The sequence below is a fragment of the Segatella copri genome (assembly GCF_949820605.1).
GTDB lineage: Bacteria > Bacteroidota > Bacteroidia > Bacteroidales > Bacteroidaceae > Prevotella.
The window spans coordinates 519,045-576,715 of sequence record NZ_CATKVU010000006.1 but is presented as its reverse complement, the minus strand read 5'-3'; the positions used below and the strand labels follow the sequence as shown (position 1 = coordinate 576,715).

Genomic DNA, 57,671 nt, shown 5'->3' with positions numbered 1-57,671 from the left:
CCACCTTATTATATATATAGGATTCTATTTCCACTATATCGTTCGTTACCAAGGGCTCAGCACAGACTTGCGGAGCATCTATCACCAGACATCCTTCATCGGTCTGACTGATTTTCACACTATCGAAAGGCTGGTACCATTCGCTAGCCTCAGTACCGTTAATTCTTCTCAGGGCAATATGCGAGAGCGTTTCAGTCATTCCATAGGTACTCCAGATGGCAATATTGCCGGGAAGAGCCTTCAGTTTCTGTTCGAGAGCCTCATCTATAGCTCCGCCACCGATAATAAGATGCCTGATGCGGCAGAGACGAGCCCGCTCTTCAGGAACCTGCAGGGTATTATAAACCTGCATCGGGACCATCGCAGCGAAGGTAATCTCTTCATTTACATCTTTCAAAGGATGCCCACTTGGGCAAACAGAAATAAGATGGAGATGGCGCTCTATACTCCGCACCACCACCATCTTACCTGCAATATAATCGAGCGACATGCAGAGCAGGGCACTGTCGCCAGGTTTCAATCCCAGGAAATCACAAGTGATGCGGGCCGAGTTGAGCATTCGCTTCTTCTCTACCATCATCGGCTTGGGCTTTCCCGTGGAACCACTGGTATGCACCAGCACCCGGTCGCTACCGTTATTCCATTCTGAAAGGAATTCTTCTAAAGTCATTTTACTACAAACAGTTTGTCACCACGAATCTCCAAAGGCATCGGTATATTATCAGTAAAGAGCTGACCGGTACCCAAGCCTTGCGGCATCTTGACATTAGGACCATATACTTTAGCTGCATAATGAGCAATAGCGTTCAGACCGATATTACTCTCAAGAGCAGAAGTAATCCAACTGCCGATACCACGCTGGTTAGCCAGTTCTATCCACTCGTTGCATCCATAGATGCCACCATGAAGTGAAGGCTTGAGGATGATATACTGAGGACGGACGGTATCGAGCAAAGCCTGCTTCATACTCCGGACATTCACACCAATCAACTCCTCGTCTAGGGCGATAGGAAGCGGTGTTTCGCGACAGAGCTGAGCCATCTTAGGCCACTGATGCTGCTTGATAGGCTGCTCTATCGAATGAATGTCATATTTAGCCAAAGCCTCCAGCTGGCTCATTGCATTCTCTGGCAAAAAGCCACCATTGGCATCTACACGCAACTCAATCTGCTCCTTGGTATACACATCACGGATGCGCTTGATGAGATCGAGTTCCTTGAAGAAATCGATGGCACCGATTTTGAGTTTCACGCAATGGAAACCCGCCTGGAGCTTCTCCTCCAACCGGGCCAGCATCTCCTCATAGGTTCCCATCCACACCAATCCGTTGATGGTGATGCCCTCTTCTCCCCTACCGAAAGGAGAATCGAAAAGATTGACAAGATTCTCCATTCCGGCTGGAACAGAAACCACTTTCTGCTTCAACATTTCTGAAGAAGAAGATGCTCCTTCAGCAGGAACAATCTCCAAAAACTTCTTCACTGCATCGAAGAACGAAGCGAAGGCTGTTTCCAAACCGAAGGTAATGCTAGGGTAAGCACGAATCATATCGTATGGAATGCGTCCCATCTGCTCCACCATCTGGCACACCTGCCTAAGGGTGACGGCATATTCCGGTTTGGCATCGCAACTGAGATCTGGGAGCGTAGCACACTCTCCCACTCCCTCTACTCCCGGCAATTCATCCGATGTAAGGGTGAGATAATAACTGTGTCTCGTGGTATATACGCCACGAGACGTGCCTGCCGGCTGCTTGAAGTGGAGCGTGCGCTCCGAGATGTCAATCTTATACATTCTTTATATATATATATCAATACAATTGAATTCTTCACTCTTCGTTCTTCACTCTTCACTTAACCTACTTTTTCTGCTTCAATTCGTAGAGATCCTTGCGGCGGTCGCGAAGATTTCTTACAGCACCGTAGGTATGAAGCTCATTCAAGAGATTCAGGTCAACATCTGATACGAGAATCATCTCGGTATTAGGTGTTGCCTCTGAACGCTTGCCATCGTTAGGGAAAGCAAAGTCGCAAGGGGTGAACACGGCGCTCTGGGCATACTGGATATCCATGTTATGAACACGTGGCAAGTTGCCCACACTACCCGCAATGGCAACATAGCACTCGTTTTCGATGGCACGCGCCTGTGCACAGACTCTTACTCGGGAGTAAGCATTCTGGGTATCGGTCATGAATGGAACGAAGAGAATCTGCATGCCATCCTCAGCCATTAATCTTGACAACTCAGGGAACTCCACATCATAGCAGATGACGATACCAATCTTACCGCAATCGGTATCAAAGGTCTGGATATGGCTACCACCACTCAATCCCCAGCACTTCTGCTCATCTGGTGTAACATGAATCTTCTCGTACATGTCTACGCTACCATCTCTGCGGCAGAGGAAGCCTACATTATAGAGGGAATCGTCCTTGAGATAAGGCATACTACCCGTGATGATATTGATGTTGTAACTGATGGCCAACTCACGGAAACGGTCACGGATTTCTTCGGTATACTGCGCCATCTTTCGGATGCTCTGCGCCTCACCCAAGTCGTTGAAACGAGCCATCAAAGGTGCATTGAAATACTCAGGGAAGAGAATGAAATCGCTCTTGTAATCGCTCACAGAATCAACGAAGAACTCAACCTGTTCGAAGAGGTCATCCACCGAAGCGTATGGGCGCATCTGCCACTGTACCAATCCGATTCTTACGGTTGGCTTGCGGTCTACATAAGAATCCGTAGGTGGCTGATAATAGATGTTATCCCACTGCAAGAGGGTGGCGCAGTGTTCGCTCTCCTCATCGCTAGGAAGATAGTTGCGGATTACGCGGCGCACGTGGAAATCATTGGAAAGCTGGAAGGTAAGAACCGGGTCATAGATTTCACGGTTTCTTACATGCTCAATATACTCCTTAGGGCGCATCTTATCGGCATACTTGTGATAGTTTGGTATACGACCGCCAAACATGATAGCCTTTAAGTTGAGCTTCTCGCAGAGTTCCTTACGATACTCATACATACGGCGAGCCAGGCGCAAACCACGATAATCAGGGTGGATAAATACCTCGATACCGTAAAGAATGTTTCCATTAGGATCGTGGGTGTTGAAGGTTTCATTACCCGTAACCTGAGCATAGGTATGATCACCCTTCACCATATTATAATTGACGATGATAGAGAGCGCACAGCCCACAATCTTATCATCAACGATAATAACCACCTGTCCCTCAGGGAAGATAGTGATGAGTTTCTTGATCTGTTCTCTTGTCCAGAAAACATCTGAGTCTGCGTAAATACGCTTAAACGACTTGGCGAGCTGGTCATAATCCTCCATGTGGAGGTTACGCATACCCACCTTTTCGATTTTTCGAGTTGGTTCCATAACAACTGTATTTTTATTATTATCTAAATCCGGGTGCAAAGATACAGCAAATTATAGATACGACAAAGAGTTTTCGCAAATAATTGATATTTACGAAAACTCTTTTCATATATTGGAAGAAAATCCCCCCTGAGATGAAAGATTTGTGCTAATATTTAGCCTCATCCTGCGGAATTGCCTCATTATGGTCATCCAGATATAGCAACCTGCCCGGGTGATACAGTTCACTTGCCACCGAATGTTCATCCTGACGGTATCGGGTCTGGATGCCACCGATGCCCAACAGGGTATGGAATACCGAAAGACTTGTCTGAACCTGCTTGGTATGGTTATCCGCCAGCGCTTTCACTACCTTCGGATATTTCTTATCAAAGCCCTGCGAGGTCCAGATGATGAAAGGCACATGAAGCTCGTAATCAGATGCCTTCGGTGCTGCATGGAGGAAGAGATTCCGATTGTCATCAAAGATATTCTCGCCATGGTCACTGGTATAGAGCATCGCCGAGGTAGGCTGACAATATATGCCATCCGGCTTATTCCTAGCCTTAGTCTGAACCAGCTCCCATTTCTGCAGTCGCTCCACAATCCCATGCAGGATATAATCGGTATATCGGATGGTATTATCGTAGGCATTCAGCAGGTCACGCCGGTTCTCCGGCATTGCCTCACTCCTGCCATCAGGCTTGAAGTAAGCAAAGCTGCGGGGATAACGTTCCTGATAATTGAAGTGGGAACCATAGGTATGAAGTACCACGAAGAGCTTGCGATAACGGTAATGGGCTGAGGATGAAGCATCAGCCTCCGGCAAGATCTTATCCAGTTTCCGCAACAGATCCTCATCGTAATGACTGCCCTGGACAGATTCTTCCTTCTTCAGAAAGTAATGCTCATCAGCCTGCTCTCCCAGGAAATCGATAAACGAATGGTTGGGCAACTGGTTGCTGATGAACACGGTATGAAATCCGGCTTCCCTGAAGGCTGCCAGGATGCCTTTCTCATGAAAGAGGCGTGGAAAATCCTCTGCCGAAGCTGCCGACAGAAGCATCGGTACACTCTTGTGGGTGGTATTGCTCTGCGTGGTTGCATCAGGGAAAGCCATGATACCCGGCGTTTTGGAAAGCAGCGGATTGGTATTCCGAGGATAGCCATAGAGACTGAAATTATGGGCTCGTGCCGTCTCTCCCACCACCATCACATACACTTCGGGAGCTTCCGCATCGTGCCCACTCCGGGCATCAAACCGGAAGTTACGGCTTGCCTCCTGGTAATTCTCGGACGCCGCATTGCGCTCGAAAGCCAGATAGAGGTTATAGCAGATATTGACGGGATAAAGCTGATTGCGCATCCGGTAACCATCCACCACTACATAACAGGCAAGGAGACAGAAGAGGCCGATGGATCCAGCCTCCATGACCCATTTGAGGATATGATGCTGGAAAGAGACGGATATCTGATGCTTCTTCCTGATATGGATGACAGCCAAGATGAGCAAGGGAAGATAAATCACAAAAACACCTACCACGGCAGGCAACAGATTGTCCAGCAGTTCCATCACTTCTCCCGGATTGGTGGTCACGAGATTCAGGAACATATCCACCGCTATCACTCCCGTTCCGAAGAGATAGAGCAATACCAGCTGAAAAGCGGCGAAAAAGACAAAGAGAAATGCCCACCATACCATCTTGCCCGGACATCTGGCTACAGAAAAGAACCACATATACAGTGCCAGAGGCAACAGCACATTGGCTGCGCCCGCCCAGAAAGAAAGTCTTTCGGTAAAGCACAGGGCGATATTGGGCAGCAGCAATGCCACCACCGCATACCAGTAAAGGAAGGTGCCCGAAGACACCTTATTATATATAGCATTACATATAGAATGATTCATAGACTACACCTTATTAAATATATATAGCATATCACGGAAATGCATCATAAGTATTTCGTGAAAAGACATCATTAAAATGCCTCGTTGATATTAAAGAGGAAGCCAGACTGTCCTGACTTTCCAAATCCATAATCCAATCGTACATTCACATTCTTCTTGAACTCCCAGCGATAGCCTACTCCTGCATTCGGCAGAATCTGTCTGCTTCGCAACGCAGAGAACTTAGGGAAAACGGTACCTGCTCCAGCCCAGACCACAATACCATTTCGCTTCCAGACATGCTGTCGCAACTCCACGGTAGCCTCCAGGGAATGCTTGTCGCGATAACGGCCCTCGTAGTAGCCGCGCATCGAACAGGTACCTCCCAGTTCTGCCATCATTCCCCAAGAAGGATTGCCGAAATTGAGATTGGCTCCGAAATCCTCGGCAAGAATCGTTCCCTTGCCCAGTCGCTGATAGGCATCAAAACGGAAGTGAGTCGTACTGAAGGCATAATCATTACCCATAAATTTTGGTCTGAACATCTGCTTCAGATTCAGATAGATACCCCGGTGCGGATTGGTGAGATTATCCCGGTTGTCATAAACCAGAGATACGCCCGCTCCTACATTCCAGATATGCTTATCCATCCCCTGCAGCAATTCCGGTCGTTCTATTTGCTTGCCTATCACATAGTCGTAAGCTGCCATAGGTCCCACATAGAAGTTATCGGCTACCCTGAACAGGAAGCTGGCCTCTGCCTGAGCCTGCCAACGCTTCATATCACTCTTGTTGTCATCGTTATCGCCCATCTCGTAACCGATTCCCCAGAAATCGGAAGGGAAGGAATAGAAATAGAGATGATAATCGATGCGGTAACGACCGGCAGGAGCTATATGATTGCCCCGAACACCCAACATATAGAAGCCCACCGAACTGACATCACCGAAAAGCGATACATTGGAAGGTGGCAAGATGCTATCGTTAGGATCGGTGCGGTAAAGTCCTGCCGCCACCATTCCCAGACCAAACTTGGTATCGGAAGCATAATGAGGACCTCCAATTACACTGAAGTCGAATCGCTTATGCCGCTTGTTCTTGTTGGCATCATTGAAGTAGTCAAGGAATCGTGTCATCCACGATTTCTTGACCTGCTGGGCAGTATCCACCTTCTCAGAAGAGAGGGAATCTGAAGAAATTGGCTCCGAGGCATAGCTGCTCAATGTCATCATCGCAAAAAGTATGGTTAGAATATGCTTCATAAAGTCAATATTTTCCTGTTGATTCTATTTTCGTCATTTACTAATAAACCAGTGACACTTCATTAATATACCAGTGATACATTATTAATATACCAGTGACACATTATTAATATACCAGTGATACATTATCTATCCACAAGGTGTTACCTGGTGTTCCGATATAAGCACCGCCATCCGAAGAAGAGAACTGGAGAACGAGATGAGTAGGCGTTTCATCGGCAGCAGCCCATCCCACTTCTCTTACAAGCACACTCTTACCCTTACTGTTGCGGGCATAATCGGTAGAACGGAGTCCCATCGTTGCGGCATGATAGCCAGCCATTTGACGGATATCACCATAGTGGATGGTATAGGTTGCATCTTCCACCCATCCATTCGTACTCTTGCCGTATCTTACCACCATCGTACCCACTCGCTTGGCAGTGATGTTACCCTTGGCATCCTCGTGACGCTTCTGAAGATAGAGCACCACGATGGCATGGTCTCTTCCTGCCACTGTAGAGGCACCACTGAATCCATTCTGCTTGATTCGGTTGGCAACATTAGGAAGGTAGGTCTTGTAATCGAAACGCAGAGCCTTAGGACGTGCCGTAAACGGAATGCCCCAGTTGATGGCCTTCGGACCATCCTTGGTACTGGTGATCGGTTCACGAACATCTCCCAGGAAAAGGGAACCGGCTGCAAGTACCTTGATATTGATAAGTCCCAACACCTTTACCTTTTCTATATGAGTCTCCAGTTTGGCGCAATGCCCACTGCCGTGCCTGTCACGAAAAACCGAATTATTGGTCTTGTAAATGCCGGAAACATGCGCCAAGACATTGGATGAGCCCCAAGGAGACCCACCCTTATTGGTATAAGGAGTATTACCCTGGATAGTCATATTAGGTCCTACGGCATAAATGGTTTTCTGATTACCACCAATGATAGCCGACTCTTTGATATTTCTGATTACCCAGTAGTCCATATTTCCATATTTCAGAGGAACCACTTTTTTCTGTCCCTGCATAGGAAGACATGACAAAATAGCAAGCGCTAATGCAATGCCGAAAATTACCTGTTTTTTCATATCTATTGCTTTAATATTTCTAGATACTGCAAAGATAGAAAAATTTTTCGTACTTTCAGGTTTTCAGGGTACTAAAGAGAGAATTATTAAGAAATAATAATATATTTAGGGGATTTTAATCGAAGAAAAACAAAAAAGCCCTGCAAGAGCAAAAGCTTGGGATAGTTAAAGCTTTTGCCCTTACAGGACGTCTATTAACGGTTAGAATACATGTTGTCGTAGTACTTCTGGTAATCGCCAGAGGTTACATTGTCCATCCATTCCTGATTATCTAGATACCATTTTACGGTCTCCTCGATTCCCTCCTCAAACTGGAGTGATGGCTCCCAACCGAGTTCCTTCTGAAGCTTGCGAGAGTCGATGGCATAACGCATATCGTGACCCTTTCTATCGGTTACGTAGGTGATGAGATCCATATCCTCGCCTTCCTTTCTGCCGAGCAATCTATCAACGGTCTTGATGACCACCTTGATGATGTCGAGGTTCTTCCACTCATTGAAACCGCCGATGTTGTAGGTCTCAGCAATCTTACCCTTGTGGAAAATCATATCGATGGCACGGGCATGATCCACTACATACAACCAGTCGCGCACGTTCTCACCCTTACCATATACTGGCAATGGCTTGCGATGACGGATGTTGTTGATGAACAGCGGAATCAACTTCTCTGGGAACTGGTATGGACCGTAGTTGTTAGAGCAGTTGGTCACGATGGTAGGCATACCGTATGTATCGTGGAAAGCACGGACGAAGTGGTCTGAGCTTGCCTTGGATGCTGAGTATGGAGAGTGAGGATTGTACTTGGTTGTCTCTACGAAGAACTCCTCGCCATAAGCCTCGTGGTTCTTACCGCTGGATGCCTTGGTGGTGAAAGGAGCAGGAATGCCCTCAGGATGAGTCATCTGCAAGGCACCGTAAACCTCATCAGTAGAGATATGGTAGAAGCGCTTACCCTCGTATCCCTCAGGAAGACTCTCCCAGTAAACCTTTGCCGCCTGGAGCAGAGACAGGGTTCCCATCACGTTGGTTTGAGCGAAAGTGAATGGATCCTTGATACTTCTATCTACATGGCTCTCGGCAGCGAGATGAATGATGCCATCCACCTTGTAGTCCTGCATCAGCTTCAACATCAGGTCGAAATCGCAGATGTCGCCCTTAACGAAAGTATAGTTAGGCTTGTCCTCAATGTCCTTGAGGTTTGCCAAATTACCAGCGTATGTCAACTTGTCGAGGTTGATGATGTGATACTCAGGATATTTGTTCACGAAAAGTCTTACTACGTGTGAGCCGATGAACCCTGCACCGCCCGTGATAATGATATTCTTCATTTCAATTAATAACTTATAATTAATAATTATTTTGCTGCCGCCAATTCAGCGATGCACTTCTTCAAACTGTCAGTCCAGTATGGCACCTTGAATCCGAAAGTCTGCTTCAACTTACTCTTGTCAAGTACAGAGAAGTGAGGACGCTTCACTGGGCTTGGGAACTCCTCGCTGTAGCAAGGCTGAATATCGCAAGTATTTCCGCTCAGTTCGCAGATAATCTTAGCGAAATCAAACCAAGAGCAGACACCCTCATTAGAGAAGTGGTAGATGCCCGTCTTATCCAACTGGTCAGTTTCGATGATATGTGAGATGACAGCAGCCAGGTCGCCAGCGTAAGTTGGAGTACCCACCTGGTCGAAGACCACCTTCAGGGTGTCGTGGCTTGCCGTGAGACTCTGCATGGTCTTCACGAAGTTCTTACCCCACTGCGAGTAGAGCCATGCTGTACGGATGATGATATGCTTGCATCCAGTAGCTTCAATACTCTTTTCGCCTGCAAGTTTCGTTTTACCATATACCCCCAAAGGATTCGTTTCCCAATCTTCACGGCAAGGTATATTCTTGTCGCCCTGAAAAACATAGTCGGTAGATACATGAATCAAAGTACCATCTACCTCCTTCATAGCCTGTGCCAAATTTCCCGCAGCAGTATTGTTGAGCAGATTAACCAGATCGTAATCTGTTTCAGCCTTATCTACGTTGGTATAAGCAGCGCAGTTAACAATTACCTGAATATCATTCTCCCTCACCTTTTCTCGGATAGCGTCAAGATTGGTGATATCCAGTTTTTCATAGCCTTCAGCCACATCAGTGAAGACAAACTTGTGATTGCTTTTTTGGGCACAGATTTGCATTTCATGTCCCAATTGACCATTAGCGCCTGTTACTAATATATTCATTGTTTTAATATTTTATTCAATATAATATTTTAAAGTCTACTTACTATTTTCCTCTACACATGAAGAAAACTGATTTTTCTCTCGAAATCTATTTCCTACTACCTATATATAAATCTATTCATCTATATATAAATATGTGGCAAAGGTAAAAAAATAATTTGAGTTGACCAAAGAAAAGAAAAAGAAAAGAGAAGAAACTAACATATATTAAACAAAGACCGCCACACTTTTTCACAAAAGCATGGCGGTTTTCCCTAAAACATAATAGATAAGCTTTGCCTTTAAGGGCAAACTTGAATCGTCAAGTAGCCTAGTCTATTACCAATCCTTTTTCCCTAATATAAACTAAACCTGTTTTCCTATTTAAATCAACATACTAAATCAACAAAAGGAATTTTCTTTATCATTAAATACTTTTAGAAGACTTGAAGTGGTAATTAAACCATAAAAACTACTGTTTTCTGATTTCGGTTGCAAAATTATATCATTTTTTTCAAAGTTGTATACCTAAGTAGTATTTTAGTAAAAAATCAGTCTGCCAAAGAAATAGATAACTCATTAAGAATCAGACGTTTTAACACATTAACTATTTTTGTCTAAAGTAAATGGTATTATATGAAAGGAAATTTGTATCTTTGCACCACAAAACGGACAAAAGGACGAAAATAACATTTAAAAGACGATTTTGTTATAATTATAAAGAAACATTAAAGATGAAACTACTTATATATTTACTTCTTTTGCTTACTATGCCATTGGCTGCTCAAGGCAAAACGGACGAGAAGACTTTAACGGACGAGAAGACTTTATTGGATCGTATTGACAAGATGATTGAAAACGACCAATATTATCAGGGAATCAAGGAAAAGGAATTGAAACATCTGAAGCGGCAAGCTTATGAAGCTGAAGACGACCAAACCCGGCTACAGTTTCTTGACAGCATATATCATGCCTATAGTGCTTACCGCTACGACTCAGCATACGCATATATGAAACAGGGGCTTGAATTGGCAGAAAAATGTCATAACACCTATTATATATTACGTAACCAGATAAACTGGGCATCCATACTCTCGGTAAGGGGATTTTATGGCAAAGCAGAAAGCTTACTCCAATCGCTCAATCCTGATGAGATGCCATACCAGCTGAAGCAATACTATTACTTCACATACGCCTGGCTCTACAACTATTGGGAATCATACGCCAAGAACTCAGATTACGCCGAAGAATTCCGTGCCCAGAAGAAACATTATATGACCCTTCTGATACAGAGTTTCAACAAAAACAATAAGCATAACGTCTTCTATCAGTATCTCATGGGCGAATACGCCTATCTCGACAACCCTACCAGCAAGGAGTCGCTCAACTATTATCTGAAGGCACTGAAGATGACGCCAGCCAAATCCCGCATACATGCCATGTCGGCTTATGGTATAGCCAGATATTACAAACATATAGGCAAACTCGACCTTTACGAGGAATATCTTGTAGAGGCATCCGTGAGCGATGAATTGTGTCAGCTCAAAGAAACTATTGCGCTTCAAAAGCTAGCCTATTACATCTTTAAAAAGGATGCGAGCAACAGTAAGAGAGCTGCCAAATATATCCAGCACACGATGGAAGATGCACAGTTCTTCAACAACCAACTGCACATGATGGAGATTTCCAACAGCCTTTCAGTCATCACTTCAGCCAACCAGCAGGCTGCCGAGCGCTCTCGTACCCGTTTTCTTTGGGGGTTCATTGGTGTAAGCATAGCGCTGGTCATCATTCTCATCCTCTCATTCGTCAATAACCGACAGAAGAACAGGCTGAAGAAAAACAAGGCTGAGATTGAAGAACAGAACGAGAAGCAGAAAGAGATGAATGCACAGCTCACCGAACTGAACCAGCAGCTGATTGAAACCAATATCAAGCGAGAGACCTACATGCGCCTCTTTATGGACATCAGTGCGGCTTATATCAGCAAGTTATCAGATTATCGCAAACTGGTAAGCCGAAAAATCAAGGCAAACCAGACTGCCGATTTGCTGAAGAGTCTCAACACCCATAAATTGGAAGAAGAGGAATCGCAGATGTTCTACAACCGGTTCGACAAGGCATTCATGGAATTGTATCCGGGTTTCGTTACTGAGTTGAACAAGCTCCTGCTGCCAGAATGCCAACTGGAAGTTCCTACTACGCACGACCTGACCACGGAAATTCGCATCTTTGCCCTGATGCGACTGGGTGTAACCGACAGCAAGGAGATTGCCACCCTGCTGCATTACTCCACCCAGACCATCTATAACTACAAGTCTGGAATGCGGGCAAAAGCAATCAATCGCGATTCATTCGAATCTGATATCAATCAGCTTTGCCACATCATTAATAGTTAATAATTAATAGTTTATAGCATAAACCGCTTTGACAATCTTGCTCAACGGCGCAGCCTCTATAAACTATTAACTGTAAACTATTATCTAGCTTCTGTGTATCACGGTTCCGTTAGCCTGATGCGTAGCAAGAACCAGCACCTCAGCTATTTGCACGTGTTCTGGGGCACTTGCAGCATAGAAGGCAACATCTGCCACGTCATCGCCGTTCAGAGGCTCTATGCCGCGGTAAACGTTGTCTGCGCGGTTCTGGTCACCATGGAAACGGATGTTAGAGAAGTTTGTTTCAACCAAACCCGGTTTCACATTGGTAACACGCACTTTTGTATGTGCCACATCAATGCGCAAGCCGTCTGTAATAGCCTTTACAGCCGCTTTGGTAGCACAATATACATTACCTCCCGCATAAGCAGCATCACCCGCCACACTACCTATATTGATTACATGACCATGATTACGCTCCACCATACCAGGTACAATCAGGCGAGTCATGGTTAAGAGTCCCTTGATATTGGTATCAATCATCTGATCCCAATCCTCAAAATCGCCCTCATATTCAGGTTCCAGTCCACGTGCGAGTCCCGCATTATTGATAAGCACATCCACATTGCGCCACTCCTCAGGGAGGTAATCCACCGCTTTTTTAGCAGCTTCACGGTTACGCACATCGAAAGCCAAGGCAAGCACCTCAACGCCCTCAGCCTCGAGTTCTTTCTTCAGGATTTCCAACTTTCCCGTGTTTCTACCTGTAAGAATCAGGTTATAGCCGCCACGGGCAAAACGACGTGCACAACCTTCGCCAATACCGCTTGTTGCGCCTGTAATAAGAGCAATTTTATTCATATTCTTTGATACTTTGAATTATACTTTGAACTTTATGATTAGCTAAGCAATTGAATTCTTCACTCTTCCCTTAAAGAATAAGGACTCTGACCTCAGCATTCGCCATTTTCTCTATCTGGTTCATCGGACGTTTATAATAAACACTCTGGATAGCCTTGTTGATGATGCCATGCCCCACAGCAAGAACGGTCTGATCAGGATAAGTAACCTTGAGCCAGGTAAGGAAATTCCGGGCTCTTGATTTCATCTTTTCGAGCGTCTCTATGTTGTCCGGCCAATCCTTTGGGTTCTTCGGCAGGTCAAGGATGAATTTACCCGTAAAATCGCCCCAATCGCGCTCTCTGAGCAAGGGAGTGGTGACAACGGGATGCGAGCCGGCGATAATTTCACAGGTCTGTATACTGCGATAGAGATCGCTCGATACGAAGACATCGATAGGCGTACCGACCATTTTCCTGGCCACTTCCTCAGCCTGCTCAATACCTTTCATATTGAGTTTTCCCGGTGTTTGTCCCTGCATAATTTGCGCCTTGTTATCCACCGTTTCACCATGGCGCACCAAATATAATTTTGTCATTGTCTTTACTTTTTCCGTCTATATCAAAAATGAGTTTTTACTTTTCCTAAGTCTATACTCCAGACCTAGTTTTCACTTTCACTAAGTCTCTTTCCAAGACATCATGATTCTGATTTTGCTTACAAAATTACGGCTTTCTATCGAGACCAACAAATAATTTGCGTTAAATATAGCAATAATTTGCGTTAAATATAGCAATAATTTAAGTTTATATAAAAAACTTCTTGCTAGTTTCGGATTTCTTTCGTAACTTTGCCCCGAAATAACAAAATCAGTTTTAGTATGAAGGTAATACACAGTTCAATATTCCGCGCAGTATGCGCCATCATCGTAGGAGTCCTGCTCATCCAATATCGTGAGCAGACTGTCACCTGGATAACCATCGCCATCGGTGTTTTGTTTTTCCTTTCAGGTGTCATCTCCCTTGCCAGTTATTGGGCAGCCAAGCGCAATGCAGAGAAGATGCAGGGCCAGATTCTGTCTGATTCCAATGGTAAGCCTATCATGGGCATGATGCCTAAATTCCCGCTTGTGAGCGTAGGCAGTCTTATCCTGGGATTGCTGCTTGCCCTGATGCCTCAGGTGTTTATCGCCTGGCTGATGTTCATCCTGGCGTTCATCCTGATTCTGGGTGCTCTGACCCAGTTTGTCAATCTGGCTTCAGCAGCTAAGATGGGACGCGTAGGCATCCTCTTCTGGCTCTTCCCTTCAGTCCTTCTTCTGCTGGGTCTGCTCGCCATCATCAAACCTTCAGCCATCGCCTCTGCTCCTCTTTTCATCATCGGTTGGGGTATGCTCATCTATGGAGTAGTAGAGCTTCTCAACGCCTTTAAAGTCTCCAACAACAAGAGAATCTGGCTGAATAACCAACAGCAGAAACAGGATTCAAAGGAGATTTATGTGGATGTAGAGGAAGTGAAGAACGAAAAGTAAAACAACGAAATCATTATATCATCATATATGAATAAAATTAAGTCTCTCTTTGCCTGGTTATGGCAAAAATTTCGCACATTCTGGCCTTGGTACAAGGGATTGTATCAGGGCAAGGCGTGGTATACCAAGACCCTCGTTGCCTTGGCTAGCTGTATAGTCGCCTTCATCTTGTATCTGGGCGCAGTAGATATCAACTTCTTATGGCTCTTCGGCAAGTCGCCTGGCTATTTCTCAGGCATTCTGGATCCCCAGACCTCTGAGGCCTCTGAAATCTATTCGGCTGATGGAAAACTCATCGGCAAGTATTTCAACGAAAACCGTACTCCGGTAGAATATGATGAGGTAACACCTGATTTCTTCAAGGCACTGGTAGATACCGAGGATGAACGATTCTACAAGCATATCGGTATCGACCCTATCGGTGTGTTTGCTGCTGCCAAGGATGCACTCTTCCATCATAACGGGCGCGGTGCTTCTACCATCACACAGCAGCTGGCGAAGAACATGTTCCGTGTACGTTCGCAATATTCTACCGGTTTGCTGGGTAAGATTCCTGTACTCCGCCTGCTCATCATCAAGAGCAAGGAGTGGATCATCGCAGTAAAACTCGAAACGGTGTTCAGCAAGAAGGAAATCATCACCATGTATGCCAACACGGTTGATTTCGGTAGCAATTCCTATGGTATCAAAACCGCTGCGAAGACCTACTTCAACACCACCCCTAAGGAGTTGACCACCGACCAGGCTGCTGTGCTCGTAGGCATGCTCAAGGCTACCACCTACTACAACCCACGCACCAACCCGGAGAACAGTCTTGCACGCCGCAACACCGTATTATATAATATGGTGACACATGGTGATCTTTCAAAAGACAGATACAATGAACTGAAAGATGAGCCTATTAAGCTCGATTTCAAGGTAGAAGAAAACTACGACGGACAGGCTAAATACTTCCGTGAGGCAGTAGCTAACTACCTGAAAGACTGGTGTAAAGACGAAGGTTACGACCTCTATACCAGCGGTTTGAAGATTTATACCACCATCGATACCCGCATGCAGAAGTATGCAGAAGATGCAGCCCGCAAGCAGATGAAGCAGGTACAGCAGAACTTCAACAACCACTGGAACATCCGCCGTACCCAGGTAGGCAAAGGCAACTGGATGGGTCAGGATCCTTGGCAGGATGAGAACCACAACGTGATACCAAACTTCATCCAGGGCATCGCCGAGCGCCAGCCATTCTACAAGGCATTGATAGCCCGCTTCCCTAACAATCCCGACTCAGTAAACTATTACTATAAGGAGTGGGTTCACCCGGTTAAGGTATTCGATTATGACAAGGGCAGCATCACGATTAACATGACATCAGAAGACTCCATCAAGTATATGACCACCTTCATGCACTGCGCCTTTGTAGCCATGGAGCCACAGACCGGAGCAGTAAAGGCATGGGTGGGCGATATCGACTTCGACCACTGGAAGTATGACAAGGTAACAGCCGAGCGCCAGCCTGGTTCTACCTTCAAGCTCTTTGTTTATACCGAGGCGATGAATCAGGGTTTAACCCCTTGTGACAAGCGTCGCGACGAATATATCTCTATGGAGGTATACGATAAGAAGAAGCACGAAATGACCATCTGGCGTCCATCCAATGCCAACGGTTCGTTCTCGGGCGACAGCATCCCATTGAAGAGTGCCTTTGCCAAGAGTATAAACTCTGTGGCTGTAAGATTAGGACAGGAGATGGGCATCAAGCGCATCATCGAGACAGCCAAGAAGATGGGTATCAACAGTCCGCTGGATGACACCCCTTCTCTCGCCCTCGGTTCCAGCGATGTCAACCTCCTGGAGATGGCATGCGCCTACAGCACCATTGCCAACAATGGCAAGCACCACGACCCGGTATTGGTTACCAAGATTGTAGACCACGACGGTAAGGTGGTTTACGAGGGCCCTACCGATTCCGAGCAGGTGATACCTTACAAGAGTGCCTTCCTCATGCAGCAGCTCTTACAGGGCGGTATGAAGGAGCCGGGAGGTACATCCCAGAGTCTCTGGGGCTATGTAGGCAACTACCGTGATACTGAGTTCGGTGGAAAGACAGGTACCACCAATAACCACTCCGATGCCTGGTTCATGTGTGTGAGCCCTAAGCTCGTAGTTGGTGCCTGGGTAGGAGGCGAATACCGCTGTCTCCACTTCCGCACCGGAGCCTTGGGTCAAGGTTCGAGAACCGCTCTTCCTGTGTGCGGTTACTTCCTCCAGAGTGTCTTTGGCGACCCAGCTTTCCAGCAGTATCACGGCAAGTTTGACAAGCCACAGGACAGCGATATCACCCGCGATATGTACATCTGTGCAAGCTATGCACCAAAGCCAAAGATAGATACCACCAAGGTAGACAGTACCGCCTTCCAGGAAGAGATTGTTCTCGATGACGAAGGCAATCCTGTTATCCGCGAGGTTCCTGCCAAGAAGGCTGAAAGCGAATCTGCCACCGGTACAGCCACCACAGAAGAAAAGAAAGAGAAGAAGAAGGCTAAGCCAACGGAACAGCCTGTCAACTTCGATGATCTTTAGATTTAGTTAATAGTTTATAGTTTATAGCGGCTACGCCGTTTAGCAAGAAGGCAATTTAATGTGGCTTATGCTATAAACTATAAATTATAAACTATAAATTAAATACAATGATTGATCTCGACAACCCGGAGTTGCAGAATGCACTCCAAATCATACAGTTTACCCGTCGTTCGCTTTTCCTTACCGGAAAGGCGGGGACGGGTAAATCTACTTTTTTACGTTATATAGCCGCCAATACCAAGAAGAAACATATCATTCTTGCCCCAACAGGCATTGCGGCCATCAACGCCGGAGGAAGCACGCTCCACAGCTTTTTCAAGCTTCCTTTCCACCCGCTGCTGCCCAACGACAGCATGTATTCCGTCCGCAACATCCGCAACACCCTGAAGTATAATTCAGAGAAGATAAAGATTATCCGCGAGGTAGAGCTCATCATCATCGATGAGATCAGTATGGTTCGTGCCGATATTATCGATTTCCTGGACAAGATATTGCGGGTATATTGCCGCAACATGCGAGAGCCTTTCGGGGGCAAGCAGCTGCTTCTGGTGGGCGATATCTTCCAGCTGGAGCCTGTGGTAAGAGAGGACGACCGCCGTCTGCTCAGTCCCTTCTACCGCAGCAGTTTCTTCTTCGATGCCAAGGTGTTCGAATACTTCAAGCTCGTGAGCATCGAACTCAAGAAGGTATACCGTCAGAGCGATCCCGTTTTCATCAGCATCCTCGACCATATCCGCACGTCTCAGGTGCCCATGCAGGATCTACAGCGCCTCAACCAGCGCGTGGGAGCCCAGCTCGATGAGAGCGATTCCAAACTTGCCATCACCCTCTCTACACGCCGCGATACGGTAGATTACATCAACGACAGCCAGCTCCAGTGTCTTCCGGGAGAGCCTTGCCTCTTCCGTGGCCACATACAGGGCGAGTTTCCGGAGAGCAGTCTCCCTACCCCTATCGAGCTTTACCTCAAGACGGGGGCTCAGGTTATCTTCATCAAGAATGATATCGAGCATCAGTGGGTGAATGGCACGCTGGGCACTATCATCGGTTTTGATGAGGATGCCAAGATTTATGTGCGCACCGAGGAAGGCAAGGATGTGATGGTGGAGCCTGCGGCATGGAGCAACATGAGATACCATTTCAATGAGATTGAGAAAAAGATTGAGGAGGAAGAGATTGGCAGATACGAGCAGTACCCCATCCGTCTGGCTTGGGCGATAACGGTTCATAAGAGCCAGGGCCTCACCTTCAACCAGGTGAAGATTGATTTCACGGGTGGTGTCTTTGCGGGCGGACAAACGTATGTTGCCTTGTCCCGCTGCACCAGTCTCGAGGGCATCAGTCTTCAGGAGCCGTTGCGTCAGAGTGACGTTTTCGTGCGCAATGATGTCAAGCAGTTTGCCCGTCATTACAACGACCAGAGCACCATCAACACAGCGCTTACCCAGAGTAAGGCCGACAAGCAGTATCATGATGCCGTCAAGGCGTTCGACAGGGGCGATATGCAGTCGGCTCTCGATAACTTCTTCCTTGCCATCCACAGTCGTTATGACATCGAGCAGCCGCTTGCCAAGCGTTTCATCCGCAAAAAGCTGAACAGGGTGAACGAGCTTCAGGCAGAGAACGAGCGGTTGCGCGAAGAAATAAGAAAGAAGGATGAAGAGAAGGAGAAGCAGCAGAAGTTCCTCAAGCGCCTTGCTACGGAGTATGTGATCATGGGCAAGGAGTGCGAAAAAGAAGGCATGAAAGAGGCTGCCAGCCTGAATTATCGCAAGGCCCTCACCCTTTATCCTGAGCACCCGGAGGCTAAGAGAAGGCTGAAGCATCTCAAAGAATAATGTATAATAAGCAAATGTGGTTGAAAAAGCAAAATAAAGCGCTTTTCCAACCACATTTAATTATTATAAAACTAGAACTTAACCTCATAAGTTTTGCCTCTCTGCGTTTTCATCTTCTTCATTTTATCTCCATATCTTACCATACAAGGTTCACCGGATCCTGAGAGAATGACAGCTTTGGTAAGGCGTCCGTTATCCCAATAGATATCCACTGTGAAATTCCCACTGGCACGCAGTCCCTTTACAGATCCCTTCTGCCATGCATCAGGCAGCGCTGGCAACAGATGGATAAAACCCATGTGACTCTGCATCAACATTTCGGTTAAACCCGCAATACCGCCAAAGTTACCATCTATCTGAAATGGCGCATGCGTATCCCAAAGATTATCCAATGTACCATTCTTCAGGAGATTGCCAAAAAGTCTGTAAGCATGATTACCATCGTGCAGACGGGCCCACAGGTTCAGTTTCCACCCCATAGACCACCCCGTGGAACCATCGCCACGATGTTCCAATACCACTCTTGAGGCCTTCGCCAGCACAGGAGTAGTGATAGGCGAAATGGTGTGGCCCGGATGCAGACCGAAAAGATGATTTACATGGCGATGCTCATCCTTAGGATCATCGATATCCTTAGACCACTCCATCAACTGACCGTAACGGCCAACCTGATAAGGCGCAATGTGCTTTAGGGCATCTTTCCACCGCTTGCGATCCTTGGCATCCTTGCCCAATATCTTGCTAGCCTCTACCGCATCGAGCAGAATCTCACGAATCACAGCATGGGCAAAGGTAGCCCCCTCGTCTATTGGTCCGTGCTCTGGAGATGTTGAAGGAGCCGCTGTATAGACACCATCCTTACGATGCCACAGATAATCCGCAGCAAAGTTGGCACTTCCCTTAATGATGTTGTAAGCCGTCTCGCTCAAGAACTTTTTATCACGTGTATAATCGTAATATTCCCAAAGATGGGTAGCAAGCCATGGACCGGCAAACGGAGAGAAGTTCCAGGACATGTCCTCACTCAACAATGGAGAGGTAAAGCCGAAGATGTTACTGGATATAGATGTAGTCCAACCACGGGTTCCATAATAAGACTTGGCGGTCTTCTCGCCCGGTTTTACCTGCATCTGAATGAAATCGAAGAGCGGAAGCGCGCACTCGCCTAGATTGGTGCTGCAAGCTGGCCAATAGTTCATCTGGAGATTGATGTTGTTATGATAATCAACACGCCAAGGCCCATCCACGTTATTATGCCATATACCTTGCAAGTTGGCAGGCAAATTTCCAGGACGGGAAGAGGCGATGAGCAAATAACGTCCAAACTGATAGTAGAGCTGTTCCAGATAGAAATCCTTTGCTCCTTTACGATAATTCGCAAGCCGTTGGTCGATAGGTATGTCGTTATCATTATTCACATTGTTCAGTATCAGGCTTACACGACTGAACAGATTGCTGTAATCCCTGTAATGCTCATCCAGCAGCAGCTCATAGCCCTTTTCTTCTGCCTTACTCACCCAATCTAGGGTGGTAGCCAGCGGATCCACACCCACATAGGTCTTAGGATCATTATAATCAGGATTATTGTTTGCCTTGTAATCGGTATCGGCAGAAATAAGGAATACTACCTCGTCGGCACCCTTCACAGTCAACTTTCCACCTTCATTCGAGAGAGTACCTCCCTTGTTGATGGCACGGATGCGGATGGCATACTGCATATCGTTATTGTCTAGACGGGCATCCCAAAGCAACCCATTTCTACAGTCTGCCACCATTCTGCCCGTAGAAACCGGGTTAGGCGCATAGGAGAACACGAGATTCTGCTTTCCCGGACGGGAAGCCGTATAGCGGATAGCCATCACATTTGCAGGATAAGAGATGAAGTATTCACGCTGATATTTTACGCCATCCTTAACAAATGAAACCGTAGCCAATGCTGAATCGAGCGACAAGGCACGGCGATATTGCGACATACCCACGGTGCTCAATCCTGTCTCTATATACGCCTCGCCCATCGTAGTAAAGCTACCAAAACGAAATGCTTCCTCGGCATAAGACTCGTAAGGCACGGTACTGTTGAAGTTCTTGCGGGTGAGCTGAGATGCTTTTTCCCAATCGTTGGCAGCAAAGGCATCTCTGATTTTCTTTATCAAATGGGCTGAATTCTTGTTCACATTCCAATAATAGGCAGCACCCTTCTTGGTGTTCGGTCCGCCACGCCAGAGAGTCTTCTCATTCAGTGTGAAACGCTCTGCTTCTACCGACCCCATGATATTGGCTCCAATACTGCCATTACCGATAGGCAATGACTTTGATTCCCAATCTGAATCTGGATTGCAGGCTGTATCACCTGCCGATATAGGTTTCTTGTGCGTCCATTGCTCAGGATGTCCGCCATACCAGATTTGCTGTCCCTTTAATGTTACTGGCGTATCAAACCAGTAAGACAATCGCGTCTTCTGCTGTGCAGTGGCAGAGAAAGCACAAAACCACACCAAGGTTAAAATAGATACGGTTTTTTTGTTCATAATATATATTTTTTGTCAGATTACTTATTCTCAGATAATCGCCACAAAGATATGAATTTAATTCGACATATCCAAATATAGGGTTAAAAAAAACGAGGATAGCCAATATTCTTTCAATATTTGCTATCCTCGGTTTTATTTTTCACATCGCTTCGGATGACTCTTAGTACCATTGTACAGCGTTGGAATAACCACTTCTCTTGTCGTATTTCAGCGCATCTGTCAAGGTGGCTGCGTTACAACGGAAGGTGAAGTTGTAGCTCGTATATGGAGCGAGAACCACAGAACAACTCATGTTAAAACAGTGAAGATCACGAGCCAGACTGGCGGTGGTCATACTGATCTTGTGGTTGTCAAAATCATAACCGGATGAGAAACTGATGTTCCAGCCATCACTGATTCTTACGTTACCACTCATGTTTAGAGTCTGGGTAAACTTATATGCATAGCGCATCGTCTTCTCATTGAACTTTTCTCTTCGCGTATCCTCGCGCATTGTTACACCATAACCAAAGGTCAGCGACCATGGCATCTTGAACGCCATATAACCATCTGAATCCGTTTCAGCCTTGCCGCCCTTCTTGGCTGCCGTCTTACCCTTCTCCATGCTGTCGTCTACGTTGCTCTCGATGTCGGTATCCAGACCTTCATCGTCATCATTATTGCGCTGGCTGTTCTTCTTGTCGTCCTCATCATCGCCCCCGCCAAAGAGTTTCTTCAGTTTCTCCGGATTCAGTGTGAACGAGAAGTTCTGCGACATACCCTGGAATCGTCCGAACCTGCCCTTGCCCCACTCCGTATGGGTACCTACATAAACATTGTTCTGGTCGTCCAGCTCGTAGGCATAGGTGGCAAACACAGCGTTCATGTTGAAGGTATAGTTCTTCCACCACTTCAGTCTGAGGTTGATGTTCATATCGCTCCAAGGGCGAACCTTGGCTGCAGTATTGTAGCTCATGTTGATGTCGAACGCATCGATGATACTGAGTTTCTTGTATCCGGTAGAGTCCTTATCGCTCTTCACCTTCATCTCGATGTTGTTGCCCAGGGTAAACGAGATATTACCACTCTTACCCTTGCCCGGCGCACCGTAGAGGGCATTGGCATACTTCGAGTAGCTCACCAGCGATACGTTTCCGTCGGCATCGGTCTTCTGGTAGGTGTCCCAGTAGCCGTAGTGTGAAGCTCCGAAGTCTGGGGCATAGCTGAAGCTCACCGTAGGCGTAAACACGTGGCGCACAGCCTGTATCTTATCTCCGAAGAGCTTGCGGCTTGGTATGTAGAAACCATAGAGTTTGGTAGAGAGCCCTACGCTCATGTTCCAGTTATACACGTTGTTGAAACCGTAGATGGTATCACATTTCTCCGTCTGGCTGGCTTCATCCCATGATCTCTCCACCTTGTTGGTATACATACGGTCGGTGAAATTGAACGATGGGTTCACGTTGAGATATTTGAAGAGCGTAAATGTAGCGCTCACCGGTATCTGGTGCTGCCATCCGTTTCTCCAGTCCTTGATGAGCGAACTGTGCATCAGCTTATCCTCTTTGGTATTGATGCTGTTAGAGATCTGTCCCGTATAGCTCATGGCTATCTTCTCGTACCATTTCTCATCGCCCACCATCTTCTTTCTTCTGAACGGATAGAAGCGGGAGATGCTGATGTTGAGGTCGGGCAGCGTCATGGCGATGGATGAATTGCGCATGTTCTGCGAGAGGTTGGCGGTGGAACTGAGCGTCATACCGATGCTTGAGAACGAGGTGCTCCAGTTAACAGATGAGGTTCGCGTACTCTGCGTCATCGTCTGCGGATTGTAGAGCGAATTGAGGTTGTTGCGTTCGTAGCTCGATGTGGCGAAGTTCACACTTGCCGAAAGCGAACTGTATGGGTTTGCCTTGCTGTCCTGACGGTGGCTCCATTGCAGTTTGAAACTCTCCTGCTCGGTAAAGTCTGGCATTCCCTTGTCGCCGTTCTTCGTATCCTGGTAACTGAAGAAGAAGGAACCCGAGTATTTGTATCTCTTTCGGTAGTTGCTGGCTGCCGAGAGTCCCCACGATCCCTTGGTATAAATCTCGCCCAGCAGCTTCAGGTCCCATTTATCACTCATGGCGAAATAATATCCGCCATCTCTGAGATAGAATCCTCGTGCCGTTTCATCGCCGTAGGTTGGCATGATGAAACCGCTGCTGTAGCTCTTGGTGAACGGGAAGAAGCCGTAAGGGATGGCAAGCGGCATAGGCACATCGCACACCACGAGATAGGCTGGTCCGAATACCACATCCTTGCCCGGCCTTACCTTGGCTCGGGAGAGCGAAATGTAGAAGTCGGGATGCGGATCATCGCAGGTGGTATACCTTCCGTGCTGCAGATAGATGACTCCCGATGAGTCGCGTTTCGACTTCATACCGGTCAGGAATCCGTCTTGCTGTTCTGTATATACATTATTAATAAGGGCCTTCTTGCTCTTGAAGTTGAATTTGATGGTGTCGGTATCATAGGTATCGCTACCCATCTTGAAGACAGGTTTGCCCTTGATACCTCCCTCCGCCGTACTGTCGGGTGTACCCATCGCCTTCACGTTGCTCTTGTCCATATCCATGGAGATGCGGTCGGAACTGAGGTCCATGTTGGTATACTTCACATTGGAGTTTCCGTAGAGATATGCCACCTTGTTCTTGGCATCGTATACGAGAGAGTCGTCCGCCTGATAGTTAACCGGTGCGTCTACTCCACCCTGTTTCTTTCTGGCGATACTGTCGAGGCGAATACTGTCATCCACCACTTTATTATGTTTCCATATAGCTTTCTGCAGCGAGTCCATCTGCGTAGTGTCGTCAGCCTGTTTCAGCTTGGGTTTTATTTCGTTGCCCAGCGAGTCTACGAACACACTGTCTCCCACGCTGTCCACGGTTTCCGTCTTCTCCTTCTTCTTTTTCTTTTTCGAATCGGGCATACCCGGATTAGCCACCATCATACAGGAGATGGTAGCGAGCAGCAGCATAGCTATCGTCGATTGTTTTCTCATTCAATAAATTAGAATTCTATTCAAACATGCGTTCCCATTGCTGGAAGCGTTTTACTCCTTCCTCGCCGAACTTCATGAGACTTTTTTCTGCTTTCTCAATCGTTTTTTCCTGGTCGAGGTGAGTTTTGCTGAAGAATTTATCAGCGTAGCAAATCACCTTCTCCTCCATGGTTTCCGGCAGGAAATCCTGATGTGGCAGGGGCAGGTTCTGTGCTATGATCTGTGCCTCTGTGATGCCTGCACCGGTATGGCGCTCACATACGCGGGCATGTCGCTCATATCCTTCCTTGCGCAGGATTTCTGCTCCCAGTCGTCCGTGGCAGATGTAGGGCTGCGAGCCGAAACACTGTATGCCTGGGGCATCGGTCATGAAGATGCCGAGGTCGTGGAGCATGGCTGCTTCTTCGATAAACTGGGCATCGAGTTGCAATTCGGGATGATACGAAACAATCTGTAGCGCTTTTCGCGCTACAGATTGGCTATGTGTAATGAGGATATGCCGAAGCTCATTATCCTCAGGATAATACTTATCAATAATTGCTTGATAATTCATTTCTATTATATTTACTCAGCGTTGCGCTCGATGTAAGCAATAACATCGCCCTTGCGCACCTTGCTGCCCTGCTTGGCATTGATTTCTACGAGCTTGCCGCCCAATGCTGCCGGGATAGTTTCAAACTCGCCCCAAGGAGCCTGGATATAGCAGAAGGCATCACCTTCCTTATATTCCTTGCCGATGTATGGCTCTACAGCTGGCTGGCACTCGCCCTCGCCCTGGAATTCCCAGAAGAGCTGGCCGGCTACTGGTGCCACGATGGCATCTGCCTTGGCGTGCTTGAATTCTGCAAGCTGTGCAGGAGTAAGGGTTGTACCGAGCTTGGCATCCTTTGCCTTCTGAAGGTCGGCCAGGAAGTTCTTCTTTGCCTGTCCGCTCTTGTAGTTGCGATACTGCTCTGGGTGCATGGCGAGCTCGAAGAGTTCCTCGTCGTCCTGACCGTAATCCCAGCCGTTCTCGTCCATTTCCTTCTTGAAGTCGTCGAGGGCGTTGGTGAGCAATGTGTGTGCATCTACGTCGGTAAACTCGCGGCCCTGCTTCTTGGCGAGCTCTACGAGTTCTGGGTCAATAGTTCCAGGAATCTTACCGCTCTTGCCGAGAATCATACCCCACATAGAGTCGTCCATCATGACGAAGCGACCCTTGCCCTGCTCCATGGTGAGGAGGTTCATCAGTGAGATGTTCTTTACATACTGGCTGAATGGGGTTACCAATGGAGGATAACCTACGCGTGGCCATACATACTCTACCTCGTCGAAGAGCTTGATGAGCAGGTCGTCCATAGACAACTCTTCCTCACCCTTCTTCTTGCGGATGTTGTTGATGGTCTGACGCATACCGCCGAGGTCTGCCATCATAGAACCCATCATACCGCCTGGGAGACCGCAACCGAGCAACAATGAAGACATGATCTTGTTACCTGGGTTGATGAAGTAACCGAGCCACTCGTCGATGAACTCCTGAGTCATAGCACGAGCCTTCATATAAGCGCTCATATTGATTTCAGGCACCTCGAAGCCCTCGTTCTTCAGCATGCTGATAACTGAGATTACGTCTGGGTGAACCTTACCCCATGCCAGTGGCTCGATGGCTGTATCGATGATGTCGGCACCGTTGTTGCATACCTCGAGGATAGAAGCCATAGAGAGACCAGGACCTGAGTGACCGTGATACTGGATGATGATCTGTGGATACTTGTCCTTGATCATCTTGGTGAGCTTGCCGAGGAATGCTGGCTGGCCGATACCTGCCATATCCTTCAAGCAGATTTCCTCTGCACCGGCAGCGATGAGCTGGTCGGCGATGTTCATGTAATATTCCAGGGTATGAACAGGAGAGTTGGTGATACAGAGTGCACACTGTGGAGTCATGCCACCCTCCTTAGCCCACTTGATAGAAGGAATGATGTTGCGCACATCGTTCAGTCCGTCGAAGATACGTGTGATGTTGGTACCCTGCTTAGCCTTTACCTTATACATAAGGGCGCGCACGTCGTCAGGTACAGGATACATACGAAGAGCGTTCAATCCGCGGTCGAGCATGTGAGTCTTGATACCCACCTCGTTGAAAGGTTTGCAGAATGCGCGTACGGCATCGTTAGGGTTTTCACCTGCCAGGAGGTTAACCTGTTCGAAGGCACCGCCGTTAGTCTCTACACGGCTAAAGCATCCCATTTCGATGATAACTGGGGCAATTTTAGCCAACTGATCCTTGCGTGGCTGGAACTTACCAGAGCTCTGCCACATGTCTCGATAAACGAGACTGAACTGAATTTTCTTCTTCATTATTTTTGTTTTTTTTCTTTATATTCGATGTATGAATTAAATTCCAAGGTGCAAAATTAGACAAAAAAATCGAGAAATCGTCCTATTCGCCTCTTTTTTTATATTTATTATTAATTTACTTCAATATTTCCTTCTTCATCTTGCTGTTCAGCTTCTCGGCTGCAGCGTGGGCCTTGGCATTGGCCTTCATCGCATCGAGCGAGCGGTGGAAACCCTGGATGCGGCCCTCACGGTCTGAGAGAGCCAGACTGTCGCCCTTCATATATACAAAGGTGAAGGTATCGCGCTTCGTCTTTTCGTTGATCACCACGCCCTCCAACTCGCGGCGGCCCTGCACCAGAATCAGCTTACCATTATAGGCATGCCATTCCGTATAATGAGGCACATCAGGATATTCTACCGGGCTGTCGTCGTCCACATCTTTGTTTATCATCACCCTGCCCACGGCCATCGCCTCGCTCATGCGCTTCAGGGTGAAGCCATACTGGCGCGGCACCATATAGGTATCTACGATGCTGTCGGGCATGTTGGCAAGGATTCTCGCCTGCTGGCGCTTGCTCAGATGCGATACGTCGCGCAGCTTCGGCATCACCGGATAGGTCCAGGTGGCCTTCAGCTGGTCCAGATCTATCACCATGTCGGCGCGGTTCTTCTCATCCTTCTCCTCGCATGGCATCACGCAAACCCAGTCGCCCACCTCTATATCTCCGAACACCTGATGGTTGCGTGTGGCCTCCAGAATGTTGTATCTTACGGGGTCTCCTCCGCCGTTGGGCAGCAGCACCAGCGCGGTATCCGAGCAGCCCAGGCAGGCAAGTCCGTAGATAGCCCTGTCGCCCTTAGCCGGTTTCGAGAGGCTGATGGCGAGTTTCGAATTGTCCATACGTGGTGGTTTCTTTCCCCTGTGACATGCTGCGAGGGTTGTGGCGGCTAGCGCCAGTATGAGTATTGTCTTGACTTTCATCTTTCTATTCATTATTTCAGATGCAAAACTACAACTATTTTTTGGAAGCACCAAATATTGAATCGTAAAATAATTAAAAAAATAGGTGATATATTTTGTAGTGTCTCGATTTTGCATTACCTTTGCAACCGTTTTTTGGGATCAACATCCCCCTCGTCCTGCCACACACGCCGGATGATGAAAAGAAATAGGACCAACTCAAGAATTATATGCAACAAGAGAATATGACAGACAAGACAAATACACACGCTCTCCCGGCCTGGACCGAGGTTGAGTATACCGCATTATGCAAAAACCCGTACCTGTTAACCCCATTCTTCATCCCTAAGGAAGCGAAGTGCTTCACGTGCCGCGAAGATGGCACGAGGGAAGAAGAAAGAATGGTTTTCCTCGTTTTCAAATCTACTGCAGCCCCTGCTGATGCCGAATGGGAAGATGATCCTGTTCCGGGCGAGATGTGGGTGCGAGCGCTGGGCGATGACGATGAGGAGATTGAGCCTGCCAAGGTGATTTACCTGGGTCAGGACATCGAGGATTTCATCCGTGTAGCCGCTGAGGACGACCAGACCATCACCTTCGATTTATGGTGGCACCACGGCGAGGTGAAGGTGGAGAAGGCTGAGAAGACGGATGACGGATTCGTATGCCGCAAGGATGATTTCGGTGATGACGGACTGGCTGTTACCCTGATTCCAGAGGATGGGGGCAATCCGGTGGTTCTCCGTCTTCAGATTCCGTACATCGGTTTCTCGCTCTACGATGCCGAGGGCAACAAGGTTCATGGCGAGCTGAGCATTCCGCAGGATAAGGTAGATGACTACACCTACGAATTTGTGGGCGATGACAGCAACGACCGTTTCACCCTTCAGCTCGACAGCAACAGGCTGGTTTACATGTGTGTATTGCGCCATGAGGACCATCAACTGGTGGTTCGCAACCAGCGCGACCGTCTTTCGGTAGTGGGTCAGATTCCTACCGAGGGCAAGCTTTCTGAGTTGCTGATGAACACAAATTCTGCGTTCATCAAGAACAGGAATCACCGTTGGCGCATTCAGATTGAAGGCACCACGCTGTCTCACGAGGTTGAGTTGAATGTAGATGCGGCATCTCTGGTAGCTTTTGCTGAGGAGCAGATGCAGAAGGGCATGGAGATTGACGAGCTGGGGCAGCATCTGATGGCACTGGAGCAGAAGTATCATTTCCAGTGGTTCTGGCTGAGTGAGGACGACTGGAGTCATGACAATCCGATGTTCGACATGTTCATGAAGCAGCTTTGTGCCTTTTCGTATATCAGTCAGAATCCTGTTCAGGCAGATGCGTTGATGGCAAGGAACTACAAGCGTAAGATTCGCCGTTACAGCAGTATGCTGAAGGCTCACAAGCGTGGCGAGTTGAATCTTTTTGAGGAGAGTGATGAGGTGCGAGCCGAGTATCTCCGCATCTTCCAGGGTTTCCACCAGCCTTTCGTAGAGGCTTTTGAGAAGGAGGAAGAGGAATAATCTTTTAAGTTTTATCCCTCACATCCCTCACTTTTTCTCTTCTCAAAACGCTAATCACTTGATAACAAGCGAATTATCTATTTTAAAAAGCGTGATAGATGGATAAAATGTTTACAATATCCATCACGCTATCCATCACTAATAGTCTTCATCTATCACGTTTTTCAGCTTATCTTCTTGCAAAAAGCAAGAAGATCTTTGCAGAATATGGTTATGGGACCTGGCGAAAACGGACCACACGTTGTGCTGCGCTGGCTCACGGATATTACTGCATCGGGTTACGGATATTACTGCGTCGGGGTACAGATATTAGTGCGTCGGGATACAGATATTACTGCATCGGGGTACAGATATTACTGCGTCGGGGTACGGATATTACTGCGTCGGGTTACAGATATTACTGCGTCGGGGTACGGATATTACTGCGTCGGCTAGCGCAGACGTATCCGTAGGCTTATTGAGACGGCTGAATCAGCTAACTGAGACGGCTGAATTCGCTGACAGAACTACTTGAATCAGCTAACAGAACTACTTGAGTTAGCCAGACTGAACTACTTGAATAGCCAGACTGAACTACTTGAATAGCCAGACTGGGATAAAAACAAAGCGGGCGGACCTCTTTTCACGAAGAAGGCCGCCCTGTTTCCTAATTAAACTTTGTTTTGCATTAAAGAAATGCAATGCTTGAGCAAAAATATTTTTATTTCTCTATCAGTCCCTCTACATACTTGCAGAGGATACCGATGCCCTTGAGGTTTTCGCCACCCTGCGGAATGATGATGTCAGCATAGCGCTTGGTCGGTTCGATAAACTGCTCGTGCATCGGCTTCAGAACCTTCAGGTATCGGTCTACCACCATCGATACGGTGCGCCCCCTGTCGATGGTATCACGCTGAATGTTGCGTATCAGGCGCTCATCAGCATCGGTATCCACGAACACCTTCAGGTCCATCAGGTCTCTCAACTTCTTGTCCACCAGCGTCATGATGCCTTCGATGATCACAACCGGTTTGGGGTCAACGTGAATCGTTTCCGGTTCACGGTTGCATTTGATATAACTATAGGTGGGTTGCTCTATCGCCTTGCCAGCACGCAGATCAGCGAGCTGCTGGTGCAAAAGCTTCCAATCGAATGCCGACGGGTGGTCGAAGTTGATCTGATGACGTTCTTCCTCGGTCATCTGCGAGGTATCGTTATAATATGAATCGAGGGGCACCACAGCCACATAATGAGGCGGCAGCACTTCTACGAGTTTCTTCACCACAGTGGTTTTGCCGGAGCCTGTACCTCCCGCAATGCCAATAACGGTCACTTTATCTTTCATATTCTTTTTTCTTTCTATAAGATTTCATCAAACATCTTGCGGTAGAATTCAGCCTTCTTCTCCACTGCCATAGGATAGGCACGGGAACTGGAGGGCATGCGGTACAGACGGAGTCTGCGACCCTCGAACTGGAATTCTGCATAGCCTCCCATCTCAGGCTTTTCCCTGATGCCGAAGTGTTCTGAAAATACCTTCGTGGCAAGCTGGCCGGCTGTGAGCACCGCCCTGCAATGGGGCAGCTGACGGAGCATGCCGTCGAGATCAGCGGGCTGCACGATCTGCAGGTCCTTGTCGGATGCCGTATTCTTGGTGCGTATCACCTGCTGTGCGGTATCATAGATGGCGACGCCCTTCTCCCTGAGAAATTCCTTAATAGCATCGAGGCGGTAGGTCTTCTTCTCTACATCCACGAAATGGAACTTATCCTGAAAGTAGATAATCCCGAATATCCTCCACATATCATTCTGGAAGTTGGGATAATACCAGGGCATGCACCACCGCTTTTCTGCAGGCGGAAACGTGCCGAGCATCAGCAGCCGCGCATTCTCGGGCAGCCACGGCTCAAAAGGATGATTCTCAACCATTTTCTACTTTTTTTCCTTCACCAGGTACATCACTACCGGCAGGTGATCGCTGTAGCCGTTGAGCCATCTGCCACCCGCCTTGGTACGCAAAGGAGCACCCTTGTACTGACCCTCCTGCTGGATGAGGTAATCGCGGCGGAAGATGTGGTTCTTCCAGAATTTCAAAGAGCTGTAGTCCTTGTGCTTACTATCCTTGTTCAGGAGATTAGGCGTGATGACTATCTGGTCGAAGAGATTCCATGAACCGCTGTAGAACAGGGTTCCCTTGCCCTCCTTTGCCAGAATGTTGTACCATGGATTGTACATATCATCGGCACCCACCTCGCTGATTTCAGCCTTCGCCTTCAGCACCTTGTGCATGCTGGCGTTGGTAGGATCATCGTTCATATCACCCATCACGAACACTTTCATAGCCGGGTTCAGACGGAGCAAACTGTCTTTTACCACCTTAGTCTGGCGCGCTCCGCTCTCGCGATAGAACGAACCGGAGAAACGGCTTGGCCAGTGGCATACGATAACCGCCACATCCTCGCCCGCCAGCTCACCACGTACGGTGAGGAAACCACGGGTCTTGTAGGCTGAATCCTTGGCGAGTTCCTGTACGTAAGGCACCAATCGGGTGTTCTTCACCGTGAAGAGTGCCGGATTATAGAGCAGCGCACAATCGATGCCTCGCTTATCGGGACCCTCGATATGGCAGAACTGCATGTTTCGTGCCTTGAGAGGCGGCTGCGCGGTGAGATCTTTCAGCACGTTGGCATTCTCAACCTCAGCCAGACCGATGAAGGCACAGCCCACGTTAGGCAACACATCGGTACCCATGTCGGCAAGTGCACGCGACATATTCTTGAGTTTATTGGTATATTTCATACCATTCCATCCCTTAGCAGGGAGATACTCGTAATCATTCTTACCGGCATCATGACAGGTATCGAAGAGGTTCTCCTGATTATAGAAACCCACAGCATACACCTGATACTGCTTGTTACCGGAAGTCTGCGACTTCTTTTTCTGTGCCGTAGCGCCCAGTCCAATCATGAGGAGGGCAGCCAGCAAGAGCAAATGTTTTCTCATACTAATATTAATTATTCAAGTATACCTATATATTATATATGTTCACCTTAACGCGGTGAGGTAACAGGCAGCAAAGATACCTAAAAAACCGGAAATATCTCCATAAAAACGAATATATTTTCAGATTTCATACATTTTTAACATAAATAAATTCATTTTTCAAAAAACTTTTTGTTACTTTGCAGCATTAAACACATTGAATCGGAACAGAAGACACAAGACCAGGGACCATGGTAAGTCCCCTTATCGCCTAAACAAGACCTAGCGGGACATATATCATCACTGCTCAAAGAGACTGCTGTTGCCGGTTTATTAATACTTAATACATATAAACTATGCAGAAGAAAGTAAACTTAGCAATGTTAGCGCTCTTCTCGTGTTCATTGGCTATGGCTCAGAACGAAAAGACTGACCAGAACGTAGCACAGGGACTCGACGAGAATGCTTTCACCTTCTCCGAGGCACAGTTGGGCGAGGACGATGACATGTCATCCAATGTCACCATCCTCAATTCTACCAGCAACGTATACGCGAGCCAGGCAGGTTACCTGTTCTCGCCAGCACGTTTCCGCTACCGTGCCTTCAACCAGAAGTACAATGATGTCTATATCAACGGTACTTCCATGAACGATATGGAGACCGGACAGTTCCGTTTCTCCAACATCGGCGGTTTGAACCGATTCTCCAGAAACGTAGACTTCGCCCTGCCTTTCGAAGCCAACGGCTATTCGATGACCGGCATGGCAGGCTCCAACAACTATGATTTCCGTGCCGGAAGCATGCAGGAAGGACAGTATGCCAGCGTAGGTGTTGCCAACCGCAACTATACCCTGCGCGGACTCTACTCCTACTCCAGCGGATTCAACGAGAAGGGATGGGCCATCACAGCCGGTCTCACCTACCGCTGGGCTAACCGGGGATACGTAGAGGGAACCTTCTACAACGCCCTCTCCTATTTCTTCGGTGTACAGAAGAAGTGGATGAACGGCCACTCGCTGAGCTTCTCCACATGGGGTAACCCGACAGAAAGAAGCACCCAGGGAGCATCTACCGACGAGGCTTACTGGCTGGCAAACGACTACCAGTATAACCCATACTGGGGATACCAGAACGGACACAAAAGAAACTCACGCGTAGTGAACGACTTTGCCCCTTCTGCCATCGCTACATGGGACTGGGAAATCAACGACCAGATGAAGCTCACCACATCGGTGTTTGGAAAATACTCTATGTACAAGAGCACCAAGCTCAACTACAACAACGCAGAGAATCCACAGCCAGACTACTGGAAGAACATGCCATCAGCCAACTACTATGTATGGGGCGACTACAAGAACGGCAACAACATGTATACCTGGGAAAACTGGAACAACGCCGTAAACTACTGGCAGGCAAGCAAGCAGAACCGACAGATTAACTGGGACCGACTGTACTATGCCAACCAGCAGGCAGCCAAGAACGGACAGGATCTGCTCTACTATGTTCAGGCTAAGCACAACGACAACCTGACCCTGACCCTGTCATCCGTTCTGAACACCAAGCTGACCAAGAAATCGAACCTGGCTACGGGTATCATGCTCGGAAAGAGTACCAACCAGCACTATCAGACACTGGAAGACATGCTGGGCGGTGCCATCTTCCACAACATCAACACCTATGCCCTGGGCGATTATCCTAAGACCGACCCACGTGTGCAGTACGACCTGAACACAGCCGGTCCTAACAACACAGGCAAGCTGGTTTACGAGGGCGACAAGTTCGGTTACGACTATCGCATCGACGTGAACAAGGCAAACGCATGGAGCACCTATACAGCCGAATTCTACAACATGAAGGCGATGCTGAGCGGACGTATCGGATATACCGGAATGAACCGCCGCGGCTACATGCGCAACGGTATGGCACCGAACAACAGCCAGGGCAAGAGCGGCACAGCCAACTTCCTGGACGGTGGCGTAAAGGGAAGCCTGAACGTGGATATGGGCAGAGGTCATGCCTTCAGCATCGGAGCCGGATACGAGCTGCGTGCGCCGATGGCAAGCACAGCCTTCATCTCGCCTGAAATCAGCAACGACTTCGTGACTAACCTCAAGAACGAGCGCATCTTCAGCTCTGAATTCAGCTACCTGTATCGCAACGCATGGCTGAGTGCCAACGTGAGCGGTTACTACAGCCGACTGGAGAACGTTACGGAATGGCAGAACTTCTACAACGATGATGAGAATTCATTCACCTACGTGAGCATGACCGGACTGAAGAAGGAATACTATGGTGTAGAGGTGGGCGCTAAGATCAAGCTCACTTCATGGCTCGACCTGAAGACTCTGGGCGCTATGAGCGAGGCGAAGAACATCAACAATGTAAACGCCGTATACATGCTCTCAAAGAGTGCTGAGGTTTACCAGGACAAGGCTTACGTGATGAATATGCGCGAGAGTGGCACACCGCTCACAGTGGGAAGCATCGGTCTCGATGCCCACGTAAACGGATGGTTCGTCAACCTCAATGCCAACTACTACGACCGCATCTACCTCTCTTATTCTCCAAGCTACAGATATGAGAAGGTGCTGACCAACCGCCAGGCTGCCAACAAGGCATTCCCTGAAATCTTTGCTCCTACTACACTCGACGGTATGAGCTGGACAGAGGATGCTGTAGCCCAGGAGAAGGGTCACGGAGGATGGATGGTTGACCTGAGCATAGGCAAGAGCGTGAGACTGAAGAAGGGTTCTCTCAACTTCAACCTCATGATTACCAACCTGCTGAACAACCAGACCATCGTGACTGGCGGATATGAACAGAACTCACGTTCAAGCTATACACTGGATGCTAACGGCAACGTGAAGAATCCACGCCTCTACCAGTTCTCTAAGAATCCTAAGAAGTATTACACCTGGGGTACCAACGGCATGTTCCAGGTATCTTACAGATTCTAAAGAGCAGTTTCTCTTTAACATAAAGAACAGGGAGCAATCCCGTTTCTCTATAACAATAAAAAGAAAGAACAATGAAAAAGATAAAATTCATAGCATTGGCATTCCTGGCACTGACCCTGGGGTCGTGTATGGGCGACGGTTATGCTGACCCAGACCTGACCGAGAAGGTGCCTGCATCTCCATGGGGCAACAACAGCCTGAAGGAGAAGAATGTGATCAGCATAGCTGACCTGAAAAAACAGTTTGCTACGGTTATCAACAGCGACAATGGCTACAAGCAGATTGAGAAGGACATGATGATCAAGGCGGTAGTGACGGGCAATGATGTCAGTGGCAATATCTACAACCAGGTGAGCGTACAGGATGCATCCGGCGCTATCATCATTGCCATCAACGGAAGTGGTCTGTCGGGTTATCTTCCTGTTGGTCAGGAGATTCTCGTAAACCTGAAGGGTCTCTATATCGGAAGTTACAAGAAGTTGCCTCAGATTGGCGGTGTGAATACCAAGCTCTCAGATGGAAGTCTGGGTATGGGCAAGATAGAGCGTGCCATCTGGAACGAGCACTTCAAGATTCTGAACCCTGGCGAGGCTGATGCAAGCACGGTTGTGCCAGAGGAGTTTGACCTGACAAAGCTTACTGATGCAGCCTATATGGAGGCTAACGTGGGCAAGCTGATGACCCTGAAAAAGGTGAAGTTTGCTTCTGCTAACGGCACAAACGTATGGGCGCCAGATGATACCAATACGAGTCTGGAACTGATTGATGCAGAAACAGGCAAGAAGATCAGCAGCAGCAATCTGGTAGTGCGCAACTCGGGTTATTCTAAGTTTGCCAACGAGGTGATTCCACAGGGTGTATTCGATATCACCGGTATCTTTACCCGATTCGGCAACACCTGGCAGATTGTGCTTCGCAGCACGGATGATCTGAAGGCATCAGAAACAGGCGGTACATTGGAGAAGCCTTATACCGTGGCTCAGGCACTGGAGAAGATCAAAGCCGGTACAGCAGGCGATGCTAAGGTTTATGCTACCGGTATCATCGTAAAGGTGAAAGATGTAGATACAGGCACGTATGGTAACGGTACATTCGTTATCTCTGACGACGGTAAGGATACAGAAGGCAAGACTCTCGAGGTGTTCCGTTGCTACAACATCGATGGTGCAAAGTGGACAGAGGAAACCAAGGGTATCCTTGTACCAGGCAAGAAGGTGGTTGTATCAGGCACCCTGCTTGATTATAACGGCACCAAAGAGATTAAGGGTGGCAATCTCATCTCTATCAAGTAATTACTGATTATCAAAATAGTAACAATATTTAAAAAGACAATAATATGAAAAAGTATATATTTTCAGTTTTGATGGCGGCTATGGCTGCCTTCACATTCATTAGCTGTGAGGATGTGCCAGAACCTTACACATTGCCTACCAAGCCTGAAGCTCCAAGTGCTGGCGAGCCTAAGGGTACAGGTACTGCTGCAGACCCATTCAATGTGGCTGGTATCGTTAAGTATATCGAGGATGGCGGAAGTGCCGACCAGGAAGTTTACACCAAGGGTAAGGTGGTATCTGTTAAGGAAGGCAGCTATGATCCCAACTATGGCAGCTTGAAATATTACATCTCCGACGATGGCACAGCTGCCAATCAGTTTTATGTATTCAATGGCTACGCTGGTCCTAACCGCACCAAGTTCTCAGGCGAGGATGCTCTCAAGCCAGGCGATGAGGTGGTGATTTGCGGAAAGGCAAAAAACTTCAATGGCACCAAAGAGTATGACACGGGCAACTATGTTGTAACACTCAACGGTAAGCCAATGGGCGGTTCAACTCCAGATACTCCGGGAGACGGCTACATCAACGAAACCTTCAGCAAGAGCTTCGGTTCTTTCACAGCCAAGACCATCAAGGGTACAGCATGGGTCATCGACTCTTATGGCTATGCAAAGGCTACAGGTTACGATTTTACCTCTAAGACAACAACTCCTTCAGAAAGCTACATTGTATCTAAGGCTATCGACCTCTCTGCATCTAAAGGCGCGACATTGGAATTCTCTTACATACTCCGTTATGTTACCAAAGATGGTGCAGCCGTTGAGGGAGTAAAGAATCAGGTTCTCATCACAGACAATTACACTGGTGACCCAGCAACAACCAAGTGGACTGACATTACTGGCACAATGAAGGAAGGTGTGGATTGGAAAACCTGGGAAACCTACAAGCACGATCTCTCAGCCTTCAAGGGCAAGAAGAATGTTGTTATCGCTCTCCACTATGCCTGCGCAGCTTCATCTGGAACATGGGAAGTAAAGAATCTCTCAGTGAAAGAGGCTACAGGAGGAACTCCAGACACTCCATCAAAGCCTGATACTCCTGCTACAAAAGACGGCATTACCATCAACGGCCTGACCGTAACGTTGGCTAATAGCAGTGTAACAGCCGGCGAAAGCCTTAAGATTGATGACGTCAGCGCATTGAAACCTGATGCTACTCTTACAGAGATCAAATTGTCTGACGGCACAGTTATCGCATTTGACAAGAACAGTGGTACAAACAATCCTGCTTACAACGCAAAGTTTAAAGAGTTGCGTATCTATGCAAACAACAAGATGACTTTCACAGCCAGCAAGCCTATCGCAAAGATCATCTTTACTTGCACATACGATACAAACAAGAACTGGAATGCTGTAGGTAACAAAACTGCTACAGTAGTATTCGCAGGAAATACAGCAACCTATACAAATACCTTCGATGGTACAGGCGGTGGCGTTCAGCTCCGTATTGCCAAGATGGAAATCGTATACGCAAAGTAATTCCCCTAGTAGATATTATGTATTAGAAAAAATACTGATCCCCATCGTCCTCTACCCAAACAGAGGCGATGGGGATTTCTTTTCATCCATTAAAGACACAGATGTCAGGAGGGAACGCGAACCTACGTATTATGCTCTTTTCCAAAATATTTCTTAAAAAGAAGAGGAAAAATTTGGTGGTTTCAGGAAAAAAGCGTAACTTTGCAGCCTGAAATTGATAACAGGCTATAATGGGCATGCCCCGATAAGGGACACGAAATGATGCAGCAAGCATCCCCATGACGTCTAATTTTAATAACCCAATAAAAATAAAAAAGAAAAATGAAAAAAGGTATTCATCCAGAGAATTATCGTCCTGTAGTATTCAAGGATATGTCTAACGGCGATATGTTCCTCTCTCAGTCTACATGCAAGACTAACGACACTGTTGAATTCGAAGGCGAGACTTATCCAGTTGTTAAGATTGAAATCTCTAGCACATCTCACCCATTCTACACAGGTAAGAGCAAGCTCGTTGATACAGCGGGTCGCGTAGACCGCTTCATGAACCGTTACGGCAAATTGAAGAAGTAATAATATACCTTTTTTATAAGGATATATTTATTATCGCAAAGATACTGAGTGCATTCCAGCGTAGTTGCATATACGTAGGAATGCACTTTTTTTCGCTATTCTATCCTCATGCAATCGATTTCTACATACATTATTATATAGAAAGTACTTAATCTTTAACTTCAAAACATTATCGAGAATTTTATGAAGCATACTAAGTTTTTTATCTTCGCGCTCGTTGCTGCGATGACGTTCTCCGCCTGCGGCACTGACGATACCCTGCAGTTCTATTATCCTGAAAATGGTGGTACAACCGGTGGCGGTAATACAGGTGGTGGAAGCACAGGTGGCACTACCGGTGGTAAATCAACCGATAAGAACAATACAAATAAGAATGTGGCTACTGCCAACATGCCACAAGTGGTAAGAAACGCTATCGGCGGTCTAGAGTTCCCAAAGCTCAAGAACAATGGTACCAGCTATGCCATCGTTCACATGGATAATACAACAGGTATGTTGAACTATTCTACAGAATGGGATGACAACATGAAGAGCCAGAGATGGAGCTGCTACACTTTCCATACAGGAAACAATAAAAACAATGTTGGTAGACCTGATGATGATTATCCATCTGATACAGATTTAAAGTCTCTATATGGAGTGGTAGACTTCACTTATGATCCATATAAAGGCAATGGAAGATATGATCATGGACACATCTGCCCATCAGGCGACAGAAGATTAAACAGTACCCAGGAAAGACAGACAGACTTTCTGACCAACATGCAACCACAATATGCCAAATTCAACCAGAACGGAACATGGATACAAATGGAGAACGCCTTGAGGAAAAAAGCCAATGCTATAATAAATGACAAGGATACTCTATTTGTTGTAAAAGGCGGTACTATAGACAGTCCTGAAAACATTATTGAATATATCAACGGAAGACAAACGGTCTATACTGCAACAACAGGTTACATCCCAGTACCAAAGTATTTCTTTGTAGCAATATTGGAAAAAACGTTTGATACGAAAAGTAACAAGCACAAATACAGCGCTTTCGGCTACTGGTTCCCTCACGAGAACAAGGCATTTGAAAAGGGCGATAAGCTCGGCAACTATGTCGTAAACATCAAGACGCTGGAAGACAAAACCGGCATCGACTTCTTCTGTAATCTCCCTGATGAAATCGAGAAGGAAGTGGAAAACGTAGATGCAGAAATCATCAAGAATCTGGGGCTTTAAATAAATCAGGCTATATACAAACAAAAGAATCCGCTCTTTCAAATCAATGAGAGAGCGGATTTCTTGGTTTATATCATCATCTTCTTGGCAACTTCTTGATTGCATGTGGCATGAATGCCCTGCCGGTAGCCTTACCGAAGCTAGAAGCTACGGAATCGGTTGCAGCAGAACGGGTCTTCTTACGGGCTCCACTCGGATCGTAGCGTACTAAATCAATTTGCATCACATCACCCTTAGCCTTACCTGTTCCTATCATAAAACCATAGAACACATCCTGACCCTTTTCATCACCCAGATAGAAACCATACTGCTTAGCACCTGCATCCATCACATAGGTAGCACCAGAATCATTATAACGGATATAAATATCACCATTCTTATCGATGTACCAGGTAAACTTCAGAGTCTGGGATTCATTGCTTCCATCATCGGCATAATCCACTTCTACACCATTACCACTGAGCGAGTTAACCTTATCACCCGCCTGATAGAACGTCATCTCGGCATTGAAACTGTAGTTATTGCGAGACTGGCCGTCCTCAGCAAGTTCAGAGAGCATCACAGAGCCTCTCCAGTCGCCTGTAAGAGTCTGAGCCTCCGACAGCAGGTAATCATTCTGAGAGCCGTTAGAACCGTTGTTCCAGTCGCCCTGATTCCATCCCCAGCCACCCTGATTATAGTCATCATACCAGTAATAATCATCATGCCAATAATCATCATCACATGAGGTAAATGAGAAAGATGCTGCAGCTATCGCCATCCACATCCATATCCGATTATATTTTTTCATATCAATTTATCAGTTAAGTTATTTATATTCTTATATCTTCTAATTATTGAGTTCTCGAAGAACAGCATTCTTTCTTGAACTCGATGCAAAGGTAGTGGATTTTTCGTCTGCATCAAAGGGGAAAAGGATACAAACTGAGGGGGAAATCCCTATTCTTTCAAAAACAACCGCCTTTTTTGATGATATTTCTTTCTCTGTATCAAAGATTTAACACCTTCTTAACACATTGTATCGATATTTTTCGTATCTTTGCATCATAAATAAGTAATTATTCAAAGAACATGCTTTTAGCACAAAGCAAATTCTAAGAATGCGCTCACAAAATGAGTTTCAACAGTTTATTAATTATACGTTAAACCTTTAAAATTATTAAGTTATGAACAAATTTTTACGCTATTCATTATCATTGGTTCTGGCGTTCGTAGCTAGCGTTACGTTTGCACAGGAAGTAACTTTTGACTTTGACAATGATTACAAAACACTCTTCCCAGAACTGACAGGTACATCTTCTTCAGATTCTAAAGATGGAGATATCACCAAAGCCATGACATGTACAACAAATGGCATTTCTGTAACAGTTTCTGAAAAAACTTCTGGTTCGAATGAAAACCGAATCTGGAATAGGTCACCACGTCTCAGAATGTACAGTGGAACGCTTACGATTCAAGCACCTGCTGACAAGAAGATTGCTTCTATCGACATTATTAATGGAAAATGGAATGATAATAACAAAGCTGACGTAGGTACTAACAATAATGGTTCTTGGACAGGTGATGCAAACAAAGTTGTATATACAATTGCTGGCACCACCCAAATCAAGTCTATCAAAGTTACGCTTGCTGGTACCAAGATAGAGTACACCGATGCAGCAAGTGTAAAGGAACTCTTGGCTAACAATAAAGAAGCTAAGGATTACATCAATCTCAAACTCACAAACGCAAAGGTATTATACGTAAACAGCTACAAGGGAACCGTAAATACTTACGTACGTGAAGGTGACACTGCTATCGAAATGAGAACTTTAGGAATCGATATGCCTGTAAACAGCATCATTAGCGGTACTGTTAAGGTAAATTTGGCTTATGACGCAGGAATTCCTTATCTGTCAGCAAGCAAGGAAACAAACGACGAAAATCTCAAAATCACAGAGAGCAACGAAGCTGCTGAACCTGTTATTGCAACTGTAAAGGACATCCTTGATGGCAAATACACCAACGACCTTATCAAGATTAAGGAGTTCACATTCAGCAAAGAAGAGTATACTACAGGTAAATTCAACAACTATGCTAATGATGGTGAAAACAAGATTATGATTTACGATAAGTTTAGCGGTATTGGTGGTGTTTCAAAATTAACAGAAGGAGAAAAATATACCTTAACCGGTATTTTCGGTGTAATATTCAAAAATATCCCTGAAGTTCTCCCTATCAAGGCTGTAGAAAAGTTTGAACCTACCAGCATCACTAACATTACAACAGATGAAGCTGCAAAGAACGCTCCTGTTTACAACCTCGCAGGCCAGAAGGTAACCAAGGCTTACAAGGGTGTAGTCATCAAGAACGGAAAGAAGATGATTCAGAAGTAATCAAATTCAAAACAACATATCCCTACTACTCCCCCGATATTCATTTATCGGGGGAGTTTTTTGTTAGGCATAACATAAAAAAGAACCACCAGCAAATCAACCAAATATTACCCCTATAACATGAAAAGTGGAATAATTTAATGCAATAACATAAAAAAATACACCTAAAACTACGATATCTCATTTATTTTCACTACCTTTGTTGCGATTAATAAACGTATACGAATAAAAAATGATGAAAAGAAAATTATATATCACCCTATTAGGACTGCTCTCTACCATCATGACAGCAGCTGTACCCTACTGCGATGTGAGAAAATTCTCTATCACAGACGGACTCGCTGCCAATACCATCTCAGACCTCAAACAAGGTAAAGACAATCTCATGTGGTTCAGTACATGGAACGGACTGTCGTTCTATGACGGCTACAAGTTTCATACTTTCAGAGACAACCCCGATGATATTGACATTCTGCCAACCAACCGTATACTGAAAATAGAACCATCCTATACCAACAACGTGTGGTGTATCACATACGACCACCAGCTCTACGTATACGATACCCATTTATGTCAGTTTAGACCATTGGGAAAAAGAATAAACGAAATGTTCAATATAGACATGCGCGTGAACCAAGTATATTCATTGAAAAACGGGACTACATGGATTACAGCTGAAAATGGAATAACTGTTAGAACAACAGGAGATTCTTATGACAAGCTTAACATAGAACTCATCAAAGTAGGAGAAAAGGGACTCAGAAGCAAAAATGTATGGTACATCCATCAGGATACACATGGAAGAGAATGGGTGTTTACCGACAAAGGCGCATGCATATATCATTCGAAATTTCCAAGCAAGCTGCCTTTCAAATGGATCAGATGGGTGGGAGAAGACGTATTTCTGGCAACAGAAGACGGCAAACTGGCAAAATATGACCTGCAGAACCGACTCACCATGATACCGATGCCGGAAGGAGTAACCCGTATCAACGAACTGAAGAATACAGGTTACCAGCTTCTGATGGCAACCAACCTGGGTATAGTAATCTACAACCCGCGCACCTTTAAGTTTGATATCATTAACGTACAGAGCCCGAGTCAGCCTCTGTCAGAAGTAAAGAAGATTTATACCGATGATTTCGGTATGGTATGGGCATTTACAGACGGTATAGGAGTAACCCTCGTCAACACGAAGACCGGACAGAAGCAGTGGCTCTTTGCCGACCAAGACGACCCGATGGACCGCACAACCTGCGAAAGCAATTTCATAACACAAGACGAAAACAAGACCCTCTGGGTAATACCAAGGGGAGGAACCTTCAGTTATTTTGACCGCAAGGCAGGAAAACTGGTGCCTTATCTGCTGAGAAGCAATTCATCGTGCAACTATCGCATACCGAAGATTACGAAATATGAACTCTCTGACCAGGGAATACTCTGGGTAACAGGCTCTCACGACCTGACACAGATTATCTTCAAAAACCATCCTTACATCATCAACAAGCTGGATGTGGGCGAAGACGAAGTGCATTCGGTAAATGCATCACCAGACGGACATATCTGGGCTGGTTATTACAATGGTATAATCCAGGTGCTCAACGCATCCTACCAAAGTATCGGCTACCTGTCGCCAAGCGGACAGATTGTGCCACAGCAGGTAAACTTCGCCGAGAAGGGCATCATGTCTATCCACTTTGATATCAAGGGAAGAGCATGGATAGGAACCAACGGAAATGGTGTCTATCTGATAGATAAAATGCAGGTAAGACACTTTGTTTATGATGCCAACAACCCGTCATCGCTGCCGTTTGACAAGATACAAGACATTGTAGCCGACCGCACCGGACGCATCTGGATAGGTACCTATGGTGGCGGTATTGCCCTGGTAAAAGAGGCGGCAGACGGCAGTATCAGCTTCATCAGTAAACGGAACGGACTGCCTTGGGAGAAGCAGAACTACAATTGCATACGTCGCATCTGCTGCACCACTACGGGAACCATTCTCGTAGGAACTACAGATGGTCTCATCACTTTCAGTGATGCCTTTACAAACGCAAGAAAAATCAATTACCACAAGACCTACTACATACCGAACGATACAACAAGTCTGGCTGCAAACGATATAAACAATATCATAGAGCACACCAGCGGCAAGATGTATATCTCGCAACAGGGCGGTTTTATGGAAGAGATTGTGAGCAAATCGCTCCTGCAAGACAACCTGAAAATGCAATACTTCCGTGCCATCGATGTTAACGAAGGCATCGTACAGGGCATGGTAGAAGACAACCAGGGAAGAATCTGGGTAATCAGAGAATCGAGTATCGACTGCGTAAACCCGAAAACGGGCCAGTGCAACGTGTTCGGACCTAACGATTTCGACTTCAACATGTCGTTCTCGCAAAGCCGTCCTTACCACGATCCGGCAAGCAACAACATCTCGGTAGGTACCCCGATGGGACTGATCACCTTTAATCCGGCTACGCTGAAGAAGAGCAACTACCAGCCTAAAGTCATCTTCTGTTCCCTCCACTATAGCGGAGAGAAAGAGTCGGAACCTATTCTGCACAAGGATAAAGTGGTGATACCTGCCAACAAGCGAAATCTGACCATCACCTTCGCATCTCTCGACTATCAGCGTAAGTATCAGACCAGATACCTCTATCGCATAGATGGTTATACAGCTCCAGGCGAGTGGATATCGAACGGAAGCAGCAATGTCATCGGCTTCAACCGTATCAATCATGGAGATTACGTACTCAAGGTGAAAGCCACCAACTCTCACGGTGTATGGAGCAAGTATGTGGCAGAACTGCCTATCGAAGTGCGCCCTACCTTCTGGGAAAGCATCTGGGGCAAATTTCTGATGCTGATTCTGTTCTTCGGTATCGTAGGCGCAATCTTCTATACCTACAACCAGCGCCAGCGCGAGAACGTAACCCACGAGATGAGCGTGATGAAGAACGAGTTCTACAACGATGCTGCCAACCGTCTGAGAACCCCTCTAACACTCATCGGAGCCCCGGTAAAAACCGTTTTGGATACCGAACCGGGTATCACCCGAAAGGGCAAGGAACTGCTGAAAATGGTGGCAGACAATGCCAACGAGATGCTGGTAATGCTGGACAAGGTTCAGAGATATGGCAACAAGACAGACTTCCGTACGAACAGCGGTCTGAGCGAGGAAGATTATGACCTGTCAGAAGGGGAGAAAGAGAACGGACAGATTGACGACCGCAATGCATCCGACTATCTGGAAGAAGTAAATAAACAGAAAGAAGAAAAGGATGAAGAGGCTGAACGACCGGAAGAAATGGGCAAGGAACAGAAAGAAGCAAAGGTAGAAACGGAACTGAAAAACCAGACTGTACTGGTAGTTGAAGACAATGCCGACCTGCGCAAGTTCCTCTACAGTATCCTCTCGCCTACCTATAACGTGCTGCTCGCAGAGAACGGAAAGGCTGGCTTGGTGATGGCGCGCAAGGAGACGCCCGACTTTATCCTTACAGACATTACCATGCCTGTGATGGATGGTTTGTCGATGATTCACGAGATCAAGCAGGATACCACCCTCAGCAACATCCCAGTGATGATTCTCTCGGCCAAGGCAAGCGTAGAAAATCAGCAGCGAGGCTTTGATGAAGGTGTTGATTCCTATATCACCAAGCCATTCTCTACCCCTTATCTGCTCGGCCGAATAGAGGCTATCCTCACCCAGCGCCGCAACATTCAGTTGGATGTCATCAGAAAACTGAAGGAAACTGGCGATAAAGATGCCATAGCAGCCCTGCGAATACTGCCTGCAGCAGCTCCTCTGCCTGCTCTTAACCAGGCTGAAACTAGTGCCGAGAACAAAGCGGTAGACCCCAACAGCGAGCTGGCATTTATGGCGGCACAGATTCAAGACAGAACCATGATGCGTGTCTTCAGGTTTGTTGTTGCCAATTCAGGCAATCCGGAACTCAAGATAGATGATATCTCGAACGAAATCGGTATGAGCCGAAGCGTACTATATAATAAGGTGAAAGCAACAACCGGAATGACACCGGTTGACTTCGTTCGCCATATACGTATCAAGAAGGCATGCGAGATGTTGCGCAATACAGACGATACACTGACCAGTATCGCCTTCGCAGTAGGTTTCACCGACCCTAAGTATTTCTCGAAGGTATTCAAGAAAGAAACGGGTATCGTGCCTACTGAATACAGAAACAGAACGCAGGGATAGCCCGCATCATTACAGATGAAAGCAGTCATCATTACTGATGGCTGCTTTTATCTGTATTGACAAAAAAGGAATACATATTACAGGACCTATCTTCAGTTGTTGCCGAGCACAGCCTTCTTCGTTATCGTACACAGCAAAACGTTCAAGCAAGGAAAAAAGCAGAATAGTCATAAAATTGAGCCGTTTTGCTTTGTTTTTTGACCGAATATTGCAAAAAAGTATAAAAATGGGGGGGGTATTTGATTAATTTTCCCTTTTTACTAAAAAAAAACTGAGAAAAAGTTTGGCGTTACAAGAAAATGTAGTATCTTTGCAACAAGTTCTTAGAAAAGTTAAATGATAGATTAATCGTAAACCTTTTTTTCTTTGTTTTTTTGAGGAAAAAGAGGTAAAGAAAAAGGAATGCAGGGTTTGTGAAAATCCTGCATTTTTTATTTTTATGCTGTTTCATACTGATATTGTGTAGTTATATCGTCTACACATTTTATTCTTCTATATTCTATATCTAACCGATATCTATATACTCAGCTATATGGTATCTGTTTACCCAGATATACACTATCTATCTACATTATATATATTACGCTTATTCCTTCATCTATGATTTTGTTCGATTTTTAGAATTTTTAAAAAAACTCTTGAAGTATTCTAAGAGAAAAGTAGTATCTTTGCACTCTAGATCATATAAGTTGAGATCGGAAATATAGATAACACATACATAAAGATAAAAAAAATGAGAACTGTTTACGAATTTTCTGTTAAAGACAGAAAGGGAAAGGATGTTTCCCTCAAGGAGTATGCCAACGAAGTGCTGCTCATCGTTAACACCGCTACAAAGTGTGGTTTCACCCCTCAGTATGAGGAACTGGAGAAACTTTATGAGACCTATCATTCTCAAGGTTTCGAAATACTTGATTTTCCTTGCAACCAGTTTGGTCAGCAAGCCCCTGGTACAGATGAAAGCATTCATCAGTTCTGCAAGCTTACATACGGCACAGAGTTCCAGCGCTACAAGAAGATCAAGGTAAACGGAGACGATGCTGCCCCTCTCTTCAAATTTCTGAAAGAATGTAAGGGCTTTGCTGGTTGGGACGAGAGCCACCCTCTCTACCCTGTTCTCGACAAGATGTTGAGCGAGGCTGATCCTAACTACAAGGAGAGTGCCGACATCAAGTGGAACTTCACCAAGTTCCTCGTTAACAAGAAGGGTCAGGTTGTAGCCCGCTTCGAGCCTACCACAAGCTTCGATGTCATCGCTAAGGCTATCGAAGAGTGGTTGAACTCCTAATGAAAGATAGAAGTCTCGAACTGAGAATAGAATTTCTAAAATAAAAAAGAGAATAGAATCTCTAAATAAGAAGCCAGGTTGCTTTTCGCAGCCTGGCTTCTTTTATAATGTGAAATTGTTATTTCAATATATCTCAAAGAATAATTGTCAACTGTTTGTAATATACTGTTAACTATAATTTAGTCAACCTTTGGCACATCCTTGAGGAAGTGCTGGATTTCTTCATCACTCACAGAATAATCGCGCAAATCGCCATTGATAAAGCTATCGTAAGACGGCATATCGATAAGACCATGACCTGAGAGACAGAACAGGATAACCTTCTTCTTGCCCTCTTCCTTAGCCTTCAGAGCCTCACGTATAGTGGCTGCAATCGCATGACAGCTCTCTGGAGCAGGAATGATACCCTCGGTCTGAGCGAAGAGCATACCTGACTTGAATGACTCTAGCTGAGGGATATCTACACCATGCAGATAACCATCCTTCAGAAGTTGGGAGATAATCATACCAGCACCATGATAACGGAGACCACCTGCATGAATGTTGGCAGGCTTGAAATCATGACCTAGAGTAAACATTGGCAGCAATGGAGTGTAACCTGCCTCATCACCGAAATCATACTCGAACTTACCGCGAGTCAGCTTAGGACAGCTCTCCGGCTCTGCAGCTATAAACTCAGTATGGCGCTCGCCTGTGAAGTTGTGACGGAGGAATGGGAAGGCAATACCACCAAAGTTACTACCACCACCGAAACAAGCAATCACCTGATCAGGATACTCACCTGCCATCGCCATCTGCTTCTCTGCCTCTAGACCGATGACGGTCTGGTGAAGTGCCACATGATTGAGCACAGAACCCAGCGTATACTTACAGCCCGGTGTGGTTGTAGCCAGCTCAACAGCCTCACTGATGGCAGTACCGAGCGAACCAGGATGATGAGGATCACGTGTGATAATGTTCTTACCTGCGCGTGTACTCATGGAAGGAGAACCCTCTACAGTGGCTCCAAACGTACGCATGATACTGGAACGGTATGGTTTCTGCTGCATGGTAATCTTTACCTGATAAACTGCTGCCTCCAGGCCGTAGAGTTTTGCTGCATAAGAGAGGGCTGCACCCCACTGGCCTGCACCAGTCTCTGTAGTGACATTGGTATCACCCTCCTGCTTACAGTAGTAGCACTGAGGAATGGCTGAATTGATTTTATGAGAGCCTAACGGATTGATACTCTCATTCTTGAAATAAATATGCGCCGGAGTACCGAGTGCCTCCTCAAGGGCGTAAGCACGTACAAGAGGGGTTGAACGGTAGAAGGTGTACTTCTCCAGCACATCTTCCGGAATATCAATCCAAGCGTGCTCTGTATCAAGTTCCTGCTTTGAGCACTCCTTATTAAATACGTGTGACAAATCATCAGCATTCATTGGCTGGTGTGTCTGAGGGTTCAACGGTGGCAATGGCTTGTTAGGCATATCTGCCTGAATGTTGTACCACAGAGTAGGAAGTTCCTGCTCGCTTAAGATGTACTTTTTCTGTCTCATGTTTATATATATATGTTTAAAATTGTTGTATGCCTGAACAAAGGTACAAATAAAAAATGAAATAAAAAACTTTTTATCTGATTTTCCACTATTTTTTATATTTTTGTCCAACCAATCAGTTAATTCTACAGGTATTATTCGTTACGAACGTATGCATTCAGTGTGGTTTCTAAGATTTCAACCAAATATTACACCTAAAATATCAAATATTACCCCACTATTATAACAGGAAATAGTATCTTTGCATCAGAAAAATTCAACATGCGTTGTGAAACGCTTATCATCATCTTTTACTTATACAAAAAAATAAAACATTGGAGCTCAATAGGGGTATTGAGATTCCAATGTTTTTTTATGTATTAAACTGAATCAAATATTAACGCATGTGGTCTTATTTATTTTCTTTCAGTTTAAATCAGTCATCTGTTTCATTACCTAAATCTATCTGCGATATCTGATTCAACAGATTTACAGCCTGCCCTACTGTCTTCACATCATTGATGCGAAGCATTCGCTTGTTGAATTTTTCCTTCAGAACACAATCTTGAATATGACTGGTAACGTAAGCGAGTATGCGGTTAAACATCTGACTTCTGTAGAACGGACTGTTTACATTGCTCACAAACTGCATCTGCATATAGCCCTGCTTGAGAATAATCTTCTCGCAACCTAGCTTCTTGCCTACCCTACGCAGACCTACCACATGCATCAGTTCGTCTGCTTCGTGAGGCACAGGACCAAAACGGTCTATCATACGCTTGCGGTAAGCCTCTACTTCCTCATCACTCTCCAGACGGTCCAGTTCACGATAAAGGAGCATGCGCTCGCTGTCGCCCGGCACATAAGTCTGAGGAAAATACATCTCCAGATCGCTCTCTATGCCACAATCGTCAACGAAATCATCACCCGTAAGCTGGGCACCTTCATCCATCTTCTCCTGATAAAGATCACAGAACTCCTCGTTTTTCAACTCTGTGACAGCCTGAGAGAGAATCTTCTGGTAGGTTTCATAACCCAGATCTTCCATAAAACCGCTCTGCTCAGAGCCCAGCAGATTACCCGCACCGCGGATATCCAGGTCCTGCATGGCAAGATTGAAGCCGCTACCCAGTTCGCTGAACGTCTCCAGCGCCTCCAGACGGCGACGCGCCTCAGGAGTAAGTACACTCTTAGGTGGCGCCATCAGATAGCAGAAAGCCTTCTTGTTGCTTCTTCCTACGCGTCCACGCATCTGATGCAGGTCACTCAATCCGAAGTGATGAGCATCGCTCACGATAATCGTATTGGCATTGGAAATGTCGATACCGTTCTCTACAATAGTGGTAGAAAGCAGTACATCATAATCGTAATTGATAAAGCCCATGATGATTTTCTCCAAATCCTCTGGCTTCATCTGTCCGTGACCGATTGCTACCCTACAGTCTGGGATATGCTTCTCGATGAGCATCTTGAGCTCCGGAAGCTTGGATATTCTGTCGCATACGAAATAAACCTGTCCGTTTCGGCTCATCTCGAAATTGATGGCATCGCAGATAACTTCACGACTAAACGTTACCAGTTCGGTATGAATCGGATAACGGTTAGGTGGCGGAGTGCGCATGATACTCATATCCCGGGCGCCCATCAGAGAGAACTGGAGGGTTCGCGGAATCGGAGTGGCACTCATCGTGAGTGTATCGACATTTACCTTGAGCTGACGGAGTTTCTCTTTGGTAGACACACCGAACTTCTGCTCTTCATCGATGATGAGCAGTCCCAGGTCATGCCATTTCACGGTCTTTGATATCAGCTTATGCGTACCTATGAGGATATCAATCTTACCCTCTTTCAGGGCGTCAAGCACCTCTCTGGTTTCCTTCGTAGTACGGGCTCTACTGAGATAGTCTACCCTTACAGGCATGCCTTCCAGACGCTTTTTGAAAGTCTGATAGTGCTGGAAAGCCAGAACGGTAGTAGGCACCAGCACCGCAACCTGCTTGCTGTCGCACGCTGCCTTGAAGGCTGCACGGATGGCAACCTCAGTCTTGCCGAAGCCCACATCGCCACAAACCAGACGGTCCATCGGTCTGCCGCTCTCCATATCCTTCTTCACCTCCTGAGTAGCCTTATTCTGGTCTGGCGTATCTTCATACAGGAAGGAAGCCTCCAGCGTATGCTGCAGATAATTGTCGGCACTGAAGGCGAATCCCTTCTCCCGTCGGCGCTGGGCATAGAGTTTGATCAGGTCGCGCGCAATGTCCTTGATTCGCTTCTTAGCTTTGTCCTTGAGTTTGTCCCAGGCACCTGTACCCAGTGTAGACAGGCGAGGCGGAGTACCGGTATCGCTGCGGCGATATTTGCTGATTTTATAAAGCGAGTGGATAGAAACATCCACCTTGTCATTGTTCGTATAGACGATGCGGATCATTTCCTGATAGCTGTTGCCCGTAGGAACCCTAACCAGACCGCCGAACTTGCCGATACCGAAGTCTACATGCACGATAAAATCTCCCACTTCCATCTCCTGCAGTTCCTTCATGGTGAGTGCCATCTTGCCGGCTCTCGCTTTATCTGAGCGCAGGTTATATTTATGAAAACGGTCAAAAATCTGATGATCGGTAAAGAAACAGCACTTCTTGTCATGGTCAGTAAAGCCTTCATGAAGCGTCTTGTCTACCGGTGTAAAACGGATGGCGTAGCGCTTCAGCTCTTCGCTTTCAAAGATATCCTTCAGGCGCTGTTGCTGCTTCTGGCTATCTGCCAATATATATAAGGTGTAACCCTGGAGCAGGAAATCCTCCAGAGTCTGACAAAGCAAATTGAAATTCTTATGGAAAAGAGGCTGTGGAGCGATATTAAAAGGTATCACAGCCGAACTCTCTGACGGAGCAACCTTGCCGAACTCGATACGGAGATGAGCCGCTACTGCCTTCTTGAAATCGAGCGGAGAAACGAGGTTGAACTCGGTCTTCATGTCACGCCTGATGCGCTCAGCCTCTACCTCAGTAGCTCCCTCCAGCTGCTCGGTAAGGCTCTGCGATGAGAAGCCTTCGGTATAGATCTGAGCGATGCGGTCGCAAACGAAAGAAAGGTCTTTCGCAACGACTGGCGTACTTTCGGAGAGGAAATTGAGGAAACACTGCTTGTTGCTCTCGATATGGGCGAGTTCGGGCACGATTTCTATCTCTGTGCGCTTCGCCTGCGAGAGCTGGGTCTCAACATCAAAGGTACGGATGGTGTCAATCTCATCGCCGAAGAAGTCGATACGGAACGGATATTCGCAGCTGTAGGAATAGACATCGAGGATGCTTCCACGCACGGCAAACTGGCCCGGTTCATAAACATAATCGGTTTCTTTGAGTTCGAAATCGCGCAAGGTATGAACCACATCGGTCTGAGCAATCTGCTGACCTACAGTCAGTTTCAGAATCCGTTCATCCAGATTCTGCTTAGCCACAACGAGTTCTGCCAGTGCATCGGGATAAGTGACTACCAGGAAATGTCCTCCCGAAGAGAGGCGCGCCAGCACCTCTGTACGTAGGATTTCGTTCGCTGCATCACGCTGCCCGTATTTCACGGCACGCCGATAGCTGGAAGGAAAGAAGAAGACCTTCTCCTGCCCCATCATCTGAGTGAAATCGTGATAAAAATAGCCTGCTTCATCAGCATCATCCAGTACGAAGAGTACCGAACGCCTCATCTTCCCCTGCAGAGAAGCAAAGAACATCGGAGCCGAAGAGCACAGCAAACCCTGGAGAAAAATGGAATGAACCGACTTCTTCCCCATCAAATCAAAGAGGGCATCCGCCTGTGGCGAACGCCCGTATGTTTTTTCTATCTTTTGGATTTCCATCCAAGTACTGATTAGTGATTACTGATTACTGAGTAGTGATTACTGAGTATTAATCCTTCTTCGGATATTTTTTGAACCAGCCATCCAGGCGCAGTCGCATCACGCCAAAGAAAGCCTCACCAAAGATGCCACCACTCATCTTGCTCACACCTTCACGACGGTTAACAAAGATGACAGGCACCTCCTTGATCTTGAAACCTATTCGATGAGCCGTATATTTCATCTCTATCTGGAAAGCATAGCCCTTGAAGCGGATAGCATCCAAATCTATAGTTTCCAATACCTTACGTCGGTAGCAGACGAATCCTGCTGTGGTATCATTCACCTTAAATCCGGTTACGATACGTACGTATTTAGAAGCGAAATAGCTCATCAATACGCGTCCGATAGGCCAGTTGACTACGTTCACACCCGAAATATATCTTGAGCCTACAGCCACATCATACCCCTCATCGTGAGTTGCCGCATAGAGACGAGGCAAATCATTAGGATCATGACTGAAGTCGGCATCCATCTCGAAGATGAAGTCATAGCCCTGCTTCAATGACCATTTGAAGCCCATGATATAGGCTGTACCTAAACCGAGTTTACCCGAACGCTCCAGGATATGCAGACGACCGGCAAACTCATTAGCCATCAAGCCCTTGACAATGGCAGCAGTACCGTCAGGACTTCCGTCATCGATAACGAGGATATCAAACTGCTTTTCGAGACCGAAGACAGCACGGATGATTTTCTCGATGTTTTCCTTCTCATTATATGTAGGAATGATTACTATGCTATCACTCATAACTTCTTATAATTTTAATGATTCTGATTCTATATAATGTAATACAGATGCAAAATTACAACTTATTTTTGAAATAACAAGCGAAAACCCGAAATTATTGGTCTGGATTCTCTACAAAACCCTGATATTTCTTGTCAAGTCCGTTCATGATCGCCTCATAGCTCTTGTTCATCTGGTTCTTGATATTGTCAGCTCCCTTGCCTATCGGCTCGATAGGCTCATGAATGGTGAGCTTCAGAGGATGCCAGAAAGCCCAGTAGATATCCTTCATGCGAGGCTTCACATCAAAACTGCCATTGATGGTAAGCGGACATACCGGCAACTGCAGTTCATCGGCAAGCATGAAAGCACCACGACGGAACACACCCATGTGTCCCGTAAACGAACGGGCGCCCTCTGGGAATACCACCAGCGACATGCCCTCTTTGAGCACCTCGCGAGCACGGTCATAAGAAGCGCGGATCTTCGAAGGTCCGCTCTTGTCTACAAAGATGTGGTGCGCATACTCACAGGCGATACCGATGAGAGGCACTTTGCGCAAGCCCTTCTTCATCATCCACTTGAAGTTTCTGCCCAGAAAACCGTATATCAGGAAGATATCAAAAGCACCCTGATGATTGGCCACGAAAACATAACTCTGGTTCTTCTTGAGATGCTCACGTCCCTCCACCTTTACAGGCAGAAAGAGGATGCGGACCCAAAGCCAGGACCAATACTTACCAGGATAATAGCCCCAGAAATGGCCATTGCCCAGCATACATCCCAAAACAGTAGTTAAACTGGTTAAAACGCTAGCCAACAAGAGGATAGGCAAGCATATAACAAGTTGATACAGACGATATAAGTACTTCATTTTTTATTAAGAATGAATAATTTAACACTCAACATTTAACATTTAACACTCAACACTCCTCATTTTCTTTTGAGTGTGATGACCACGATTTCTGCCGTAGCCCCTATGCGGATTGGAACGGTACCGCCCAGACCCGATGTGGTATAGAGCTGGCAACCTTCCTCTTCGAAAAGGCCATAATCATAAGGAGTGAACATCGACGGACGCAAGCCCAGGATACTGATCTGCCCCGCATGCGTATGACCACTCAGCGTAAGCTGCGGTGCTACGACCAGCGAATCCTTCCTGTCAGGTCCTATCACATCGCCATCCTTATCCTTCTCCTTATTAATAGTAGAAGGCCAGGTCTCGCGCCATTGCTTCGGAATATGCTGCAGCATCAGCACGAAAGAGCCCGGTCTGATGCCATACAGCGCCTTCCTTACGTTGGTTCGCTTTGGCTTGTCATAGTTCTCTGTACCAGCTACATAGATGCTGTCAGCACCTCTATGCACCGCCACATGTTCATTCATCAGCAGGTGCCATCCGCAACTCCGCTGGAAGTCCTGCATCCGCTTCTCTAATGCAGCTATCTCCTGCTCATCATCTACATCCATATAATAGGTGTAATCGTGATTGCCCAGCACACTCATCACGCCGTCTCTGGCTTTCAGACTGCTGAGCAGCGCCTGATACTCAGGCAGTTCATCGGGCGTAACATTCTGTAAATCACCCGTAAAGCAAATCAGATCAGGTTTTTCAGCATTAATGCTGTCGATATCGCGCTGAGGCAGATGACCACGCCAGCCATAGTATGACCCGAGATGGATGTCGCTGAACTGAACGATACGATAGCCCTCGAAAGACTTCGGCAGATTAGGTACATAGATGGTGATACGCTTGACTTGCATCTTAGGAAAACCTTCGGTAAATCCGTAGATAAAGCAGAAGAACGCCACCGCTCCCACTACCAGTCCGAGGAGCTTACCCCAGTTGCGATGGCCGTGAAGGAGCCGCATACAGCACCAACCGAAGACACAGAACAGGCTGAAGACAAACTGCGGAACTGCACATACTGCCATCATCACAAACCAGATGTCGATGAGCACCGGATTGCGTGGCAGGAAGTTGGGCAGCATCGTGATATACGCGCTGTAGGCGATAACCACAAAAGCCGGCAACCAGAAGAGCACCCTCTGCCAGAGACTCTTCAGCCGTAACTTGCCATACCTTTTATATATCCACAGATACGGCAACAGGGTGAATACCACTACGGGTATCAATATTCTTGCTATCATTTCTTGATCAAACTTGATTGAAGATACATTTTCATTGCCTGCACGGGCACTCCTCTGCGCTGTGCATAGTCGCGAAGCTGGTCGTCTCCTATCCGTCCCAGTTCGAAATACCGCGACTTGGGATGTGCAAACATCAGCCCCGAGACACTGGCATGAGGCGTCATCATTCCGCTTGTGGTGAGTCGGATGCCCACCTGACTCATATCGATGAGCTGGTCGATGATGAAGTTGGCACTGGTATCGGGCAGCGAAGGATATCCTATAGCCGGACGGATGCCCTGATAGCGCTCCAGATGCTGGTCTTCGATGCTCAGCTGCTCGTCGGGAGCATAGCCCCAGATGCTGCGTCTCACCTCTTCGTGCAACTTCTCTGCCGTGGCTTCAGCCAACCGGTCGCAGAGTGTCTGTGCCATCATATTGAGGTAGTCGTCAGAGCGATATTTCTTCTCTAGACCGCCATCTACCGTCGTGCAGAAGATACCCAGCCGGTCTGTTATTCCACTGCCCAGAGGACGGATGAAATCAGCCAGACAGAGATTGGGTTCTCCCTGAGCCGCCGGATGCTGCTGACGGAGCATCGGGAAGCGGACTTTCTGCCCTTCCAGCCAGATATCATCCCCCTCGCTGTTCGCCTCGAAGAGTCCGAAGACGGCATAGGTATGATATTCGCCTTCCCATGAATGGAGCATATCGAGCGCCTCAACCTTCAGTTTTTCCTTTTCCTCTCGAGGTTTGCCGCTCAATCCCCAGGCATGATAAAAGTATAGCCAGTTGATATATGGCTCAATTTCGCTTATATTGTATACTATTCTTCGCATCCGATACGATATTTTATTTTACAATCTCCGTAAGATTTCCCTTTTTCAGGAATTGTTTCTGAACTCCAGTTCCTCTCCTCTGCAAGCGGCATCAAACACACCTTTGTTATAGATAAGACTACCGTTACAGAAAGTCTGTTCCACTTTCCATGCAAACTCATCACCCTCTACAGGGCTCCATTTACACTTGCTCTGAATCACCTCTGCGGTCACCTTCCAAGGCTCTCCCTTGCGCACCACAACGACATCTGCCTTATAACCCGGACGCAGGAAGCCGCGCTGACTGATATGGAACAGACGGGCTGGATTATGGCACATCAGTTCAACCAGGCGCTCGATACTGATTACCTTTTCGTCAACAAGTTTCAGCATGCTTACCAGCGAGAACTGTACCATTGGCATACCTGATGCAGCCTTGGCACAACCGCCCTGTTTATCCTTCAACTGATGAGGAGCATGATCGGTACCTACTACAGTTATCTTACCATTATTCAGCGCCTTACGCAAAGCTTCACGGTCAGCAGCGGTCTTTACTGCAGGGTTGCATTTGATGCGTGCGCCCTTCACAGCGTAATCTTTATCCGAGAACATAAGATGAGCCACAACAGCCTCGCCTGTAATATTTTCATCCTTACCAAAGAACTCCAATTCCTTAGCCGTAGTAACGTGAGCGATATGGAGATGCGCCCCGCTTTCCTTAGCCAGCTGCACCGCCAGACGGCTGCTTTCATAGCAAGCCTCCTCGCTGCGTATTTCCGGATGATGTTCTACGGCAGGGTCCTCACCCCATTTCTGCTTAGCCAGCTGCATGTTGCGGTTGATGATTT

The 57,671-nt window shown here is 46.7% G+C and carries 39 protein-coding genes (2 of these 39 cut by a window edge); 13 read left to right on the top strand and 26 right to left on the bottom strand.

Annotation, left to right across the window (positions count from 1 at the left end; genetic code table 11):
• The 8 genes from RCO84_RS03370 to rfbD all read right to left on the bottom strand — a co-directional run.
• A protein-coding gene (locus RCO84_RS03370) for an AMP-binding protein (RefSeq protein WP_317583899.1) crosses the window boundary here: on the bottom strand, window positions 1-670 show its 5' portion. 314 nt of this gene lie to the left of the window's left edge; the window shows 670 of its 984 coding nt (coding positions 1-670); the start codon lies at window positions 668-670; its stop codon lies off the left edge, out of view.
• A complete protein-coding gene (locus tag RCO84_RS03365; protein WP_317583898.1) occupies window positions 667-1,794 on the bottom strand; it encodes an o-succinylbenzoate synthase in 1,128 nt (375 codons plus the stop codon). Before RCO84_RS03365 ends, RCO84_RS03370 begins: the two co-directional genes overlap by 4 nt.
• 64 nt (window positions 1,795-1,858) lie before the next feature.
• Window positions 1,859-3,388, bottom strand: a complete 1,530-nt coding sequence (locus RCO84_RS03360) for a carbon-nitrogen hydrolase family protein (RefSeq protein WP_287586057.1) — start codon at window positions 3,386-3,388, stop codon at window positions 1,859-1,861.
• 148 nt (window positions 3,389-3,536) lie between these two features.
• The gene (locus RCO84_RS03355; protein ID WP_317583894.1) at window positions 3,537-5,273 is read right to left on the bottom strand and encodes a phosphoethanolamine transferase; all 1,737 of its coding nucleotides are present in this window, start codon (window positions 5,271-5,273) and stop codon (window positions 3,537-3,539) included.
• Window positions 5,274-5,344: 71 nt separating this feature from the next.
• The gene (locus RCO84_RS03350) at window positions 5,345-6,484 is read right to left on the bottom strand and encodes a BamA/TamA family outer membrane protein (protein WP_373690148.1); all 1,140 of its coding nucleotides are present in this window, start codon (window positions 6,482-6,484) and stop codon (window positions 5,345-5,347) included.
• Window positions 6,485-6,620: 136 nt separating this feature from the next.
• Window positions 6,621-7,583: a PCMD domain-containing protein gene (locus RCO84_RS03345; protein ID WP_144152148.1), complete on the bottom strand. Its 963-nt coding sequence runs from the start codon at window positions 7,581-7,583 to the stop codon at window positions 6,621-6,623.
• A gap of 194 nt (window positions 7,584-7,777) precedes the next feature.
• Window positions 7,778-8,911, bottom strand: coding sequence for a dTDP-glucose 4,6-dehydratase (locus RCO84_RS03340; RefSeq protein WP_317583892.1), 1,134 nt, complete (start codon window positions 8,909-8,911; stop codon window positions 7,778-7,780).
• Between the two features lie 26 nt (window positions 8,912-8,937).
• Window positions 8,938-9,810, bottom strand: coding sequence for a dTDP-4-dehydrorhamnose reductase (rfbD, locus tag RCO84_RS03335; RefSeq protein ID WP_264900614.1), 873 nt, complete (start codon window positions 9,808-9,810; stop codon window positions 8,938-8,940).
• 713 nt (window positions 9,811-10,523) lie between these two features.
• Between rfbD and RCO84_RS03330 the strand changes: the two genes are divergently transcribed.
• Window positions 10,524-12,188, top strand: a complete 1,665-nt coding sequence (locus RCO84_RS03330) for a DUF6377 domain-containing protein (RefSeq protein WP_317583890.1) — start codon at window positions 10,524-10,526, stop codon at window positions 12,186-12,188.
• Window positions 12,189-12,272: 84 nt separating this feature from the next.
• Here the strand turns inward: RCO84_RS03330 and RCO84_RS03325 are convergent, their stop codons facing one another.
• A complete protein-coding gene (locus RCO84_RS03325) occupies window positions 12,273-13,028 on the bottom strand; it encodes an SDR family oxidoreductase (protein WP_287586049.1) in 756 nt (251 codons plus the stop codon).
• 70 nt (window positions 13,029-13,098) lie between these two features.
• Window positions 13,099-13,605 carry a histidine phosphatase family protein gene (locus RCO84_RS03320; RefSeq protein ID WP_317583888.1) on the bottom strand — a complete coding sequence of 169 codons (507 nt, stop codon included), beginning with the start codon at window positions 13,603-13,605 and terminating at the stop codon, window positions 13,099-13,101.
• 282 nt (window positions 13,606-13,887) lie between these two features.
• Between RCO84_RS03320 and RCO84_RS03315 the strand changes: the two genes are divergently transcribed.
• The 3 genes from RCO84_RS03315 to RCO84_RS03305 all read left to right on the top strand — a co-directional run bounded on the left by RCO84_RS03315 (window position 13,888) and on the right by RCO84_RS03305 (window position 18,953).
• Window positions 13,888-14,538 carry a DUF308 domain-containing protein gene (locus tag RCO84_RS03315; protein ID WP_317583886.1) on the top strand — a complete coding sequence of 217 codons (651 nt, stop codon included), beginning with the start codon at window positions 13,888-13,890 and terminating at the stop codon, window positions 14,536-14,538.
• A gap of 27 nt (window positions 14,539-14,565) precedes the next feature.
• Window positions 14,566-17,115, top strand: a complete 2,550-nt coding sequence (locus tag RCO84_RS03310) for a transglycosylase domain-containing protein (RefSeq protein WP_287828375.1) — start codon at window positions 14,566-14,568, stop codon at window positions 17,113-17,115.
• 107 nt (window positions 17,116-17,222) lie between these two features.
• Window positions 17,223-18,953, top strand: a complete 1,731-nt coding sequence (locus RCO84_RS03305; RefSeq protein WP_317583883.1) for an ATP-dependent DNA helicase — start codon at window positions 17,223-17,225, stop codon at window positions 18,951-18,953.
• A gap of 71 nt (window positions 18,954-19,024) precedes the next feature.
• Here RCO84_RS03305 and RCO84_RS03300 read toward each other — a convergent pair whose 3' ends face one another.
• The 5 genes from RCO84_RS03300 to RCO84_RS03280 all read right to left on the bottom strand — a co-directional run bounded on the left by RCO84_RS03300 (window position 19,025) and on the right by RCO84_RS03280 (window position 27,729).
• Window positions 19,025-21,481, bottom strand: coding sequence for a glycoside hydrolase family 95 protein (locus tag RCO84_RS03300; protein WP_317583882.1), 2,457 nt, complete (start codon window positions 21,479-21,481; stop codon window positions 19,025-19,027).
• 163 nt (window positions 21,482-21,644) lie between these two features.
• Window positions 21,645-24,506: a putative LPS assembly protein LptD gene (locus RCO84_RS03295; RefSeq protein WP_317583880.1), complete on the bottom strand. Its 2,862-nt coding sequence runs from the start codon at window positions 24,504-24,506 to the stop codon at window positions 21,645-21,647.
• A gap of 16 nt (window positions 24,507-24,522) precedes the next feature.
• Window positions 24,523-25,059 carry an HDIG domain-containing metalloprotein gene (locus tag RCO84_RS03290; RefSeq protein WP_118080925.1) on the bottom strand — a complete coding sequence of 179 codons (537 nt, stop codon included), beginning with the start codon at window positions 25,057-25,059 and terminating at the stop codon, window positions 24,523-24,525.
• Between the two features lie 11 nt (window positions 25,060-25,070).
• A complete protein-coding gene (locus RCO84_RS03285; protein WP_144152115.1) occupies window positions 25,071-26,846 on the bottom strand; it encodes a biotin/lipoyl-binding protein in 1,776 nt (591 codons plus the stop codon).
• A 115-nt stretch (window positions 26,847-26,961) separates the two neighbouring features.
• Entirely contained in the window at window positions 26,962-27,729 is a 768-nt protein-coding gene (locus RCO84_RS03280) for a hypothetical protein (protein WP_317583877.1), read from the bottom strand.
• A 305-nt stretch (window positions 27,730-28,034) separates the two neighbouring features.
• Between RCO84_RS03280 and RCO84_RS03275 the strand changes: the two genes are divergently transcribed.
• Window positions 28,035-29,309, top strand: coding sequence for a hypothetical protein (locus RCO84_RS03275; protein WP_317583876.1), 1,275 nt, complete (start codon window positions 28,035-28,037; stop codon window positions 29,307-29,309).
• Window positions 29,310-30,009: 700 nt separating this feature from the next.
• Here the strand turns inward: RCO84_RS03275 and udk are convergent.
• From udk to RCO84_RS03260, 3 genes are read right to left on the bottom strand one after another with little or no spacing between them, the layout of a single operon-like run.
• Window positions 30,010-30,633, bottom strand: coding sequence for a uridine kinase (gene udk, locus RCO84_RS03270; protein ID WP_144152106.1), 624 nt, complete (start codon window positions 30,631-30,633; stop codon window positions 30,010-30,012).
• A 14-nt stretch (window positions 30,634-30,647) separates the two neighbouring features.
• A complete protein-coding gene (locus tag RCO84_RS03265; RefSeq protein WP_287580350.1) occupies window positions 30,648-31,217 on the bottom strand; it encodes a uracil-DNA glycosylase family protein in 570 nt (189 codons plus the stop codon).
• Window positions 31,218-31,220: 3 nt separating this feature from the next.
• Window positions 31,221-32,291: an endonuclease/exonuclease/phosphatase family protein gene (locus RCO84_RS03260; protein ID WP_144152101.1), complete on the bottom strand. Its 1,071-nt coding sequence runs from the start codon at window positions 32,289-32,291 to the stop codon at window positions 31,221-31,223.
• 335 nt (window positions 32,292-32,626) lie between these two features.
• Here RCO84_RS03260 and RCO84_RS03255 point away from each other — a divergent pair, with 335 nt between their 5' ends.
• The 5 genes from RCO84_RS03255 to RCO84_RS03235 all read left to right on the top strand — a co-directional run bounded on the left by RCO84_RS03255 (window position 32,627) and on the right by RCO84_RS03235 (window position 39,839).
• Window positions 32,627-35,227 carry a TonB-dependent receptor gene (locus RCO84_RS03255; protein WP_317583872.1) on the top strand — a complete coding sequence of 867 codons (2,601 nt, stop codon included), beginning with the start codon at window positions 32,627-32,629 and terminating at the stop codon, window positions 35,225-35,227.
• Between the two features lie 71 nt (window positions 35,228-35,298).
• Window positions 35,299-36,519 (top strand): DUF5689 domain-containing protein, encoded by a 1,221-nt coding sequence (locus RCO84_RS03250; protein ID WP_317583871.1) that lies wholly within the window; start codon window positions 35,299-35,301, stop codon window positions 36,517-36,519.
• A 44-nt stretch (window positions 36,520-36,563) separates the two neighbouring features.
• Window positions 36,564-38,039 (top strand): hypothetical protein, encoded by a 1,476-nt coding sequence (locus RCO84_RS03245; RefSeq protein WP_317583870.1) that lies wholly within the window; start codon window positions 36,564-36,566, stop codon window positions 38,037-38,039.
• 321 nt (window positions 38,040-38,360) lie between these two features.
• Window positions 38,361-38,612, top strand: a complete 252-nt coding sequence (locus tag RCO84_RS03240) for a type B 50S ribosomal protein L31 (RefSeq protein ID WP_006847266.1) — start codon at window positions 38,361-38,363, stop codon at window positions 38,610-38,612.
• 183 nt (window positions 38,613-38,795) lie between these two features.
• On the top strand, window positions 38,796-39,839 hold the full coding sequence (locus tag RCO84_RS03235; protein WP_317583869.1) for a DNA/RNA non-specific endonuclease: 1,044 nt from the start codon (window positions 38,796-38,798) through the stop codon (window positions 39,837-39,839).
• A 76-nt stretch (window positions 39,840-39,915) separates the two neighbouring features.
• On the opposite strand, the gene RCO84_RS03230 is transcribed toward RCO84_RS03235, so the two are convergent.
• Window positions 39,916-40,629: a hypothetical protein gene (locus RCO84_RS03230; protein WP_317583868.1), complete on the bottom strand. Its 714-nt coding sequence runs from the start codon at window positions 40,627-40,629 to the stop codon at window positions 39,916-39,918.
• A gap of 376 nt (window positions 40,630-41,005) precedes the next feature.
• Between RCO84_RS03230 and RCO84_RS03225 the strand changes: the two genes are divergently transcribed.
• The 3 genes from RCO84_RS03225 (at window position 41,006) to RCO84_RS03215 (ending at window position 47,733) form a co-directional block, all read left to right on the top strand.
• Complete coding sequence (locus RCO84_RS03225) at window positions 41,006-42,214, top strand: hypothetical protein (RefSeq protein ID WP_317583867.1); 1,209 nt, start codon at window positions 41,006-41,008, stop codon at window positions 42,212-42,214.
• A gap of 235 nt (window positions 42,215-42,449) precedes the next feature.
• On the top strand, window positions 42,450-46,445 hold the full coding sequence (locus RCO84_RS03220; protein WP_317583865.1) for a hybrid sensor histidine kinase/response regulator transcription factor: 3,996 nt from the start codon (window positions 42,450-42,452) through the stop codon (window positions 46,443-46,445).
• Between the two features lie 733 nt (window positions 46,446-47,178).
• Window positions 47,179-47,733, top strand: a complete 555-nt coding sequence (locus RCO84_RS03215) for a glutathione peroxidase (RefSeq protein WP_287819274.1) — start codon at window positions 47,179-47,181, stop codon at window positions 47,731-47,733.
• A gap of 179 nt (window positions 47,734-47,912) precedes the next feature.
• On the opposite strand, the gene RCO84_RS03210 is transcribed toward RCO84_RS03215, so the two are convergent.
• The 7 genes from RCO84_RS03210 to RCO84_RS03180 all read right to left on the bottom strand — a co-directional run.
• Window positions 47,913-49,274 (bottom strand): TrpB-like pyridoxal phosphate-dependent enzyme, encoded by a 1,362-nt coding sequence (locus RCO84_RS03210; RefSeq protein WP_317583863.1) that lies wholly within the window; start codon window positions 49,272-49,274, stop codon window positions 47,913-47,915.
• 415 nt (window positions 49,275-49,689) lie between these two features.
• Complete coding sequence (gene mfd / locus RCO84_RS03205; protein ID WP_317573538.1) at window positions 49,690-53,106, bottom strand: transcription-repair coupling factor; 3,417 nt, start codon at window positions 53,104-53,106, stop codon at window positions 49,690-49,692.
• A 49-nt stretch (window positions 53,107-53,155) separates the two neighbouring features.
• A complete protein-coding gene (locus tag RCO84_RS03200) occupies window positions 53,156-53,896 on the bottom strand; it encodes a polyprenol monophosphomannose synthase (RefSeq protein WP_006847253.1) in 741 nt (246 codons plus the stop codon).
• A 94-nt stretch (window positions 53,897-53,990) separates the two neighbouring features.
• A complete protein-coding gene (locus RCO84_RS03195; protein ID WP_264900674.1) occupies window positions 53,991-54,749 on the bottom strand; it encodes a lysophospholipid acyltransferase family protein in 759 nt (252 codons plus the stop codon).
• Window positions 54,750-54,808: 59 nt separating this feature from the next.
• On the bottom strand, window positions 54,809-56,026 hold the full coding sequence (locus tag RCO84_RS03190; protein WP_317583861.1) for a metallophosphoesterase: 1,218 nt from the start codon (window positions 56,024-56,026) through the stop codon (window positions 54,809-54,811).
• On the bottom strand, window positions 56,023-56,844 hold the full coding sequence (locus tag RCO84_RS03185; RefSeq protein ID WP_317583859.1) for a vitamin B12 dependent-methionine synthase activation domain-containing protein: 822 nt from the start codon (window positions 56,842-56,844) through the stop codon (window positions 56,023-56,025). Before RCO84_RS03185 ends, RCO84_RS03190 begins: the two co-directional genes overlap by 4 nt.
• Window positions 56,845-56,889: 45 nt before the next feature.
• A protein-coding gene (locus RCO84_RS03180; RefSeq protein WP_144152058.1) for a dihydroorotase crosses the window boundary here: on the bottom strand, window positions 56,890-57,671 show its 3' portion. 553 nt of this gene lie beyond the right edge of the window; 782 of the gene's 1,335 nt are visible here — the last part of the coding sequence; its start codon lies beyond the right edge, outside the window; its stop codon occupies window positions 56,890-56,892.

What these genes read in the sequence shown, in the direction of transcription:
- RCO84_RS03265 (WP_287580350.1), bottom strand. Translation starts at nt 31,217, where the DNA reads ATGGTTGAGAATCATCCTTTTGAGCCGTGGCTGCCCGAGAATGCGCGG.
- RCO84_RS03305 (WP_317583883.1), top strand. Translation starts at nt 17,223, where the DNA reads ATGATTGATCTCGACAACCCGGAGTTGCAGAATGCACTCCAAATCATA.
- RCO84_RS03310 (WP_287828375.1), top strand. Translation starts at nt 14,566, where the DNA reads ATGAATAAAATTAAGTCTCTCTTTGCCTGGTTATGGCAAAAATTTCGC.
- rfbD (WP_264900614.1), bottom strand. Translation starts at nt 9,810, where the DNA reads ATGAATATATTAGTAACAGGCGCTAATGGTCAATTGGGACATGAAATG.
- RCO84_RS03330 (WP_317583890.1), top strand. Translation starts at nt 10,524, where the DNA reads ATGAAACTACTTATATATTTACTTCTTTTGCTTACTATGCCATTGGCT.
- udk (WP_144152106.1), bottom strand. Translation starts at nt 30,633, where the DNA reads ATGAAAGATAAAGTGACCGTTATTGGCATTGCGGGAGGTACAGGCTCC.
- RCO84_RS03260 (WP_144152101.1), bottom strand. Translation starts at nt 32,291, where the DNA reads ATGAGAAAACATTTGCTCTTGCTGGCTGCCCTCCTCATGATTGGACTG.
- RCO84_RS03300 (WP_317583882.1), bottom strand. Translation starts at nt 21,481, where the DNA reads ATGAACAAAAAAACCGTATCTATTTTAACCTTGGTGTGGTTTTGTGCT.
- RCO84_RS03200 (WP_006847253.1), bottom strand. Translation starts at nt 53,896, where the DNA reads ATGAGTGATAGCATAGTAATCATTCCTACATATAATGAGAAGGAAAAC.
- RCO84_RS03190 (WP_317583861.1), bottom strand. Translation starts at nt 56,026, where the DNA reads ATGATAGCAAGAATATTGATACCCGTAGTGGTATTCACCCTGTTGCCG.
- RCO84_RS03290 (WP_118080925.1), bottom strand. Translation starts at nt 25,059, where the DNA reads ATGAATTATCAAGCAATTATTGATAAGTATTATCCTGAGGATAATGAG.
- RCO84_RS03280 (WP_317583877.1), bottom strand. Translation starts at nt 27,729, where the DNA reads ATGGACAATTCGAAACTCGCCATCAGCCTCTCGAAACCGGCTAAGGGC.
- RCO84_RS03210 (WP_317583863.1), bottom strand. Translation starts at nt 49,274, where the DNA reads ATGAGACAGAAAAAGTACATCTTAAGCGAGCAGGAACTTCCTACTCTG.
- RCO84_RS03245 (WP_317583870.1), top strand. Translation starts at nt 36,564, where the DNA reads ATGAAAAAGTATATATTTTCAGTTTTGATGGCGGCTATGGCTGCCTTC.
- RCO84_RS03255 (WP_317583872.1), top strand. Translation starts at nt 32,627, where the DNA reads ATGCAGAAGAAAGTAAACTTAGCAATGTTAGCGCTCTTCTCGTGTTCA.
- RCO84_RS03275 (WP_317583876.1), top strand. Translation starts at nt 28,035, where the DNA reads ATGACAGACAAGACAAATACACACGCTCTCCCGGCCTGGACCGAGGTT.
- RCO84_RS03240 (WP_006847266.1), top strand. Translation starts at nt 38,361, where the DNA reads ATGAAAAAAGGTATTCATCCAGAGAATTATCGTCCTGTAGTATTCAAG.
- RCO84_RS03195 (WP_264900674.1), bottom strand. Translation starts at nt 54,749, where the DNA reads ATGAAGTACTTATATCGTCTGTATCAACTTGTTATATGCTTGCCTATC.
- RCO84_RS03225 (WP_317583867.1), top strand. Translation starts at nt 41,006, where the DNA reads ATGAACAAATTTTTACGCTATTCATTATCATTGGTTCTGGCGTTCGTA.
- RCO84_RS03325 (WP_287586049.1), bottom strand. Translation starts at nt 13,028, where the DNA reads ATGAATAAAATTGCTCTTATTACAGGCGCAACAAGCGGTATTGGCGAA.
- RCO84_RS03315 (WP_317583886.1), top strand. Translation starts at nt 13,888, where the DNA reads ATGAAGGTAATACACAGTTCAATATTCCGCGCAGTATGCGCCATCATC.
- RCO84_RS03320 (WP_317583888.1), bottom strand. Translation starts at nt 13,605, where the DNA reads ATGACAAAATTATATTTGGTGCGCCATGGTGAAACGGTGGATAACAAG.
- RCO84_RS03285 (WP_144152115.1), bottom strand. Translation starts at nt 26,846, where the DNA reads ATGAAGAAGAAAATTCAGTTCAGTCTCGTTTATCGAGACATGTGGCAG.
- RCO84_RS03360 (WP_287586057.1), bottom strand. Translation starts at nt 3,388, where the DNA reads ATGGAACCAACTCGAAAAATCGAAAAGGTGGGTATGCGTAACCTCCAC.
- RCO84_RS03345 (WP_144152148.1), bottom strand. Translation starts at nt 7,583, where the DNA reads ATGAAAAAACAGGTAATTTTCGGCATTGCATTAGCGCTTGCTATTTTG.
- mfd (WP_317573538.1), bottom strand. Translation starts at nt 53,106, where the DNA reads ATGGAAATCCAAAAGATAGAAAAAACATACGGGCGTTCGCCACAGGCG.
- RCO84_RS03350 (WP_373690148.1), bottom strand. Translation starts at nt 6,484, where the DNA reads ATGATGACATTGAGCAGCTATGCCTCGGAGCCAATTTCTTCAGATTCC.
- RCO84_RS03295 (WP_317583880.1), bottom strand. Translation starts at nt 24,506, where the DNA reads ATGAGAAAACAATCGACGATAGCTATGCTGCTGCTCGCTACCATCTCC.
- RCO84_RS03215 (WP_287819274.1), top strand. Translation starts at nt 47,179, where the DNA reads ATGAGAACTGTTTACGAATTTTCTGTTAAAGACAGAAAGGGAAAGGAT.
- RCO84_RS03220 (WP_317583865.1), top strand. Translation starts at nt 42,450, where the DNA reads ATGAAAAGAAAATTATATATCACCCTATTAGGACTGCTCTCTACCATC.
- RCO84_RS03230 (WP_317583868.1), bottom strand. Translation starts at nt 40,629, where the DNA reads ATGAAAAAATATAATCGGATATGGATGTGGATGGCGATAGCTGCAGCA.
- RCO84_RS03235 (WP_317583869.1), top strand. Translation starts at nt 38,796, where the DNA reads ATGAAGCATACTAAGTTTTTTATCTTCGCGCTCGTTGCTGCGATGACG.
- RCO84_RS03185 (WP_317583859.1), bottom strand. Translation starts at nt 56,844, where the DNA reads ATGCGAAGAATAGTATACAATATAAGCGAAATTGAGCCATATATCAAC.
- RCO84_RS03340 (WP_317583892.1), bottom strand. Translation starts at nt 8,911, where the DNA reads ATGAAGAATATCATTATCACGGGCGGTGCAGGGTTCATCGGCTCACAC.
- RCO84_RS03365 (WP_317583898.1), bottom strand. Translation starts at nt 1,794, where the DNA reads ATGTATAAGATTGACATCTCGGAGCGCACGCTCCACTTCAAGCAGCCG.
- RCO84_RS03250 (WP_317583871.1), top strand. Translation starts at nt 35,299, where the DNA reads ATGAAAAAGATAAAATTCATAGCATTGGCATTCCTGGCACTGACCCTG.
- RCO84_RS03355 (WP_317583894.1), bottom strand. Translation starts at nt 5,273, where the DNA reads ATGAATCATTCTATATGTAATGCTATATATAATAAGGTGTCTTCGGGC.